At 69.5% G+C, this 57,671-nt stretch carries 53 protein-coding genes (2 of these 53 cut by a window edge); 32 read left to right on the top strand and 21 right to left on the bottom strand.

What is annotated here, in order from left to right:
- Together OHB21_RS08600 and OHB21_RS08595 are read right to left on the bottom strand one after the other, a co-directional pair.
- Positions 1 to 960 carry the 5' portion of an MAB_1171c family putative transporter gene (locus OHB21_RS08600; protein WP_195125053.1) on the bottom strand. It extends 147 nt beyond the left edge of the window, so only the first 960 of its 1,107 coding nucleotides appear in the window; its start codon is at positions 958 to 960; its stop codon lies off the left edge, out of view.
- A gap of 8 nt (positions 961 to 968) precedes the next feature.
- Positions 969 to 1,436 (bottom strand): hypothetical protein, encoded by a 468-nt coding sequence (locus OHB21_RS08595; protein WP_195125052.1) that lies wholly within the window; start codon positions 1,434 to 1,436, stop codon positions 969 to 971.
- A 270-nt stretch (positions 1,437 to 1,706) separates the two neighbouring features.
- Between OHB21_RS08595 and OHB21_RS08590 the strand changes: the two genes are divergently transcribed.
- Entirely contained in the window at positions 1,707 to 2,789 is a 1,083-nt protein-coding gene (locus tag OHB21_RS08590; protein ID WP_067503155.1) for an ABC transporter ATP-binding protein, read from the top strand.
- Between the two features lie 499 nt (positions 2,790 to 3,288).
- Here OHB21_RS08590 and OHB21_RS08585 read toward each other — a convergent pair whose 3' ends face one another.
- On the bottom strand, positions 3,289 to 3,795 hold the full coding sequence (locus OHB21_RS08585; protein ID WP_195125051.1) for a winged helix-turn-helix transcriptional regulator: 507 nt from the start codon (positions 3,793 to 3,795) through the stop codon (positions 3,289 to 3,291).
- Positions 3,796 to 3,889: 94 nt separating this feature from the next.
- Here OHB21_RS08585 and OHB21_RS08580 point away from each other — a divergent pair, with 94 nt between their 5' ends.
- Entirely contained in the window at positions 3,890 to 5,059 is a 1,170-nt protein-coding gene (locus tag OHB21_RS08580) for a thiolase family protein (protein WP_195125050.1), read from the top strand.
- A 146-nt stretch (positions 5,060 to 5,205) separates the two neighbouring features.
- On the opposite strand, the gene OHB21_RS08575 is transcribed toward OHB21_RS08580, so the two are convergent.
- Positions 5,206 to 5,520 carry a hypothetical protein gene (locus OHB21_RS08575; RefSeq protein ID WP_147265828.1) on the bottom strand — a complete coding sequence of 105 codons (315 nt, stop codon included), beginning with the start codon at positions 5,518 to 5,520 and terminating at the stop codon, positions 5,206 to 5,208.
- 223 nt (positions 5,521 to 5,743) lie between these two features.
- Here OHB21_RS08575 and OHB21_RS08570 point away from each other — a divergent pair, with 223 nt between their 5' ends.
- A complete protein-coding gene (locus tag OHB21_RS08570; protein WP_195125049.1) occupies positions 5,744 to 6,709 on the top strand; it encodes an o-succinylbenzoate synthase in 966 nt (321 codons plus the stop codon).
- A 40-nt stretch (positions 6,710 to 6,749) separates the two neighbouring features.
- Here the strand turns inward: OHB21_RS08570 and OHB21_RS08565 are convergent, their stop codons facing one another.
- Positions 6,750 to 7,262: a TIGR04338 family metallohydrolase gene (locus tag OHB21_RS08565; protein ID WP_195125048.1), complete on the bottom strand. Its 513-nt coding sequence runs from the start codon at positions 7,260 to 7,262 to the stop codon at positions 6,750 to 6,752.
- Between the two features lie 164 nt (positions 7,263 to 7,426).
- The gene (locus OHB21_RS08560) at positions 7,427 to 8,266 is read right to left on the bottom strand and encodes a DUF2786 domain-containing protein (RefSeq protein WP_067503145.1); all 840 of its coding nucleotides are present in this window, start codon (positions 8,264 to 8,266) and stop codon (positions 7,427 to 7,429) included.
- Between the two features lie 147 nt (positions 8,267 to 8,413).
- Here OHB21_RS08560 and OHB21_RS08555 point away from each other — a divergent pair, with 147 nt between their 5' ends.
- From OHB21_RS08555 to OHB21_RS08520, 8 genes are all read left to right on the top strand, one after another.
- Positions 8,414 to 9,715: an ABC transporter substrate-binding protein gene (locus tag OHB21_RS08555; protein ID WP_067503406.1), complete on the top strand. Its 1,302-nt coding sequence runs from the start codon at positions 8,414 to 8,416 to the stop codon at positions 9,713 to 9,715.
- A gap of 45 nt (positions 9,716 to 9,760) precedes the next feature.
- Positions 9,761 to 10,786 (top strand): carbohydrate ABC transporter permease, encoded by a 1,026-nt coding sequence (locus OHB21_RS08550; RefSeq protein ID WP_407675169.1) that lies wholly within the window; start codon positions 9,761 to 9,763, stop codon positions 10,784 to 10,786.
- Entirely contained in the window at positions 10,786 to 11,664 is an 879-nt protein-coding gene (locus tag OHB21_RS08545; protein ID WP_067503142.1) for a carbohydrate ABC transporter permease, read from the top strand. Before OHB21_RS08550 ends, OHB21_RS08545 begins: the two co-directional genes overlap by 1 nt.
- Before the next feature lie 172 nt (positions 11,665 to 11,836).
- The gene (locus OHB21_RS08540; RefSeq protein WP_324192159.1) at positions 11,837 to 14,125 is read left to right on the top strand and encodes a transglycosylase domain-containing protein; all 2,289 of its coding nucleotides are present in this window, start codon (positions 11,837 to 11,839) and stop codon (positions 14,123 to 14,125) included.
- A 260-nt stretch (positions 14,126 to 14,385) separates the two neighbouring features.
- Positions 14,386 to 14,844: a GyrI-like domain-containing protein gene (locus tag OHB21_RS08535; RefSeq protein WP_067503136.1), complete on the top strand. Its 459-nt coding sequence runs from the start codon at positions 14,386 to 14,388 to the stop codon at positions 14,842 to 14,844.
- A gap of 10 nt (positions 14,845 to 14,854) precedes the next feature.
- A complete protein-coding gene (locus OHB21_RS08530) occupies positions 14,855 to 15,280 on the top strand; it encodes a GyrI-like domain-containing protein (protein ID WP_195125047.1) in 426 nt (141 codons plus the stop codon).
- A 36-nt stretch (positions 15,281 to 15,316) separates the two neighbouring features.
- A complete protein-coding gene (locus tag OHB21_RS08525) occupies positions 15,317 to 15,574 on the top strand; it encodes a type II toxin-antitoxin system Phd/YefM family antitoxin (RefSeq protein WP_067503134.1) in 258 nt (85 codons plus the stop codon).
- Positions 15,571 to 15,840, top strand: a complete 270-nt coding sequence (locus OHB21_RS08520) for a type II toxin-antitoxin system RelE family toxin (RefSeq protein ID WP_195125046.1) — start codon at positions 15,571 to 15,573, stop codon at positions 15,838 to 15,840. The genes OHB21_RS08525 and OHB21_RS08520 overlap by 4 nt, the downstream gene beginning before the upstream one ends.
- A gap of 63 nt (positions 15,841 to 15,903) precedes the next feature.
- On the opposite strand, the gene OHB21_RS08515 is transcribed toward OHB21_RS08520, so the two are convergent.
- The 4 genes from OHB21_RS08515 to OHB21_RS08500 form a co-directional block, all read right to left on the bottom strand.
- Entirely contained in the window at positions 15,904 to 17,001 is a 1,098-nt protein-coding gene (locus OHB21_RS08515) for an inositol-3-phosphate synthase (RefSeq protein ID WP_195125045.1), read from the bottom strand.
- Positions 16,994 to 17,551, bottom strand: a complete 558-nt coding sequence (locus tag OHB21_RS08510; protein ID WP_067503131.1) for a PadR family transcriptional regulator — start codon at positions 17,549 to 17,551, stop codon at positions 16,994 to 16,996. Before OHB21_RS08510 ends, OHB21_RS08515 begins: the two co-directional genes overlap by 8 nt.
- 125 nt (positions 17,552 to 17,676) lie before the next feature.
- A complete protein-coding gene (locus tag OHB21_RS08505) occupies positions 17,677 to 18,462 on the bottom strand; it encodes a DUF1707 SHOCT-like domain-containing protein (RefSeq protein ID WP_067503130.1) in 786 nt (261 codons plus the stop codon).
- A gap of 19 nt (positions 18,463 to 18,481) precedes the next feature.
- Positions 18,482 to 19,546 carry a DUF1707 SHOCT-like domain-containing protein gene (locus OHB21_RS08500; protein ID WP_084537294.1) on the bottom strand — a complete coding sequence of 355 codons (1,065 nt, stop codon included), beginning with the start codon at positions 19,544 to 19,546 and terminating at the stop codon, positions 18,482 to 18,484.
- A 372-nt stretch (positions 19,547 to 19,918) separates the two neighbouring features.
- On the opposite strand from OHB21_RS08500, the gene OHB21_RS08495 reads away from it, so the two are divergent.
- The 3 genes from OHB21_RS08495 (at position 19,919) to OHB21_RS08485 (ending at position 25,153) form a co-directional block, all read left to right on the top strand.
- The gene (locus OHB21_RS08495) at positions 19,919 to 20,338 is read left to right on the top strand and encodes a DUF5318 domain-containing protein (RefSeq protein ID WP_170160757.1); all 420 of its coding nucleotides are present in this window, start codon (positions 19,919 to 19,921) and stop codon (positions 20,336 to 20,338) included.
- Positions 20,339 to 20,807: 469 nt separating this feature from the next.
- Entirely contained in the window at positions 20,808 to 23,372 is a 2,565-nt protein-coding gene (locus OHB21_RS08490; protein WP_407675232.1) for a transglycosylase domain-containing protein, read from the top strand.
- Positions 23,373 to 23,440: 68 nt separating this feature from the next.
- Positions 23,441 to 25,153 carry a glycosyltransferase family 87 protein gene (locus OHB21_RS08485; protein ID WP_084537292.1) on the top strand — a complete coding sequence of 571 codons (1,713 nt, stop codon included), beginning with the start codon at positions 23,441 to 23,443 and terminating at the stop codon, positions 25,151 to 25,153.
- A gap of 14 nt (positions 25,154 to 25,167) precedes the next feature.
- Here OHB21_RS08485 and OHB21_RS08480 read toward each other — a convergent pair whose 3' ends face one another.
- Positions 25,168 to 26,718 carry a TerD family protein gene (locus OHB21_RS08480; RefSeq protein ID WP_324192161.1) on the bottom strand — a complete coding sequence of 517 codons (1,551 nt, stop codon included), beginning with the start codon at positions 26,716 to 26,718 and terminating at the stop codon, positions 25,168 to 25,170.
- A gap of 19 nt (positions 26,719 to 26,737) precedes the next feature.
- Complete coding sequence (locus tag OHB21_RS08475; protein WP_228789780.1) at positions 26,738 to 28,054, bottom strand: TerD family protein; 1,317 nt, start codon at positions 28,052 to 28,054, stop codon at positions 26,738 to 26,740.
- 179 nt (positions 28,055 to 28,233) lie between these two features.
- Between OHB21_RS08475 and OHB21_RS08470 the strand changes: the two genes are divergently transcribed.
- The 6 genes from OHB21_RS08470 (at position 28,234) to OHB21_RS08445 (ending at position 34,124) form a co-directional block, all read left to right on the top strand.
- Positions 28,234 to 28,857 (top strand): AIM24 family protein, encoded by a 624-nt coding sequence (locus tag OHB21_RS08470; RefSeq protein ID WP_067503119.1) that lies wholly within the window; start codon positions 28,234 to 28,236, stop codon positions 28,855 to 28,857.
- 11 nt (positions 28,858 to 28,868) lie between these two features.
- The gene (locus OHB21_RS08465; protein ID WP_067503115.1) at positions 28,869 to 29,561 is read left to right on the top strand and encodes an AIM24 family protein; all 693 of its coding nucleotides are present in this window, start codon (positions 28,869 to 28,871) and stop codon (positions 29,559 to 29,561) included.
- A 3-nt stretch (positions 29,562 to 29,564) separates the two neighbouring features.
- The gene (locus tag OHB21_RS08460) at positions 29,565 to 30,326 is read left to right on the top strand and encodes an AIM24 family protein (protein WP_067503112.1); all 762 of its coding nucleotides are present in this window, start codon (positions 29,565 to 29,567) and stop codon (positions 30,324 to 30,326) included.
- Positions 30,327 to 30,594: 268 nt separating this feature from the next.
- Complete coding sequence (locus OHB21_RS08455) at positions 30,595 to 32,073, top strand: serine/threonine-protein kinase (RefSeq protein ID WP_232331617.1); 1,479 nt, start codon at positions 30,595 to 30,597, stop codon at positions 32,071 to 32,073.
- A complete protein-coding gene (locus OHB21_RS08450) occupies positions 32,049 to 33,275 on the top strand; it encodes a DUF7373 family lipoprotein (protein WP_195125043.1) in 1,227 nt (408 codons plus the stop codon). The genes OHB21_RS08455 and OHB21_RS08450 overlap by 25 nt, the downstream gene beginning before the upstream one ends.
- A 3-nt stretch (positions 33,276 to 33,278) precedes the next feature.
- Positions 33,279 to 34,124, top strand: a complete 846-nt coding sequence (locus OHB21_RS08445) for a hypothetical protein (RefSeq protein WP_067503104.1) — start codon at positions 33,279 to 33,281, stop codon at positions 34,122 to 34,124.
- A 12-nt stretch (positions 34,125 to 34,136) separates the two neighbouring features.
- Here the strand turns inward: OHB21_RS08445 and OHB21_RS08440 are convergent, their stop codons facing one another.
- From OHB21_RS08440 to OHB21_RS08425, 4 genes are read right to left on the bottom strand one after another with little or no spacing between them, the layout of a single operon-like run.
- Positions 34,137 to 34,979, bottom strand: a complete 843-nt coding sequence (locus OHB21_RS08440) for an HAD family hydrolase (protein WP_067503101.1) — start codon at positions 34,977 to 34,979, stop codon at positions 34,137 to 34,139.
- Positions 34,980 to 37,676: a phosphoribosyltransferase gene (locus OHB21_RS08435; RefSeq protein WP_195125042.1), complete on the bottom strand. Its 2,697-nt coding sequence runs from the start codon at positions 37,674 to 37,676 to the stop codon at positions 34,980 to 34,982.
- Entirely contained in the window at positions 37,673 to 38,884 is a 1,212-nt protein-coding gene (locus tag OHB21_RS08430; protein WP_195125041.1) for an HpcH/HpaI aldolase/citrate lyase family protein, read from the bottom strand. Before OHB21_RS08430 ends, OHB21_RS08435 begins: the two co-directional genes overlap by 4 nt.
- Positions 38,885 to 38,897: 13 nt before the next feature.
- Entirely contained in the window at positions 38,898 to 40,115 is a 1,218-nt protein-coding gene (locus tag OHB21_RS08425; protein WP_324192163.1) for a hypothetical protein, read from the bottom strand.
- A 144-nt stretch (positions 40,116 to 40,259) separates the two neighbouring features.
- Here OHB21_RS08425 and OHB21_RS08420 point away from each other — a divergent pair, with 144 nt between their 5' ends.
- The 3 genes from OHB21_RS08420 (at position 40,260) to OHB21_RS08410 (ending at position 42,810) form a co-directional block, all read left to right on the top strand.
- Positions 40,260 to 40,835 carry a TerD family protein gene (locus OHB21_RS08420; protein WP_195125040.1) on the top strand — a complete coding sequence of 192 codons (576 nt, stop codon included), beginning with the start codon at positions 40,260 to 40,262 and terminating at the stop codon, positions 40,833 to 40,835.
- 167 nt (positions 40,836 to 41,002) lie between these two features.
- Positions 41,003 to 42,103: a DUF475 domain-containing protein gene (locus OHB21_RS08415; protein ID WP_195125039.1), complete on the top strand. Its 1,101-nt coding sequence runs from the start codon at positions 41,003 to 41,005 to the stop codon at positions 42,101 to 42,103.
- A 95-nt stretch (positions 42,104 to 42,198) separates the two neighbouring features.
- Positions 42,199 to 42,810 carry a TerD family protein gene (locus OHB21_RS08410; RefSeq protein ID WP_067503091.1) on the top strand — a complete coding sequence of 204 codons (612 nt, stop codon included), beginning with the start codon at positions 42,199 to 42,201 and terminating at the stop codon, positions 42,808 to 42,810.
- Between the two features lie 155 nt (positions 42,811 to 42,965).
- Here the strand turns inward: OHB21_RS08410 and OHB21_RS08405 are convergent, their stop codons facing one another.
- Positions 42,966 to 44,336, bottom strand: a complete 1,371-nt coding sequence (locus OHB21_RS08405; RefSeq protein ID WP_084537289.1) for a glycosyltransferase family 87 protein — start codon at positions 44,334 to 44,336, stop codon at positions 42,966 to 42,968.
- A 147-nt stretch (positions 44,337 to 44,483) separates the two neighbouring features.
- Here OHB21_RS08405 and rpsF point away from each other — a divergent pair, with 147 nt between their 5' ends.
- The 6 genes from rpsF (at position 44,484) to OHB21_RS08375 (ending at position 50,646) form a co-directional block, all read left to right on the top strand.
- Positions 44,484 to 44,771 (top strand): 30S ribosomal protein S6, encoded by a 288-nt coding sequence (rpsF, locus tag OHB21_RS08400; protein ID WP_067503084.1) that lies wholly within the window; start codon positions 44,484 to 44,486, stop codon positions 44,769 to 44,771.
- 87 nt (positions 44,772 to 44,858) lie between these two features.
- On the top strand, positions 44,859 to 45,401 hold the full coding sequence (locus tag OHB21_RS08395; protein WP_067503383.1) for a single-stranded DNA-binding protein: 543 nt from the start codon (positions 44,859 to 44,861) through the stop codon (positions 45,399 to 45,401).
- A gap of 57 nt (positions 45,402 to 45,458) precedes the next feature.
- Entirely contained in the window at positions 45,459 to 45,710 is a 252-nt protein-coding gene (gene rpsR / locus OHB21_RS08390; RefSeq protein ID WP_067503081.1) for a 30S ribosomal protein S18, read from the top strand.
- A 17-nt stretch (positions 45,711 to 45,727) separates the two neighbouring features.
- Positions 45,728 to 46,186, top strand: a complete 459-nt coding sequence (rplI, locus tag OHB21_RS08385) for a 50S ribosomal protein L9 (protein WP_067503078.1) — start codon at positions 45,728 to 45,730, stop codon at positions 46,184 to 46,186.
- A 686-nt stretch (positions 46,187 to 46,872) separates the two neighbouring features.
- Positions 46,873 to 49,965 carry a replicative DNA helicase gene (locus OHB21_RS08380; protein WP_195125038.1) on the top strand — a complete coding sequence of 1,031 codons (3,093 nt, stop codon included), beginning with the start codon at positions 46,873 to 46,875 and terminating at the stop codon, positions 49,963 to 49,965.
- Between the two features lie 357 nt (positions 49,966 to 50,322).
- Positions 50,323 to 50,646 carry a helix-turn-helix domain-containing protein gene (locus OHB21_RS08375; protein WP_195125037.1) on the top strand — a complete coding sequence of 108 codons (324 nt, stop codon included), beginning with the start codon at positions 50,323 to 50,325 and terminating at the stop codon, positions 50,644 to 50,646.
- A 147-nt stretch (positions 50,647 to 50,793) separates the two neighbouring features.
- Here the strand turns inward: OHB21_RS08375 and helR are convergent, their stop codons facing one another.
- Both helR and OHB21_RS08365 read right to left on the bottom strand, forming a co-directional pair.
- Positions 50,794 to 52,944, bottom strand: coding sequence for an RNA polymerase recycling motor ATPase HelR (gene helR, locus OHB21_RS08370; RefSeq protein WP_195125036.1), 2,151 nt, complete (start codon positions 52,942 to 52,944; stop codon positions 50,794 to 50,796).
- Between the two features lie 20 nt (positions 52,945 to 52,964).
- On the bottom strand, positions 52,965 to 53,606 hold the full coding sequence (locus tag OHB21_RS08365) for a glycosyltransferase (protein WP_267898906.1): 642 nt from the start codon (positions 53,604 to 53,606) through the stop codon (positions 52,965 to 52,967).
- Positions 53,607 to 53,927: 321 nt separating this feature from the next.
- On the opposite strand from OHB21_RS08365, the gene OHB21_RS08360 reads away from it, so the two are divergent.
- Positions 53,928 to 54,452 carry a hypothetical protein gene (locus OHB21_RS08360; RefSeq protein WP_084537286.1) on the top strand — a complete coding sequence of 175 codons (525 nt, stop codon included), beginning with the start codon at positions 53,928 to 53,930 and terminating at the stop codon, positions 54,450 to 54,452.
- Positions 54,453 to 54,468: 16 nt separating this feature from the next.
- Here the strand turns inward: OHB21_RS08360 and OHB21_RS08355 are convergent, their stop codons facing one another.
- Positions 54,469 to 55,833: a flavin monoamine oxidase family protein gene (locus OHB21_RS08355; RefSeq protein ID WP_067503071.1), complete on the bottom strand. Its 1,365-nt coding sequence runs from the start codon at positions 55,831 to 55,833 to the stop codon at positions 54,469 to 54,471.
- 92 nt (positions 55,834 to 55,925) lie between these two features.
- The gene (locus tag OHB21_RS08350) at positions 55,926 to 56,534 is read right to left on the bottom strand and encodes a TetR/AcrR family transcriptional regulator (RefSeq protein ID WP_067503068.1); all 609 of its coding nucleotides are present in this window, start codon (positions 56,532 to 56,534) and stop codon (positions 55,926 to 55,928) included.
- A gap of 368 nt (positions 56,535 to 56,902) precedes the next feature.
- Between OHB21_RS08350 and OHB21_RS08345 the strand changes: the two genes are divergently transcribed.
- On the top strand, positions 56,903 to 57,535 hold the full coding sequence (locus OHB21_RS08345) for a hypothetical protein (RefSeq protein ID WP_195125034.1): 633 nt from the start codon (positions 56,903 to 56,905) through the stop codon (positions 57,533 to 57,535).
- A 94-nt stretch (positions 57,536 to 57,629) separates the two neighbouring features.
- Positions 57,630 to 57,671: the beginning of a cutinase family protein gene (locus OHB21_RS08340; protein ID WP_067503062.1), read on the top strand. The gene runs 1,653 nt beyond the window's last position; only the first 42 of its 1,695 coding nucleotides appear in the window; its start codon is at positions 57,630 to 57,632; its stop codon lies beyond the right edge, outside the window.

The following is a 57,671-nucleotide window of genomic DNA, read 5'->3' as shown; positions in this document are numbered from 1 at the left end:
CTCGGCACGCAGCGCCCGCGCGATGCGCAGCGCGGCGCCCTCCGGTGGGGCGGCGATCGGCTCGGCCGGCGGTTCCGCACCACGGCGCAACCGCATCAGCGCATCGTGAATCTCGACCGTCATGCGGTGCCAGCGCACCCGGTCGTCCAACGCCGCCCACTCCGCCGGGGTGTAGAGCACGACCTCAGGAAAAGCGTCGGTCAGATCCCGCCACATCGGACGCAGCAACCGGATCTCGCGACCCATGCCCGCCCACCCCAAGCGCGAAAGGGTCTCGGTGACAAGGGGAATCGACGTGACGACGGCCGCGCAGAGGGTGGCGGCGAAGAAGGTGGCCGCCTTGCGCACCATCTGCGGGTCCGGCGAATCGGTACCGGTGAGCACGTGGACGGCGGCGACCGACGGTCCCGCGATCGCATCGATCAACAGCCCGCCCGCGGCGGCGAGAATGACGGCGTACACCAGCCGCTCACGCGCCTTCGATTCGGCGGCCCGGAATTCGCGAACGCCCAATCGCAGGATGCGCAGCGCACACACCGCCAGGGGCACCCCGAAAGCGCCCCAGAACAGGATCGACGGAACACCGAGCGCCTGATCGATGAGCAATCCCTCGGATCGGGCCGGTGTACCGGCGATCAGGACCACGGCGAGCACACCCGCCGCCGCGGCGTCGTAGCGCCGTTGGCGCGGCCGCGCCGAGGCCGGGTCCGCACCACCCCAGAGGGCGGCGATGCCGTAGACACCGGAGAGCGTGAAAAGGATGCAGCCGAGCGAGAATTGATGCAGCCAGCTCGCGATGCCGGGCGCCACGCCGCGTTCGTGGAGCAGCAGCCCGGCCAGTGCCCACGTGAGCGACCGGTTGATGAGGTGGTCGACCGCGCTGTCGCGCACCATGATCCACCGCGCGGCGGCGATCAGCGCGACCACCGCGATCACCGGAATCGCGAAAGCGGCGGGCACCGGCGAGATCATCGCTGTCGTCCGCGAAAGAACGTGGCGCGCAAGGTACTCGGTGCCGCGGCCGGGGACTGCGCGCGCACCATCGCCAGATCGGCGAACATCTCCGCCTCCCGCTCGCGCGCGTTGGCGTAGGCGTCGCGGCCGAGCACGCGGTGAATCGCCTCGGCCGACACCGAGGGGAGCAGTTCGCGCAGCAACCCGTGGTCGGTGTCGGTGCCGGCGGGGGCACGGTCGTGTCCGAGCAGCATGTGCCCGACCTCGTGCAGCACGATGTGCTCAGCGTGCCGATCGGAGGTGCGGTCGTCGTAGGCGATCAGGTCGTCGTCGCGGCGGACGATCCACAGGCCACCGCCACCGCCACATCCGGCGGTCGCCACGCCGGACATGCTGACGGGGTGGAGGGTGATCGGACGCGCTCGGTACTCCGCGACCGCCGAGACGTAGGCGCCCAGATCCCACGGGACCGGGATCGGCACCGCGCGAAGGAGATCGTCGAACCTCTCCTCGATGTTCCGCACCCCGACCCCCGGTGATATGCCGATGAAGCGGGCGCATTTCGCGACCCGACGATCGGGAAGACCCCGCCGACAACGACAGTACCGGGCGTCGCGACGGCGGGCGAGGGATGGAGGGGGTGGCGAGGGCCGGGGTGGCGGCTACGATCGCGGGGTCGCCGGGGGACCGGCGGCGCAACCCCTCTACTCGGATCGTCCGGCACGTTCCTGCCGGTGAAGGGAAGATTTCTCGTGGCTACGGTGACGTTCGACGGTGCTACGCGCCGGTATCCCGGGGCGAACAAGCCCGCGGTGGATCAGTTGGATCTGGAGATCGCCGACGGTGAGTTCCTGGTGTTGGTGGGGCCGTCGGGGTGCGGGAAGTCCACGTCGCTGCGGATGCTGGCGGGATTGGAGGAGGTGAACGGCGGGCGCATCCTGATCGGGGCGAACGACGTGACGCACGCCGAACCCAAGGATCGCGATATCGCGATGGTGTTCCAGAACTACGCGCTGTATCCGCACATGACCGTCGCCGAGAACATGGGCTTCGCGCTGAAGCTGGCCAAGGTGGCCAAGGCGGAGAAGGAACAGCGGGTGCTGGAGGCCGCGCGGCTGCTGGACCTCGAGCCGTATCTGGACCGCAAGCCCAAGGCGCTGTCGGGCGGTCAGCGCCAGCGCGTGGCGATGGGGCGGGCGATCGTGCGCCAGCCGCAGGTGTTCCTGATGGACGAACCGCTGTCGAACCTGGACGCCAAGCTGCGCGTGCAGACCCGCACCCAGATCGCGCAGTTGCAGCGGCGGCTCGGCACGACCACGGTGTACGTCACCCACGACCAGGTCGAGGCGATGACGATGGGCGACCGCGTGGCGGTCCTCAAGGACGGGCTGTTGCAGCAATGCGCCGCGCCGCGCGACCTGTACCGCGATCCGGCCAACGCGTTCGTCGCCGGGTTCATGGGCTCGCCCGCGATGAATATGTTCACGCTGCCGGTGGAGAACGGCGCGGTGTCGCTGGGCGGGTTCGCGCTCGCGGTGCCGCGCAGCGTGACCGACGCCGCCGAGGGCAGCGTGGTCGTCGGCATCCGCCCCGAGCACTTCGAGATCGGCGGGCACGGCGTCGAAATGGAGGTGGACGTGGTGGAGGAGCTGGGGTCGGACGCCTACGTCTACGGACGCACCATCGCGAGCAACGGGCGCAACGGTGGCGGGGAAACGATTGTGGCGCGGGCGGATTGGCGCAACCCGCCGGCCAAGGGGGCGCGGCTGCTGCTGTCGACGGTCGCGGAGTGCACGTACTTCTTCTCGACCGTCGACGGACGTCGGCTGACGTGAGCACGCCGCCGGGCCGGGACCGCGATCGGCGCCCGGCTCGGCAGCGCTGGATTTCGGCTCAGTTCTCGCACGAGGGCGATTTGTTCTCGCCGATGCACCGGGGCAGCGCACCTTGAAATCGTCGACGCGCTCGCACCCGGAACCGATCCCGTTGAAGATGTTCGCGACCCGGCTCACGACGACCACCGCATTGCCTTCGGCGCGGAACTCGATGTCGTCGGACAGGTCACTACCGGTCATACGCAACTGCGATCCGTTCATGACGACGCCCGCGGTGGCGGCCGCATGCGCGGGCGCCGCCGTCCCGATGACGGCCGCGGCGGCCGCCGCGCTGACGAATGCCGATACCACAGCGCGTGTTCTCTTCATGGGTCCTCCCGAGGGTCCGGCGAGCCGTTGCTCGTCGTTCACAGGAGGTCACACGAACCGGAAACGGCTGGTTCACGCGAGAGAAACCACAGGCGTCCGGTGAAACGATCCCGGGCGCGCGTGATGCGCGTCAGCCGCGGCGGGCGCGGCGGAACTCTTCGTTGAGGCGCACGCCCAGCTGATCCAATGCGATCTCGCGGCCGGACGCGCTGCGCACTTCCACGCGGACCGGGTCGCCGGTGGCCGCCTCCACCAGCAGCAGGGGCGACGGGCCCGGCTGTAAGTACTTGTCGCCCCACTGCATCAGGGCCAGCACCGCGGGCAGCAGATCGCGTCCCTTCTCGGTGAGCCGGTACTCGTTGCGGGTGCGCTGCCCCGCCTCGCGGTACGGGTGCTTCTCCAGCAGGCCCGCGTCGGTCAGTTTGCGCAGGACGGCGGCGGCAGCGGCGTCGGTGATGCCGATGCGCGCGGCGAAACCGTCGAAGCGGCGGGTGCCGTAGTAGGCCTCGCGCAGCGCCAGGACCGCCGACCGGCTGCCGACGATGTCCATCGCCTTGGCGATCGAGCACTCGTCGGCCCGCCACGCACTCAGATCGGCCAGGGGCCCTTCCATCACGGCTGCCATGACGGACATCATATCCCGTTCTGGATTGAGTGAACTATAGCCAGACGTTACTCTGGCTATAAGCAAATAGAGCCAGGGGTCACCCGGGCCGGAGGAAGGAATCGCCATGAGAGACGCGGTGATCGTGGAAGCGGTACGCACGCCGATCGGCCGGGGCAAGCCGAACGGGGCGCTGCACGACGTCCACGCCGTCGATCTGCTCGCGCACAGCCTGCGGGCGGTGGTGGAGCGCAGCGGTATCGACCCGGCGCTGATCGACGATGTGATCGGCGGCGTCGTCACCCAGGTCGGCGAGCAGGGCGCGAACGTCACGCGCCGGGCGGCGCTGGCCGCCGGCTATCCGGAATCGGTGCCCGCCACCACGGTGGACCGGCAGTGCGGCAGCAGCCAGCAGGCCATCCACTTCGCCGCGCAGGGCGTGATCGCCGGCGCGTACGACGTGGTGGTGGCCGCGGGCGTCGAGTCCATGGGACGAATTCCCATGGGGTCCAACCTGATCGGCTCCGAGGATCTGTCGGGCGTCGCGTTCGCCGAGCGCTACCCGGACGGCCTGGTGCCGCAAGGCATCAGCGCGGAGCTGATCGCGGCCGAGTGGGGGCTCACCCGCACCCAGCTCGACGAGTTCGCGCTGGGCAGCCACGACAAGGCCGCGCTGGCCACGAAGAACGGGCTGTTCGCGCCCGAACTGGCCCCGATCAACGGGCTCGAGACCGACGAGGGCATCCGCGTCGGCAGCACGCTAGAGACGCTGGCCGAGCTGCGGCCCGCCTACTACGACCCGGCGATGGCCGAGCGATTCCCCCAGATCGGCTGGGAGATCACCGCCGCCTCGGCCAGCCAGGTGAGCGACGGCAGCGCGGCGGTGCTGATCATGACCGGCGAGCGCGCGGCCCAGCTCAGCCTGCGCCCGCTGGCGCGCCTGCACAGCTTCGCCGTGGCCGGCGACGATCCGCTGATGATGCTCACGGCGGTGATCCCGGCGACGCGAAAGGTGTTGCAGCGGGCCGGGCTTCAGCTGTCGGATATCGACCTGATCGAGATCAACGAGGCGTTCTCCCCCGTGGTGCTGGCGTGGGCGCAGGACACCGGGGCCGACCTGTCGAAGGTGAATGTCAACGGCGGGGCGATCGCCCTCGGCCACCCGCTCGGCGCGTCCGGGGCGCGGTTGATGACCACGCTGGTGCACGCCCTCCGGGAGCGCGGCGGGCGGTACGGGCTGCAAACCATGTGCGAAGCAGGCGGACTCGCGAACGCGACCATCGTGGAACGGTTGTGAGCGCGTTCTGATCTGTTGAGCATCGAATAGTCAGGGTGTACAGGGGAGTTCGCCGATCGCTGCGGTCGGCGGACTCCCTTCGCACGATTCGCGGCTCGATCGGGCGAGCATGCGGCCGGCGGACCCCCACCTCCCCACCCAGCCGCTCAGGAGAACAACACCGCGACCAGCAGCCCGGCGATCCACGCCTCGACGATCAACGGGATCGCGATGAGCGGCGTCCACCCGATCGGACGCCGGGCACGGACACGCCCCACGACGCGGTACGCCGCCCAGGCGAGCGCGGCGAGGATGCCCGCCCACGCGAGCACGTAGGCGGCGGACGTGGACCGCTCGCCGCGGCCGGCGACGTCGTAGAGGGGAACCGTGTTCGCCGCGAACCAGGCGAGAGCGAGCGCGAGGGCGGTGCCCACCGCGGCGCGCGCCAGGTCGGCCGGACGGTCGCGGAGCGGTGGGCGCACGGGTTCCATGATGCGGGGGCCCCGCACCGGCAGGGGCCGGTATTCAAGTAGTCGGCATTCCGGCCCGCCGGGCGATAGCGGCCAGCGGCTGCGGTCGCCAGGTGCAGGATGTCGATCCGAGGCGTCCGGAGCGGTCGGAACAGTGTGTCGCGCGCCCGCGGCGGCCGGTAGCCGGTGGAGCCGATCGCGACCGAGCCGCCGGTAGGCGTCGTAGGGTGGCTGGGTGAGCAGCGCTGAGCCCGTTGTGTACGCGATTCCGATGCGCACCCGGTTTCGCGGGATCACCGTGCGGGAGGGGGTGGTGATTCCCGGCGCGGTGGGGTGGGGGGAGTTCTGTCCGTTCCCGGAGTACGACGACCGCGAGGCGGCCGCCTGGTTGGCGACGGCGCTGGAGCAGGCGGGCGAGGGGTGGCCGGAGCCGGTGCGCGAGCGGGTGCCGGTGAACTGCATCGTGCCCGCCGTCGGGCCGGAGCGGGCGCACCGGATCGTCGCCGAATCCGGTTGCCGCACCGCGAAAGTGAAGGTGGCCGATCATCCCGGCTCGCTCGCCGAGGACATCGAGCGGGTGGCGGCGGTCCGGGACGCGCTGGGGCCGGGCGGGACCGTGCGCATCGATGCGAACGCGGTGTGGGATGTGGACACGGCCGTCGCTCGTATTCTCGAGATCGACCGCGCGGCAGGCGGTTTGGAGTACGTCGAACAACCCTGCCGCACCATCGAGGAACTGGCGGCGGTGCGGCGGAAGGTGGACGTGCGGATCGCCGCCGACGAGTCCATCCGCCGCGCCGAGGACCCGCTGCGGGTCGCGGTCGCCGGCGCCGCCGACGTGGCGGTGCTCAAGTGCACCCCGCTGGGCGGCGTGCAACGCGCGCTGGAGGTCGCCGAGGCCGCCGGGCTGCCCTGCGTGGTGTCCTCGGCGCTGGAGACCGGTGTCGGCCTGGGCGCGCAACTGGCCCTCGCGGGCGCGCTGCCCACCCTCGATTTCGCCTGCGGCCTGGACACCCTCTCCCTCTTCGAGGGCGACCTAGTCACCGACTCCCCGCGCCCGATCGACGGCTACCTCCCCGTGCCGCACGCCCCCGCCACCCCGGACCCCACCCTCCTCGACCGCTACCGCCACCCCGACCCCGACCGCGTGGCCTGGTGGAACGCCCGCTACGAACGAGTCCGCGCACTGCTCAACCGCTGACGCGGCCGCAGCCTGCCCCGTGTCGGCACGCCGACGACCTTCACGCGAAGCGCACGCCGCAGCCGTGCATCGTCGCGCGCAACAGCAACGCCGCCTCCGGGCCGATCACACCGTCCACCAATTCCACGTAACGAGTGCAGAATTCGGGTCCGTGGGGTGCCGTGGCGCCCGGGGCCGGGTCGAGGTGGTGCGCCAGTTCGTGCAGGACGACGAGTTCGCGCAGCGCCCACGCGGTGCCGCCGGCGTGCGGCGGCACCGCGAGGACCGCCGCGTCCGCTTCGTAGTGGGCGGCGGTCGCTCCGGCACGCGACCGCACCCGAACCGGCACGACGGCTCGATCCCATTGGGCGCGAACCCAATTGAGCGCTAGTACCTTCTCAGCATAGGACTGCACCGCGTCCACCGAGGCGAAACGGCGCTCGATCGGCAGCGTCAGATGCGACCCGTACATGTCGAGGGCGCGATCGCCGTGCTCGTCGGCCAGGTCGAAGGCGTTGCGCACCAACTGTTCCGCGTCGTAGACCTTGGCGCGCTGCACGTCACGCGCGGCCACGCCCACACCTCACGTCGCCACCACCACGGTCGACCGCGATCCGCTCGGAGCACAGGCGCCTACTCGCCCGCGCCTCGTATCACGCAGCAGCCGTGCGCACTCCGTCACCAGTCGCGGCACCCCACCTCGGCACTCCCTCCGCCACCGGGCCGAGGACACACCCTTCACGCCGAGCCCCGCGACGGCAATTCCCCACGCACGCCACCCAATTCGGTCGACGGACGCAGCCGCGCCGCCTGTCCCGCGCGATCCCCTGCCCGGCGTGCGGCAGCGGAATGCCCGGTCGAGGTCTGCGGACCGCGCCAGGTGCCGCGCGCCTCGGAGGTCGCAGTGTAGAAGTCGACGAGTTCGATCTCCTTGTCGCGCAACGCGAGTGCCGTCCCGGCCGCGGCCGACTCCACCGCCTCGGCCTCCACCTCGGACTTCACCTTTGCCAGCCGCCTGCCCACCCGCGCGGCGAACGCCATCTGGAAGTTGAGCCGGGCCGTCACGGGCGCGGCGGGGGCGCGCACCCGCGTGCGGACCGTGCGCCCGAAGCGACGCTCGGTCACGATCTTCTCGACCGTCGCCGTGCGGTACTGCCCCGATTTGATGTAGTGATCCGACGCGCGCACCATCTGCACCAGCAGGCTCGCGTACAGCGCCTCGCAGGTGTCGATATCGGTGTCGAAGCCGTAGGCGTACACCTGGGTGGAGGTGCGGGCAACGTCGCAGCGCACATCGTTGGCGTGCGCGATCGCGACGAACAACTGCACGTAGGTGCGCAGCCCCTTCTTCCCCGGCTCGCCGATCGGGATGATCCGCTGCACCGGCGTGGCCCGGCGCTCACGCACCGCGACGTGCGCCCGCGCCACCGCGAGGTCGATGGAGGACTTGGTCGCCAACCGCTGCGCGGCCGCGAGGAACGCCTCGGCCTCGTGCTCGTTGTCGGTGGCCTCCGCCTTGCGCAGCAGGCCGCCGATGCGGGTGAGCATCCGGTCGGGAACCGCGTCGGGCGAAGTCATCGGCAGCCAGCGTAGTCATCGCGGCGGGGTCCCGCCGCGCCCGGATCTGGACCGCAACTCGGGCGTGGCGGATGAACGCCGTGTATCTTGCGTTGTGCAACCGGCAGGGTGTGCTGCTGCTCACGTCGTAAACATGGAGTGTCCGCGATGGCTTTGAAGAAGGTGTCGTCCCTACGTTCGTCGCTCGTGCCGAAAGCCGCGCTCGCGGCGGTCTCGGCCGCGGTGCTGGCGACGACCTTCGCCACGGCGTGCTCGAGCGACGGCGGCGGCAACCCCACGGGCGAGAACCTCGAGGGCCGCGGCCCCATCACCTACGTCGAGGGCAAGGACACCACCGAGACCGGTGTGGTCAAGCAGCTCATCGAGCGCTGGAACGCCTCGCACCCCGACGAGCAGGTGACGTTCAAGGAACAGTCCAACGACGCCTCCCAGCAGTACGACGACCTGGTCGAGAACCTGCGCGCCAAGCGCTCCGACTACGACGTGATCGCCCTGGACGTGCCCTGGACCGCCGAGTTCGCGGCCAAGGGCTGGATCCAGCCGCTGAAGGACTCCTTCGCCATCGACACCTCGACGCTGCTGTCCCCGCCGGTCGCCAGCGCCACCTACAACAACACCCTCTACGCCGCGCCGCGCAACACCAACGGCGGCCTGCTGTTCTACCGCAAGGACCTGGTGCCCAATCCGCCCACCACGTGGGCCGAGATGCTGGGCCAGTGCCAGATCGCGCGCGACAACAACATCGGCTGCTACGCCGGGCAGTTCGCGCCCTACGAGGGCCTGACGGTGAACACCTCCGAGGTGATCAACGCGTTCGGCGGCACCTTCGTCGGCGCCGACGGCAAGACCCCCACCGTGGACAGCGCCCAGGCCCGCGCCGGCCTCAACACCCTGGTGACCGCCTACAACAACGGTGACATCCCCAAGGAAGCCATCACCTTCAAGGAGCCCGAGTCGGCCAACGCCTTCACCCAGGGCAACCTGCTGTTCCTGCGCGGCTGGCCCTCCACCTTCGGTGACGCGGGCGCCGAGTCGTCGCTGGTGAAGGAGAACTTCGCGGTCGCGCCGCTGCCCGGCGAGAGCGGCGTCGGCGCCTCCACCCTGGGCGGCTACAACGCGGCCATCAGCGCGTTCTCCAAGAACAAGGCCACCGCGCTGGACTTCCTGCGCTTCCTGATCAGCGAGGACGCCCAGCACATCATCGCCTCCGGCGCGCTGCCCTCGGTGCGGGCCTCGATGTACGACGACCCGGCCCTGATCGCGAAGATGCCGTACCTGCCCGCGCTCAAGGAGTCGATCTCCAGCGCGGTGCCGCGCCCGGTGACCCCCTTCTACCCGGCGGTGTCGAAGGCCATCCAGGACAACGCCTATGCTGCCCTGACCGGAACCAAGTCCGTCGACGACGCGATCATCGGCATGCAGAAGGGCATCGAGACCGCGGGCTCGTAGAGGATGCGCAGCGGACCCGGCCAGACCGTAGGAGAGAGATAAACGGTGTCGGACCCAACGCGCGCGGCCACAGGCGTGTCCGGCGAGGAGTTCCTGCCGCGTAAGCGCGGACTCGGCGAGCGCATCGCCGCCGAGCTGCGCCTGTCGGCCAAGGCGTGGATGTTCGTGACGCCGGTGCTGATCGCGCTGGCGGTCGTCATCGGCTACCCGGTGGTGCGGGCCCTGTACATGTCCTTCCAGAAGGACTCCGGGCTCGACCCCGCCACCGGCATGTTCGTCGAGGGCGGCAGCGCCGGGATCAGCAACTACACGCACTGGCTGTTGCAGCAGTGCACGCTGCCCACCGGCGAGACCGTCGCCTGCCCCACCGGCAACCTGGGCTCCCAGTTCTGGATGGCCATCGGTGTCACGCTGTTCTTCACCGTGATCACCGTGACGCTGGAGGCGACCATCGGCCTCGGCATGGCGATGGTGATGGCCAAGAGCTTCCTCGGGCGCGGCCTGCTGCGCGCGGCGGTGCTCATCCCGTGGGCCATCCCGACCGCCGTCACGGCGCGCCTGTGGGAGTTCATGTTCCAGTACGACGGCGTGGTCAACAGGGTGCTCGGCACGAACATCCTGTGGACATCGGACCCGTGGGCCGCCCGGTTCGCCGTGATCGCGGCCGATGTGTGGAAGACGACGCCGTTCATGGCGCTGCTGCTGCTCGCCGGTCTGCAGGTCATCCCCAACGACGTGTACGAGGCCGCGAAGGTGGACGGCGCGTCGGCGTGGCAGCGGTTCACCCAGATCACCCTGCCGCTGCTGAAACCCGCGCTGCTGGTGGCGATCCTGTTCCGCACCATGGACGCGCTGCGCATGTACGACCTGCCCGCGATCATGACGCTGAACAACCCCGACACCCGCACCGTGTCGATCCTGGTGGTCGACCAGGTGCGGCAGGGCCCCAACAGCGCCGCCGCGCTGTCGGTGATCACCTTCCTGCTGATCTTCGCGGTGGCGTTCGTGCTCGTGAAGGTCCTCGGCGCCAACGCGGTGCGCACCCAGGAAGCCCAGCGGGAGGCGCACTGATGAGCACCACGTTCGACAAGACCCGCGCGAACGGCGCCGTGCCGCTGCGCAAGCGCCTCTCCTCGCTGCGCATCTACCTCGGCGTGCTGATCGTGATCCTGTGGGGGCTGGGGCCGTTCTACTGGATGGCGGTGACCGCGTTCCGCGACCCCGTCTACCAGTTCGACAACACGCCGTGGCCGACGCACCTCACGCTGGAGAACTTCCGCGACGTGTTCGACACCAGCCGCGGCAACGACTTCGGGCGGGCGCTGCTCAACAGCGTGATCATCGGCAGCGTCACCACCGTGATCGCCCTGGTGATCGGGATCTTCGCCGCCTACGCGCTGGCCCGGCTGGCCTTCCGCGGCCAGTACGTGGTGGCCGGACTGATCCTGAGCGCGTCGATGTTCCCGGTGGTCGTGCTCGTCACGCCGCTGTTCCAGCTGTTCACCAACCTCGGCTGGATCGGCAAGTACCAGGCGATGATCATCCCGAACATCTCCTTCGTGCTGCCGCTCACCGTGTACATCCTGGCGTCGTTCTTCACCGAATTGCCCTGGGAGCTCGAAGAAGCCGCGCGCATCGACGGCGCGTCCAAGATGCAGGCGTTCCGCCTGATCATGCTGCCGCTGGCCGCGCCCGCCGTCTTCACCACCGCCATCCTGGCGTTCATCGCCTCGGTCAACGAGTACCTGCTGGCCCGCCTGCTCTCCAGCGACCAGACCGAACCCGTCACCGTCGCCATCGCCCGCTTCTCCGGCAACAACCCCCTGGTCCAGCCGTACGCGGCGATCATGGCGGCGGGCACGATCGTCACCATCCCCCTGGTGATCATGGTGCTGCTGTTCCAGCGGCGGATCATCTCGGGTCTGACGGCCGGCGGTGTGAAGAGCTGAGTTGTTGGCGCGCCGGGGCGCGCGTGGTCGGTCGTCGGGCTCCCTCCCCGAGGTGGCTGGGAGAGTGCGGATCGTGCGTCGCATCGCCGTGCTTGGGCCGGTTACTCGTGTGACAGGAGTAAAGTCCGGGGCGGTGGTTGGTCGTTGATCCTCGCTCCGGGAGGAGAGTGTCGTGGGCTCGGTCGGCAAGGGGCGCGGCAAGCGCGACGCCGGGCGCAAGGCGGCACCGACCCACGCGTCGATCGCGGGGTGGAAGGAGCGCGACACCCCCGAATCGCGGGAGCGCAGGGCGCGGGCCGAAGCGCAGGCCCGGGAGCGTGAAGCACCACCCCGCCGGCCGCGCACGCGCGGGGAGCGGGTGCGCCGCCTGATCCTGGCGCTGTTCATCATGTTCGTCGCGGTGCCCGCGCTGCTGTTCGTGCTCGTCTACTGGAGCGCCGACATCCCCGACCCGGCGGCCGTGCGGACGAACCAGATCGCCACCATCCTCGCCGCCGACGACACCACCGAGATCGCGAAAGTGGTTCCCCCCGAAGGCAATCGCACGCCGGTGCCGCTCGCCGACGTACCCAAGCCGGTGCGCGACGCCGTGCTCGCCGCCGAGGACCGCGACTTCTACACCAATCCCGGCTTCTCCACCAGCGGCTTCCTGCGCGCGGCGCGCGACAACCTGCTCGGGCGCGAGGACGCGGGCGGCGGTTCGACCATCACCCAGCAGTACGTGAAGAACGCCTTCCTCGGCTCCGAGCGCACGCTCACCAGAAAGATGCGCGAACTCATCATCGCGGCGAAGATGTCGCGGCAGTGGAGCAAGGACGACATCCTCGCCGCCTACCTCAACACCATCTACTACGGGCGCGGCACCTACGGCATCGCCGCGGCCTCGCGGGCGTACTTCGCCAAACCGCCCGCCGAACTCACCCTCGCCGAGGGCGCGGTACTCGCCGCGGTGATCCGCACGCCCTCGATCCTCGACCCGGAAACCCATCTGCCGGAACTGAAAGCGCGCTGGCAGTACGTGCTCGACGGCATGGTCGAGATGAAGGTGCTGGCGCCCGGCGACCGCGACGCGACCGTGTTCCCCGAGATCGTGCCCGCCACCGAGATCCCCGACACCGACACCGCGCGCGGACCCGAGGGGCTGATCCGCACCCAGGTGCTGCGCGAACTGCGCGAGTCGGGCATCAGCGAACGCGATCTCAACACCGGCGCCCTGCGCATCACCACCACCATCGACCCGCGCGCCCAGCAAGCCGCGCTGGCGGCGGTGCGCGACCGGCTCGGCCCGCAACCGCCGGACCTGCGCGCCGCGGTGGTCTCGATCGACCCGCGCTCGGGGGCGGTGCGCGCCTACTACGGCGGCGAGGACGGCGTCGGCTACGACTTCGCGCAGGCGCCGCTGCAAACCGGTTCGGCCTTCAAGGTTTTCGCGGTGATCGCCGCGCAGCAACAGAGCATCCCGCTGTCCCGGGTGCTCGACAGTTCCCCGGTCACCGACCGCGGCACCACCATCACCAACGTCGACGGCGAGTCCTGCGGGCGGTGCAGTATGGCCGAGGCGCTGAAGCGCTCGCTCAACACCAGCTTCTACCGGCTGACGATGTCGATGTTCGACGGGCCGCAGGCGATCGCCGACGCGGCGCACCAGGCCGGCATTCCCGAGGAGATCCCGGGCGTGGGCAAATCCCTCACCGAGCACGGGGAGCGACCGCTGAACGGCATCGTGCTGGGCCAGTACCTGGTGCGGCCGATCGATATGGCCTCGGCGTACGCGACCATCGCCGCGTCCGGGATGTACCACCAGCCCTACTTCGTGCAGCGCGTGGTGACCGGTGACGGACGGGTCCTGCTGGACCGGGGCAATCCGGAACACCCCGTCGGCAAGCAGATGCCGCCCGGCCAGCAGCGCGTCAAACCGGCGATCGCGGAGAACACCCTCCAGGCGATGCTGCCGATCGCCGCCTACTCCAACGGCAAGGCACTGGCCGGCGGACGGCCGTCGGGGGCCAAGACCGGCACCACGCAGCTCGGCGAGACCCGGCGCAACAAGGACGCGTGGATGATCGGCTTCACGCCCTCGCTGTCGACGGCGGTGTGGATCGGCACCGAGCAGTCGCAGCCGATCCGGACGGCGGGCGGCGCCGATATCTACGGCTCCGGGCTGCCCGCCGACATCTGGAAGCAGATGATGGACGACGCCCTCGACGGCACACCGGTCGAGCAGTTCCCGGTGGAACCGGCGAGCGCGCCCGCGAATCCGCAACCGCAGGGCGGGAATCCGTACGACATCCTCAACCCGCCCCGCGCGCCGGAGCCGCAAGCCCCGCAGACCCCGGCGCCCGAGAGCCCTCAACAGCCGGAGCCCGAGCCGCCGCAGGGGCCGGCGATCATCATTCCGCCCGCCCCGACCCAGCAGCTCCCGGCCGACATCTTCCCGGGGCTGGGCGGACCCGCGCCGTGAATCTCGATTCGATCTTGTGACCTTCTGGACGGCGCGGGGGAACGCACGGCATGGCAGCATCGTTGGCCAGAGTGAGAGCGCCGGACGTCGCCGGAGTGACCAGGGGCGACGCCCCGCCGACGGGAACGATGCGGAAGGATAGGCGCTCGAGCGACGACGGCAGCGGCGTGATCGTCGAGCCCGGAGGCGGTAGCGTGCGGACCGCGGCGGGCCCGCTCGCGCCGCCGATCGAAGACAGACTAGAAATAGGGGCTACGCCGGTGGATTTCAATGTCGTTGACCGTCCCGAGACGCTGGTGGCGGGCACAGTACTTCGCAGCCCGGCGCTCGCGGTCGAGGGACCGCGCCGCGCGAAAGTGGAGGACGCGTGGAAGCGCATCCTCTCCCGCCGGCTACCCGGCCCGCCGACCACCGCGTACGTCGACCACGCGCCGGAGATCAACTCCTATCTGACCCATATCGTGGGCTACCGCTGTCGCGGTCTGGAGGATCTGCTGCCGGGCGACGTGCTGGCCCGGGTGCCCGCCGGGCGCTTCGCGCGGTTCACCGCGAGCGGCGACAACCTCGGCGATACGATCGTCGGCATCTGGCGGGCGGTGTGGGACGCCGAGGCGGCGGGCCGCCTGGTGCGCTCCTACACCGGCGACTGGGAGCACTATCCCGACGCGCACACCGCCGAGGTCTTCGTGGCGCTGGCCGACGAACCGAGCGACGGGTAGGAACGCAGAAGTGGATTTCGAGATCGTCACCCTGGACGAGAGCCTGGTCGCCGGACTGACCGTGCCGCTGACCGGGCGCGAGGTGGCCGCGCGCGATCTGGACCTGGTCAACTTCACCTGGGATCGCTACCTGGCCAGGGAGAAGCCCGTGCCCCGCGTCGCCGCCTACATCGGCCAGAACGACCACGCCGTCGCGGTTCTCGGCTACGAGGTGTGCGGCCTGGACGATATGGACGCCGGCGACGTGCTGACCCGCATCCCCCGCGGCCGCTACGCCAAGTTCGTCGTCTCCGACAAGCCCTACGACCTGCTGCGCACCGCGTGGGCCCAGGTCGCCAAGGCCGAGAGCGCGGGCACCATCACCCGCTCCCACACCGCCGAGATCGAGCGCTACACCGGCCCGACCTCGGTCGAGGTCTACGTCTCGCTGGATTGAGACCGCCGTGTACACGATTACGTGTACACTTCGGGCATGTCCGAGATCAGCATTCGTGAGCTGCGCGCCAACCTGGCGACCCATGTCAAGGAGGCGGAGTCCGGTGAGCAGGTGATCATCCTGCGTGACGGCGTTCCGGCCGCGGCGCTGGTTCCGCTGTCGGTGGTCGAGGCCTTCGATGCGGCCGAGGACGAACTCCTCGCGCGGGAAGCCGTGGCCAGACTCGAAGAGGGCGGGCCCACTTTCACCATGGCGGAGGTTCTCGCCGATCTCTTCGCCGAAGACGACGAATGAAGTATCGCTTCCACTTCACGGACCAGGCGCGCCGTGAACTACGAGCGATCGAGCGGTACGACGCAATGCGGGTACTCACCGCACTGACCGCGCTCGGCAACGATCCCTACGCGCCGGGGCTGGATGTGAAGAAGCTGGCGGGTCGCGAGGACCTGTACCGACTGCGAGTCGGCCGTTATCGGGTCGCGTACCGCGTCGACAACGGTGTTCTGGTGATCCTCATCGTGAAAGTCGGTTGGCGCAAAGACGTGTACCGGGGGCTGTGAAACCCGCAAAGCCGGTCGGAGACGGATCTCCGACCGACTTCCCTCATCGGTGGGTGACCGGGCTCAGCCCTCGATGATGAACGCTTCCAGCTGGGCGCGGGCGATGTCGTCGGCCAGCTGCTGGGGCGGGGACTTCATCAGGTAGGCCGAGGCCGGGATGACGGGGCCGCCGATGCCGCGATCCTTGGCGATCTTGGCGGCGCGCACGGCGTCGATGATGATGCCCGCCGAGTTCGGGGAGTCCCACACCTCGAGCTTGTACTCCAGGTTCAGCGGGACGTCGCCGAAGGCGCGGCCCTCGAGGCGCACGTAGGCCCACTTGCGGTCGTCGAGCCAGCCGACGTGGTCCGACGGGCCGATGTGCACGTCGCCTGCGCCGAGCTCCTTCTTGAGGTTGCTGGTCACGGCCTGGGTCTTGGAGATCTTCTTCGACTCCAGGCGCTCGCGCTCGAGCATGTTCTTGAAGTCCATGTTGCCGCCCACGTTGAGCTGCATGGTGCGGTCGAGCTGCACGCCGCGGTCCTCGAACAGCTTGGCCATCACGCGGTGGGTGATGGTGGCGCCGACCTGGCTCTTGATGTCGTCGCCGACGATCGGCACGCCCGCGTCGGTGAACTTCTGCGCCCACACCGGATCGGAGGCGATGAACACCGGCAGCGCGTTGACGAACGCGACACCCGCGTCGATGGCGCACTGGGCGTAGAACTTGTCGGCCTCCTCCGAGCCCACCGGCAGGTAGGACACCAGCACGTCGGCCTTCGCGTCCTTCAGCGCCTTCACGACGTCGACCGGCTCGGCCTCGGACAGCTCGATGGTCTCGGCGTAGTACTTGCCGATGCCGTCCAGCGTCGGGCCGCGCTGCACGACCACATCGCTCGGGGGTACGTCGGAGATCTTGATGGTGTTGTTCTCGCTGGCGAAGATCGCCTCGGCGAGGTCGAAGCCGACCTTCTTGGCGTCCACGTCGAAGGCGGCGACGAACTTCACGTCGCGCACGTGGTACGGGCCGAACTTGACGTGCATGAGGCCGGGAACGGTGGAGTTCTCATCCGCGTCCTTGTAGTACTGCACGCCCTGGACCAGTGAGGAGGCGCAGTTGCCAACGCCCACAATGGCCACGCGAACTTCGGTGGCGTTCTCAGCCGTCTTGATTTCACTCATGGCCGCTGTTTCCCTCTTTCTGTGGTGCCGCCTTCGTTGATTGCTCCGCCGCAATCAACTCGTTGAGCCAGCGCACTTCGCGCTCGCTTGATTCCAGACCGAGCTGGTGAAGCTGCCGGGTGTAGCGATCCAGGGACCCGCTGGCCCGTTTGATCGCCTCCCGCAGCCCCTCTCGGCGCTCCTCGACCTGCCGTCGCCGGCCCTCCAGGATCCGCATCCGCGCTTCCGCGGGGGTGCGGCTGAAGAACGCCAGGTGGACGCCGAAGCCGTCGTCGGTGTAGTTCTGCGGGCCGGTGTCGGCGACCAGTTCGGTGAACCGCTCCCGCCCCTGCGGCGTCAGGTGGTAGACGCGCCGCGCGCGGCGCATGGTGACGCCCGCCGCGTTCTCCTCGGCGATCAATCCGTCGGCCTGCATGCGGCGCAGCGTCGGATAGAGCGACCCGTAGGAGAAGGCCCGAAACGGTCCGAGCAGGCCCGTCAGCCGCTTGCGCAGCTCGTAACCGTGCATGGGCGCTTCGAGGAGCAGCCCGAGGATTGCCAGCTCGAGCATCGGGCTTCACCCCCTGACTGTTGTGCAGACCTAACCGATGGATGCGACTTCCGAGTATATCGGACCGATATAACCGTGCACAGCGGTGTCCGATATGTGAGGTATCCGCGCAGGTGTGGCGCGGTTCAGTCGGTCGGCGGACTGATCTCGACGACCTCGCCCGCCAGGGTGATCGTGAGCGACCCGGACGCCTGGTCGTCGTTTGTGACGTACACGCGGACCGTCGGCTCGGTACGGCCGCGCGAGGTCTCGGGCAGCGCGAAGGAGAGGTGGGTGATGCGGCCGTTCGCCACGCCCAGCGTCCGCGCGGCACCGGCCAGCAGCGGGGCGAGGGCATCGACGTCGGTCGCGCCGAAATCGAGGGTCGGCGTGCTCGGTTTGCGACCGGGCCTGCTCTCCGGATCGCCGAACTCGCCGTCGAAGCGGAAATCCCGATAGGTGTTGCCGGTACCGCGCCGGAAGCTGGCGTACTCCGGATACAGCGACAGCGAGTCGGCGACCGCGTCACCGAACTCGGCGCGATGGCTGTCGAGGAAGAAGGCGACCCCGGCGCCGGTGGTGAGATCCGGGATCGACGGCTCGCCGGGCGCGCCGACGGCGTCCCCGGTCTCGCGCGCGACGCAGCCGACCAGCATGCCGAACAGCGCCACCACCAGCAGCAGCGAGGCCGGGATCCACCACCGCGTGCCGCGTCCGCGGACCACCGGGGCGTTCACCAGGTCGCCGGGGATCTGGAGGTCTGCGATGAGCGGGTCGAGCTGCCCGAACGACGTTGCGCGCATGGCGGTTTCGGTGCGCGCGGCGTGTTCGGCGGCGGTGAGCTGGCCGTCGGCCAGTGCCGCGTCGAGCAGTCCGCACACATCGGCGCGGTCGCTGTCGCGCGCCCGCAGCCGCGCCGTATCGGCCATCATCGCCGCCCTTCTCGCCCGCTCACGACGGTTCCCTGATGTCGAGGATCTCGCCTTCCGGCGTCAGATAGACCCGCCCGTACTGGCTGCGGTCGTTGCTCACGCTGATCTCCACCACGGGGCGCACCGCCTCCGGACGGGGCCGCCCGGAGATCCACACGGTGTCGGGCCCGAACTCGAGGTAGCCGATCCGGCCGTCCGGGACCTTGGTGAGCGCGACGGCCTCGGCCAGGACGCGACCGAGCGCGTCGAGATCGAGGGTGTCCAGATCCACGGTCGTGTCGCCTTCGCGCCGCGGGGTGAGCGTCGAGGAGGACCGCTGGAACCCGCCGCGATAGTCCCAGTCGACGGTCCAATCCGGCCCTTCCGGGGCGTAGCGCTCGGCCGAGGCGAAGGTCTCGTGGAAGCGCGCCTCGGCGACGACCGTGTCGCCGAACTTCGCCCGGTAGCGCTCGATGAACGTCCGGATGCCCTCGACGGTGTTCGGCGCCGGATAGGGCACCACCTGCGGGGCGACAGTTTCGAGATCGGCGCGCACGGTGATCTCCGGAGCGGCGGGCGCGTCGTCCTCGCCCGCGAGGACATATCCCGCGACCACACCGAGCACACCGGCGAGCGCGAGCCCGGCCGCGAACCACAGCGGACGCCGCGAGCGCGGTTTGTTCGGGGCGGTGTCGGCGACGCGTTGCAGATCGGCGACGAGTGTGGCCAGCTCGCCCAGGGTCCGCGCCTCGGCGGCGAGTTCGGTGGCGGCGCGGTGCTCGTCGGCGTCGAGCTGTCCGTCGCCGTGCGCGGTGTCCAATACGCGCACCACGTTGGCGCGATCGGCGTCACGCGCCCGGGTGTGCGGCGGATATCCGTGCCGCGCCCGGATCCGGCGCGGTGTGGCCACCCGCTCCGGCGCGAGGTCCTCGGCTCCGGCGGGAACCTGCAGGTCACCCGTGAGCCGCGCCAATTCCTCGACCGTCTTCGCGGAAGCAGCCCGTTCCCTGCGGTCGTGATACTCCTGCGCCCCGAGCTGACCCTCCGCGTAGGCGGCGTCCAGCAGGCTGGACGCCCGCACCCGATCCAGATCACGCGCTCTCATCCGCTACCACGCCTTCGAAACCTGACCCAGCGCACACATGTGTGTCCGGTACCTACTGCCAAGCAATACGCCGAAGGCGTTGGCTCCCGCATGCGTTACCCCACCCTCGCGACCTGGCTCAACGCACACAAGTGGATTCTGTCACCCCTTGCCGAGCAATACGCCGAAGGCGGTGGCTCCCCACATGTGGGCACTGTCACCCCGCTCGCAGCAATGCCCTCCGAAGACGTTGGCGTGCGCGCCCACATTCGCTACGACACCCTCGGAACCCAGCTCAGCGCATACATGTGGGTCCCGCGCCTACTGCCAAGCAATACGCCGAAGGCGTTGGCTCTTCCCCCCGATGTCGCCGACGCAGTTACTCTGGGTGTCGTGCGAATTCAGCGGCAGGTGGTCGACTACGCGCTCCGGCGCCGGTCGCTGCTGGCTGACGTCTATGCGGGCCGGGTCGATGTCGCCGAGGTGTGTGATGCCAATCCGTACCTCCTGCGCGCCGCGAAGTTCCACGGCCGGGGGAGCGAGGTCACGTGCCCTATCTGCCGGAAAGAACAATTGACCCTCGTATCCTGGGTCTACGGCGACGGCCTCGGCCCGGTGGCGGGGTCGGCGCGCACACCCGAGGAACTCGTCCGGCTCGCCGAGACCCGCGAGGAGTTCTCGGTTCACGTCGTCGAGGTCTGCCGGACCTGCAGCTGGAATCATCTGGTGCAGTCCTATGTGCTCGGCACTGCCCCGGCGCCGACGCGCCGCCGTTCGGGGGCTCGGGCGAACCGGCGCACCGCCGCCGAGTGATGTGTCCGGTCATCCCTCCCCCGGATGACGCGCGGGACCCGCACGGGTCGGTACCGCGCCGCGCCTGCCCGACCGCTACGAGTTATGGAGATCCTGTTCAGTGAGTTCGCCCTACGAGAATTCCCCTTACGGCGATGATCGCGGCCGTACTCAGCGCAATTCACCCCCGGCTCCGCCGCCGGGCCAGCGACAGGCTCCCCCACCCGGCTTCCGCCCCATGCCCCCGCCCGGCCCACGTCCCGGGCCCGCGGGCGGCCCGAACGGCAGGCCGGGGCAGCCCGGTCCGGGCGGACCCCGTCCCGGACCCAACAACCCGCCCAACGGACGCCCCGCGCCGCAAGGCGGTCCCGGCGGTCCGCGCGGGCCGATGCCCCCGAACCGGCAAGGTCCCCCGCCGGGGCGGCCGCCGCACGGTCGTCCCCCGCAGCCCGGCCCCGCCCAGGGCGGCGCGGCCGGCGCCACGCAACGCATGCCGCACCCCGGCCCCGTGCGAGAGGCGCCCACCCAGAAGGCGGGTCCCGCGCGTCCCGCGACGCTGAGCGAAGCGGTCGCCAATCGCGATCGCCGCACCGGCTCCGAGCCGACCGTCCGCTCCGGCACCGAGGCGACGGTGCGCTCCGGCACCGAGACCACCGTGCGGACGGGCACGCGCACCGGTCAGCGGCGGGGCGCCGACCGCAAGTCGGGCCCGAACACCGGAGAGCGGCGCGCCCAGGCGTCCGGCGCCCCGCCCTCGGGTCCGCCGCCGCGCCGCGGCGGCGGCGGCGACGACTCCGGCGGCCCCGGCAAGCGCCGCCCCGAGGGCAAGCGCCGGTTCCCGTGGAAGACCTTCCGGCGCGTCTGTTACGCGCTGGTGGCGCTGATGATCATCGTGCCCAGCTCGGTCTTCCTGATCGCGTACACCACCGCGACGGTGCCGCAGCCCGGCGACCTGAAGACCAACCAGATCGCCAACATCTACGCCTCCGACGGCACCACCGTTCTGAGCAAGGTGGTGCCGCCGCAGGGCAACCGCACCGACGTCACCATCGACCAGATCCCGCCGCACGTGCGCAACGCCGTGATGGCGGCCGAGGACCGGGATTTCTACAGCAACCCCGGCTTCTCCATGACCGGTTTCGCGCGCGCGGTGCGCGACAACCTGCTCGGCAAGGAGAGCGCGGGCGGTGGCTCCACCATCACCCAGCAGTACGTGAAGAACGCGCTGGTCGGTGACGAGCGCTCGCTCACCCGCAAGATGCGCGAGCTGGTCATCTCGCTGAAGATGGGCCAGAGCTGGAGCAAGGACGAGATCCTCGCCGCCTACCTGAACACCATCTACTTCGGGCGCGGCGCGTACGGCATCGACGCGGCCGCCAAGGCGTACTTCGCCAAGCCCGTGGGCGAGCTCAACGTGGAGGAAGGCGCGGTCCTCGCGGCAACCATCCAGCTGCCGTCGCTGCTCGACCCGGAGAAGAACCCCGAGGGCGCGAAGGCGCGCTGGGAGTACGTGCTCAACGGCATGGTCGAGACGGGCAACCTGCCCGCCGCCCAACGCCAGGGCATGCAGTACCCGGCGGTGGTCCCGGCCACCTCCACGCAGGACAAGACGCTGGACTCCGGTCCGGAGGGCCTGATCAAGACCCAGGTGCTCGCGGAGCTGACGGCGGCGGGCATCACCGACAAGCAGCTCAACACCGAGGGCCTGCAGATCACCACCACCATCGACCCGAAGGCGCAGCAGGCCGCGGTGGACGCGGCGCGCAGCAACCTCGAGGGCGAGCCCGCGACGCTGCGCTCGGCGGTGGTGTCGATCGATCCGCGTTCCGGCGCGGTCCGCGCCTACTACGGCGGCGAGGACGGCCACGGCTACGACTTCGCCAACGCCGCGTTGCAGACCGGTTCCTCGTTCAAGGCCATCGGCCTGGCCGCGAATCTCGAACAGGGCGTGCCGCTTTCGCAGATGTACGACAGCTCCCCGCTGACCGTGCACGGCGTGCGGATCACCAACGTCGAGGGCGAATCCTGCGGCATGTGCACCATCGCCGAATCGCTGAAGCGGTCGTTGAACACCAGCTTCTACCGCATGCAGCTGGACATGCAGAACGGCCCGGAGAAGATCGCGGAAATGGGCCACAAGCTCGGCATCCCGGAGGAACTGCCGGGCGTGGGCAAGACGCTGTCCGAGCCGGGTGGCGTGGGCCCGAACAACGGCATCGTGCTGGGCCAGTACCAGTCGCGGCCGCTGGACATGGCCTCGGCCTACGCCACGCTCGCCGCGTCGGGCGTGTACCACGCGCCGCACTTCGTGCAGCGCGTCGTGACCGCCGACGGGCAGGTGCTGCTCGACCGCGGCGAGCCCGCCGGTGAGCAGCGCGTCTCGGCCGCGGTCGCCGACAACGTCACAGCCGCCATGCGCCCCATCGCGGCGTACTCGCGCAACCACGGCCTGGCGGGCGGGCGCGAGTCGGCGGCCAAGACGGGTACCGCGCAGCTCGGCGACACCGGGGAGAACAAGGACACCTGGATGGTGGGCTACACGCCGTCGCTGTCCACGGCGGTCTGGGTCGGCTCCGTCGACAACTCCCCGTTGCGCAACTACGCGGGGGCGAAGCTGTACGGCTCCGGCCTGGCCTCCGACATCTGGAAGTCGACGATGGACGGCGCGCTCAAGGGCACGCCGAACGAGACCTTCCCGAAGCCCGCCCCGATCAAGGGCCAGGCGGGTGTGCCGGAGTGGTCGGCACCGTACACGCCGCCCTCGACGGTGGACGCCCCCTCGCCCCCGGTGATCATCGCGCCCACCCAGGTCGAGATCCTGCCCGGCATCACCATCCCGATCCCGGGCGTGCAGCCCGCACCGCAACAACAGCAGCGCCCGCAGCAGAGCCAGAACGATCCCGGTCCGCTGCCGGGCCAGCCGACCGCACCCTCCGACGACTCCTCCCCGGGCAACGGCTCACCGAGCAATCCCGGCGGCGGCAACGGTGGCGGGACCGGCAACGGCGGGACCGGTGACGACTCCGGCGGCGGAGGCGCCGGCGAGGAAGAGTGACGGCCCCCGCCCACCGTGGGGACTGTGACTCGTAGCCGCCCGGTGAGCACCCACTAGGCTCGGATGCCGTGACCGATCAGCGAGTGGTGGACGCCGGGCGGCCGGGTGGGGGCGATGGGGCGCGGTATGTTTCGCCGGGGCCGGTCGCGTTCGATCCGCGGTCGGCCGACGGGCGGGACAAGCCGAGCCGCAATGATTCGCTGACCGCGCAGGTGAGCACGGTGGTCGGGGGGCCGGTAGGGGAGCACGCGCTGATCGGGCGGGTGCGGTTCTGGACGCCGCTGCGGATCATCCTGCTCTACACGGTGATCTTCCTGGCGCTGGGCTGGGCGGCGAAGGCGGGCTGCATCCAGCAGACGAGCACCGAGAACGGCGCGCTGACGCTGGACTGGAGCGACGGCCGCCAGTACGTCGCCCTGTGCTACTCCGACACGGTGCCGCTCTACGGCGCCGAGCGCCTCGACGAGGGCGCCTTCCCGTACAAGAAGTCGTGGGTGGAGGAGCGTCCGGACGGCACCATCGAGGTCCGGTACATGGAGTATCCGGTCCTGTCCGGCCTGTACCAGTACGGCGCTATGCAGATCGCCAAGACCTGGGACGCGCTGCCGCTGCCCGGGGCGCTCCAGGTGGTCATCTATTTCAACGTCGTCGCGTTCGGCCTGGCCATCGCGTGGCTGATCACGGTGTGGGCCTCGACGCTGCTGGCGGGGCGCCGGATCTGGGACGCGGCGCTGATCGCCTGTTCGCCGCTGGTGATTGTGCACGGGTTCACCAATTTCGACGCGCTCGCCACGGCGTTCGCCGCGACCGGCCTGCTCGCGTGGGCGCGGCGGCGGCCGGTGCTGGCCGGCGTGCTGCTGGGCCTGGGCGGCGCGGCCAAGCTGTATCCGCTGCTGCTGCTCGGCCCGATCGTGGTGCTGTGCCTGCGCGCCGATCCGCGCCATCGCGCGCCGAGCTCCCACGTGGGAGTGCGGTTGCGCGAGATCGACGGCGGGGAGGCGTTCGCGACGTGGGTGCGCGAGACGCCCGATCGCGTGCGCCACCTGGCCACCCGCCCGCTCGGCGCGGCCGGACTGGCGGTCTCGGCGGCGATCGGCACGTGGGGTCTGGTGAATCTGCCGATCGCGCTGCTGTTCCCGGACGGCTGGCGGGAGTTCTTCCGCCTCAACACCACCCGCCACGCCGACCCCGACTCGATCTACAACGTGATCACCTCGTTCACCGGCTGGCCGGGCTTCGACGGCGAGCTGGCGCACGGCCAGCCGCCGACGATCCTGAACGCGGTGTCGCTGGCCCTGTTCCTGCTGGCCTGCGCCGGGATCGCCTACATCGCGCTCACCGCGCCGCGCAGGCCGCGGGTCGCGCAGCTGTGCTTCCTGGTGATCGCCGCGTTCCTGCTGACAAACAAGGTGTGGAGCCCGCAGTACTCGCTGTGGCTGGTGCCGCTGGCGGTTCTGGCGTTGCCGCACCGCCGAATCCTGTTGGCCTGGATGACGATCGACGCCCTGGTGTGGGTGCCGCGCATGTTCTACTACCTCGGCATCGACCGCAAGGGCCTGCCCGAGGAGTGGTTCACCGCCACCGTGCTGGTGCGCGATATCGCGGTGATCATCCTGTGCGCGCTGATCATTCGCCAGATCTACCGCCCCGAGGAGGATCTGGTGCGCAACGACGCCGTCGACGACCCGGTCGGCGGCGTCCTCGACCGCGCCCCCGACCCGCTACTCCCCTGGCTCCCACAAGCCTTGCGCCCCAAGGACACTCTCACCCGCACGGGGTGAGAGTGAACCGTCCCCTACGTCCCCGGCCGCAGCAATCGCGCGACGTGCTGCGGGTCGCGCGGGAGCAGGTCCAGTTCGAGGTGCCAGGGGCTGCCGGTCCACGGATCGAACAGCGGAGTGTCCTGCACCGTGGGCAGGTGCCTGCACGCCTGGGAGAGCGCGGCGACCGTGCTGTCGGGCGAGGCGGATTCGTCGCTGCCGACGATCACCATGGACAGCCCGACCAGGTCCCCGCGCAGGGTGAGCGCCGAGATGCGCTGGGCGTCCAGTGACGAGTACCCGTGCGGGAAGTCGGCGGCCAGCAGCACCCGATGCTCGGCGGGCGGGACGAATGACCCACCGCTGTAGGCCATTTCGGCCATATCGACGGCGTCCACCAACGCTTGCAGGCGGGGCGAGATATCGGCGTGGTCGGTGACCGGCGCCCCGTTCATCGACCCGGCGAGCGGGGCGAGCAGGCCCGCGAACGCGCCCGACAGGTCGATGACATCGATGCGCGCCGGGCGACCGGGATCGGCGGCCAGCAGGCGCGCCAGCAGCGCGCCGACCACCGGCACCACGGCGGCGGAATGCTCGGTGTCGATCCACAGCGGCCGCGTGAGCGGCACGGGCACCGTGTACGGGATGCGCAGCGGGCCGCGGTCCAGCGCGTACAGCTCACCGAGGCGGATGCCGTCGCTCGGCTTCGGCGGACCGTCCCACGCGGGCGAGGACCACGAGGCCAGTGCGGGCGGCAGCAACCGGTCGGACTCGGCGAGTTCCCGGATGAGCTGTTCGCTGTCACGCCGGTGGTTGCTCTCGGCCACGGCGATCAGTTCGTCGTGACGACGTTGCGCCTCTTGCCTTTTCGCCTCCGCCCCCGGGGTGTTGCGGGTGGCCGGATCGCTGACGGCCGCGGAGAGTTCCTCGTCGAGCCGCTTGCCCGCGTAGTCGCGCGCCGATTCCAGCGCGGCGGCCGAGCGCGCGGCGTCCTCGAAGACCATCCACAGCCGCTCCAGCCCGTGCGCCACCTCCAGCGGGGCCGGACCGCCGACCGGATCGGCCTGCGGGATCGCGTCGCGATCACCCACCGGATGCGGTGCGTGCGAGGCGGGCTGCGCACCGGCCGCGTCCACGCCGTGCGCGGGCAGCAGCACGGGCAACCCGCCCGCGTACCCCTGCCCCACGGCGCGCACCTTCCATTCGGCCCCGCGCCGGTACACCTCGAGGCAGATCATCGCGGCCTCGCCGGCGGCGGGCACGATCGCGAATTCCGCGGTGACCACACCGTTTTCGGACAGCAGCGCCGTCAGCGGCCCCAGCGTGGCGCCACCGGTGCTCGCCACCAACAGCACCGCCTTGGCCTCGGACCGGAGGACGGAGGTCGTGATGACGACCTCCGCCCCGGCCAGTTCCACCCCGCCGGTGGCGGGGTTGCCGTGGTGCACGTGATCCGACGCGCCGGAAACGCGCAGGTCCTCCCCCACGACCAGAGCGGAAATATCCAGTGCCGCATCCGATCTCACACCGAATCGCAGCACGTCCGCGCGCAACGGGGTGTTCTGCCCCGCCTTCAACTCGATCACCTCGACGGTCCCCGGTCGATCAGAGGAAGCGGCCGAGCTGCGGGATGGCCTCGCCGGGATGCTTGGCCTGGAAGCCCTCGCCGAGCGCCTGCAACTTCCAGTCCGCGCCCACCCGGAACACCTTCGCCATCGCCATCGCGGTGAACGGCATGCCGCCCGCGAGGGTGTAGCGGGCCAGCTCGGCGCTGTTGGAGCCGTCGACGAGACGGCAGAACGCGTTGCGCACCTGCTCGAAGGTGTGGCCCTTGTAGGAGGTGACGATGAACACGAGTGAGGTGACATGCGGGGGAATTCTGGTGAGATCCACCAGAATGACCTCGTCGTCACCGTCACCCTCACCGGTCAGGTTGTCACCCTGATGGCGAACCGATCCGTCCTTGGAGGTCAGCTGGCCGTAGTAGGCGAAGTCGACCGGATTCGCCTCGGCGAACATGATCACCGAGGCGTCCAGGTCGATGTCGACGGTGCGGTTGCCGAACATGCCGCGGGTCTGCACCGGGTCCCAGCCCAGGCCCATCTTGACGAAGGCCAGCTGCTGGCCGCCCTCCTTGCGCAACGTGACGCGCTGGCCCTTCTGCAGGCTGACGGGCCGGTCCTTGCTCAGGCTGACCTCGCCCGTCTGCTGGGACGGGGCGGGCGGCGGCGGAGCACCCTGGCCGGGCGGCGGCGGGAAACCCCCACCGGGCGGGGGCGGGTAGCCCTGATCGGGAGGCGGCGGGTAACCACCGCCGGGCGCGGCGTACTGCGGCGCGGGCTGCGCGGCCGGCGGCGGGTAGTTCGCGGGCTGCGGCGCGGGCGGCGGCGGGGCCTGCTGCGCGGCCGGGGGCGGCGAATCATCCACGGTGACACCGTGATCGGTGACCAGCGCCGCGAATCCCCCCGCGTAGCCCTGGCCCACGGCGCGGACCTTCCACGAGCCCTGCCGCCGGTACAGCTCGAGCGCGATGACGATCGATTCCGAATCGAGCCCGTCGATGCGGTACTGGTAGAGCTGGTTGCCCGCGGCGTCGGAGATGATCGCGGTGGGCGGCGCGAAGCGGCCGAAGCTGGCCGACGCGTCGTCGAGGGTGATGACGGCCCGGATCTGGTCGATATCGCCGGGCACCTGGTTCAACGAGACCGCCAGGGAGGCGGGCTGCCCCGCGGGCGCGGGCTGCAGGTTGACGCCGGGACCGCTGGGCTGGTTGAAGAACACGAAGTCCGCGTCGGAGCGGACCTTGCCCCGCTCGGTCACCAGCAGCGCGGACAGATCAGCCGGAGCCGTCAACTGGACGGAGATCACCACATCGTTGGTGGCCAGTGGACCGTTCTGGCCCTTGGCGAGTGTTGCGGACAAGTTCGACCCTTCGCTTGTCGGTGCGTACTGCCTGCCACTCTACGAGAAACGGACGCGGACGGTCCCGGGTCGGGACGAGGGGTGCGCGGCCCGCCCATCGGTTACTGTGACGCTCGCAGACCCCACCAGCGGCCACCGGCGCGCGCGGGGAGGAACTCGAGACAACGGGGCGGACCCCTATGGCACAGCTTTTCGAACAGTCGAAGAAGGTGATCGAAGCGCAGCTCGCGGGGACGAGCGTGCGCGCGATCTCCGGTTCGATGATCGCCTACGAGGGCAACGTGCAGTTCAAGTCGGCCGGTTTCGGCGGCGGCGACGGCGTGCTCGCGGGGCTCAAGCGCCGCGCGACCGGTGAGAGCCTGTCGCTGATGGAGTGCGCCGGGCACGGCCGGGTGTTCTTCGCGGTGAACGGCCAGCACGTCACGGTGGTGAACCTCAACGGCGACACCTTGCAGGTGGAATCGCAGCAGTTGCTCGCCTTCGCCGGAAACCTGCGCACCGACGTGCGTTTCGCCGGGATGGGCGGCGCGCGCAGCGGGCAGGGCCTGTTCACCACCACGGTCAGCGGGCAGGGCCAGGTGGCGCTGCTCTCGGCGGGCGGCCCGCTCATCCACCTCGAGGTGACGCCGCAGTTCCCGCTGGTGGTCGACCCCGACGCGTTCGTGGCGGCCAAGGGCAATCTGAATCAGTCGTTCGTCTCCGGCATCACCTGGCGCGACGCCATGGGCCAGGGCGCAGGCGAGACGTTCTCGCTGCGCTGGGAGGGCCAGGGCGTCGTGTCGATCCAGCCGGCGGAACGGTAAGGGGCACGGGCGTGTTCGAGAAGGTCAACGACAAGGTCGTCAAAGTGGACGTGGGCCGGGCGGGCGGCGTGGTCGCGCGGACCGGCGCGATGCTGTTCTATCGCGGCGACGTCGCGTTCGCGCCGCACCAGATCCCCGGTTCACAGGGGATGGGCGGCGGCGGGCTGATGCGCATGGCCGGCCGCATGATGGCGGGCGAGCACGAACGCACCATGCTGGCGCAGGGCAACGGCGAGGTGCACTACGGCTTCGCCGGGCTGGAGGTGCAGGTGGTGCAGATCCAGCCGGGCGCGACGCTGCGCGTGGAAGCCTCACGGCTGCTGGCCAATACAGCCGGGCTGCAGAGTTCCATCGTGTCGGTGGCCAGTTCCGGCGGCGGAGGTGGCGGCGGCCTCATGGGCGCGCTGCGCGGGGCCGCGTCGGGCGCGCTGACCGGGCAGGGCATGTTCACCACGCAGCTCTCCGGCCAGGGCGCGGCGGTGCTGCTCGGGCACGGTGGCTTTCTGGAACTGCAAGTGGGCGGCCCGAATCCGATCGTGGTGGACCCGCAGGCGTTCGTGGCGGCCTACGGCAACGTGCAGACCGAGCTGAAGACGGCGCTGAGCTGGCGCGACGCGGTGGGGCGCGGCTCGGGCGAGGCGATGCAGTTGCAGTGCGTCGGCCAGGGTGTGGTGTACGTGCAGGCCTCCGAAGAGAAGTTGTGAATCATGGCGCAGATCCTGAACCCGATGAATCTCGGTGAAAGCGACAACATCCCGCACAACAGCTACGCCTTCTGCATCGATCTGACCGGCCCGTGGTTCATGCGCAAGGGCGCGATGATCGCCTACTACGGCCAGATCGAATTCCAGCTGCTCACCCACGGCCTGCAGGGCGGCATGCTGCACATGGTGTCGGAGCAGTTCTCGGCGCCGATGTTCACCGGTGACTACGTGGTAGCCCAGGGCCATGGCAAGCTCATCCTCGGCGACCGCGGCTACGACATCAACTCCTACGACCTCGACGACGGCAACCTCACCATCCGCGCGGCCAACCTGCTGGCCTTCGAACCCGGCCTGGCGCTCAAGCAGTCGATCGTGCCCGGGTTCCTCACGCTCATCGGCACCGGCAAATTCCTGGCCTCCTCCAACGGCCCGGTGATCTTCGCCGAACCACCGCTGCGGGTGGACCCGGAGTCGCTGGTCGGCTGGGCCGACTGCCCGTCGCCCAGCCACCACTTCGACCAGCAGTGGGTAACCGGCTTCCTGGCCGCGGGTGCGCACCGGTTCGGGGTGAACTCCGGCGAGGAGCGCCAGTTCGATTTCACCGGCGCGGGCACAGTGCTGATCCAGTCCAGCGAGAAGGTGATCAGCGACGTGGAGATCGTGCGCACCATCGAGGGTCAGTTGCAGAGCGGCGTCAGCGTGGGCGGGTTGCAGCAGTTGCAGGCCGTGATCGCGCGACAGCTGGGGCAGCAGCAGAGTTACTGACGGCCGGACGCACGGTCGCGGCCGGTGTCGTGGCGGCCGTGCCGCTGGTGGGCTCCCCGGCCGTGCCCCAGATCAGATCGCTGGCAGGGCAGTCGGTCACGTCACCGGCCGGGCCGTCGGTCGCGCCCCGGTCGGGCTGTCGGCCGACCGCGCCCGTCGTCCTGCCGCCGGTCGAGCTGAGACCTATGACGACGCCGCCGAACCCGCGACCGATCGGTGCACCACCTCGCGCAGCCCGGCGGACACCCGGCGAGCGCGGGGACGCCGGGTGGATCTCCCGCTAGAGTCGGTCGATGTGGCCCCCGCGCAATCGCTTCGACCCGGCAGCGTGTTCGCCGGGTACCGGATCGAAGGGCTCGTGGGCGCGGGCGGAATGGGCAGCGTCTACTCGGCGCACCACCCGCGACTGCCCAGGATGGTGGCGCTGAAGCTGCTGCACCCCTCGTTCGCGGCCGACCCGGTGTTCCGCGGCCGATTCGAGCGCGAGGCGCAGCTGGCGGGCCGCCTGGACCACCCGAACATCGTGGCGATCCACGATCGCGGGCAGGAGGGCGAGCAGCTCTGGATCGCCATGCAGTACATCCAGGGCGGCGACGCCGACTCGCTGGCCCGCGGCGGTCCGCTGCCGCCCGCGCGGGCCCTGCACATCGCCCGCGAGACGGCCAACGCACTCGACCACGCGCACGCCGCGGGTCTGCTGCACCGCGACGTGAAACCCGCCAACATCCTGTTGCGCGCGCCCTCGGCGCCCGGCGCGCCCGAACAAGTGCTGCTCACCGATTTCGGCATCGCCAAATCCGCCGACGAGGTCGGCTCCCTCACCCAGACCGGCACGCTGCTGGCGACCCTGCGCTACGCCGCGCCCGAACAGCTCTCCGGCGGTGAGCTCGGCCCGCGCACCGACCAGTACTCGCTGGCGTGCACGCTGTTCCACCTGCTCGCGGGCCGCCCGCCGTTCACCGCCGACACCGCGGCCGGGGTCATCGGCGCGCATCTGATGCAACCGGTGCCGCGCATCAGCACGCTGCGCCCGGACCTGCCGCCCGCGCTGGACGCGGTGTTCGAGCGGGCGATGGCCAAGAATCCGGAGCACCGGTTCCCCAGTTGCGCGGCGATGGCGGCGGCCGCGTCGGCGGCGTTCGATCCACCCCGCGCGCCGCTCCCGCCCACACCGCCGCCGAGCCGAAAGCGCCGGTGGCTGTTGGCACTCGGCGCGGTGGCGGCCGTGCTCGCGGTGGCGGGCGCGGGCGCCTTCGCCTTGCGCCCCGACGAAACTCCTACCACCACAACGACTTCCACACCACCGCCCACCACGTCCACCGCCCCCGATCCGTGGGCCGCCGGACGCGACACCGTCGCCTTGTTCCCCGACCTGCTGCCCGCCGGCCCCGACACGGTGGGCTACCGCGATCTGCGGTGCAGTTTCGCCACCAAGAACCCGGGCGCGGTGTGGGAGCACGGATTCAACTGCACCGACCGCCAGGGCCTGGAACTCCAAGTGCTCCAGCACGACAGCGCCGCCACCGTGGACCGCTACGTCGCGACGCTGGAGCAGGGCGCCACCGAGACGCTCACCTCGCGCTACGGAGAACCGCTCACGGTGCGCAAGTTCAACGGCTCCACCGGCCCGTGGATCCTCGTGCGATTCGGCGCCGCTCCGCGCTCGTCCGTGCTGCTCCAGGTCTTCGAGAAGGGGAGCTCCCACCAGGAGGTGATCGACGAATGGTTGCGAAGCGCCCCGCTGTGAGGCGGCTCGGGCCCGCCGCCGCACTGCTGTCCGCGCTGACGGTCACGGCGTGCTCGGGCGTCGCAGGCACGCCCACGCCCGCCGAGATCGACGTGCGCACACTGGATGTCGGCGCCTACAACATCGAACCGGCCGACGTGGAGGCCATCCGCACGCCGAACGACGGCCGCATCCTGGAAGGGTTGCGGATGGCCGGTGCCATCGCGATCCCCCACCAGATCGACGAGACCTTCGTGCACAACTGGGGCACCGACGTGCTCGAGTCACCCGCGAAGGCGGCGCAGGCCTCGGCCATCTCGAACGTGAACACCCCGACGCTCGAAAAGCACGGCATGATAGTCGCTTTCGACATCGGCGAGGGCGACCGCGCGTTCCGGTCCGGTACGCCCGCGCTCGACATCGACGCGAACCTCACCCGCGTGGTGCTGTTCCGCTTCCCCGGCGAGGCCGCCGCACGGGACGCGGCGCGCGAGATGGAGGCGCTGGACTTCTCGGTCAGCCCCGACAACGAACCCGCCCCGATCCCGGATCATCCCGGCGCGCACGCGCATTGGCGCCCCGGCATCCGCACGATCGGCGCGACCTACGCCCAGGGGGAGATCGTGGTGAGCGTCTTCGCCCAGCACCGGACCCCCGACAAGGACGCGCTCGCCGACCGGGTGGCGCAGGTCCTGGACGCGCAGATCCCGCTGCTGGAGGAGTTCCAGCCCACCCCGCCCGACGAGATCGACGAACTGCCACGCGATCCCGACGCGATGCTGCGCCGCATCCTGGTGCCCGGCCCGGCCGGGCAGCGGCTGCCCATCTCGTCGCGCGAATACGGCTCGTGGAGCGGGCGCGCCACCGTGCACTATCGCCCGCTGGACAACGAGGAGATGGCGGCGGCCTGGGACGACGGCGGCGTGGAATCCGTCGCACAGGCGTTCAGCACCACGCTTTTCCGCTTCCGCGACAACGAGGCGGCGCAGGCCTTCGGGGACGCGTGGGCCGATACGGTCGGCGGCAACGTGCGGGCCGTCGACGGGCCGGAGGGCCTGCCCGACGTGCGCTGCGTGGAGCGCGCCGCGTCGAACGACGAGTCCGCGCTGGCCCGCTGCTACGTCATCTACCGGGAGCACGCCGCGTTCGTCAGCGGCGGCACCGCGGAGAACGCGCGGCAACAGGCGGCGGCGCAGTACGCGCTGCTGGTGAACGGCGCGTAGCCGATGGTGCGCGGCAGGATTCGGTTGCTGGTCGCGGTGCTGGCGGCCCTCGCGATCGGTTGCGGCCGCGAACCGGCCCCGCCGCCGCATCCCGCACCCGCCGGGCCGACCCCTGAGCAGCAGGCCGCGTTCGCGGTGATCGACGGGGTGTTCCGGGACTGCGGGTTCCCGATCGTCGGCCTGCCCACCCGCGACCTCGACGTCGAGGAGGACGAGCTGTCGATGGTGCCGTGGATCGTCGCGTCCCTCGGCAATGACACGCTGCCCGACGTGATGGCCGGGTTGCGGCGCTGCGCGGAACTGCTTCTCGCCGCCACCGAGTCGTACGGGCGCCTGTCCGTGAAGCTGTACATCACCGACCCCGCGACCGTGGCCGCGCTGCCGGAACCCACCGACACCGCCACCCCGCTGTCCCGGCTCGACGACTACGCGCGGCTGCTCGAGCTGCGCGCCGCACCCCACTACTTCCTGAAGGCGCTGACCATCCACTCGACCGGCGACCGCTTGGATTACACCTGGCCGCAAGACGATCGGGCGCTCGCCGAAGAAACCATCCAGCGCCGCATGACCGACTGGCTCGCCGACCCGGCCGCCGTCCTCGGGCCGAGCCCCTACCAGCGCAACCGCCTGGTGCCCGGACGGGCCGACCGCCTGCGGTACTACCGGATGCTGTGCGGGGTGCCGCTCGACCAACGGCAGAAATGCGACGGGCCGGTGCCCGGGATCGTCGCGGCCACCGTGGACATCCACACCCTCGAGGTCACCGACTTCCGCATGCTGCCCGGCCTGCCCCACGGGTACTCCCTCAACCGGCTGGACGACCCGCTCGAGCCCGACCTCACGGGCTGAGCGGGTCGCGAATCACGCCGCGCGGGGCGCGGAGTCGATGAACCAGTCGATGATCTCCTCGCCGGCGAGAATGCCGCTGGCCTTGGTGACGGTGAGGTTCGGGCTGGTCCAGTTCAGGTGCTCGAGCTCGCCGTGGCGGGGGCGGATGGCCGAGTCGGCCGCGCGCAGCATCGCCGCGTCCAAGGCGCCGTCGCCCGCGGCGAAAGTCAGTGCGTCCGGGCTCAATTCACCGCTGTCCACCAGGCGGCGGCGCACCTCGGCCACCGCCGTGCTCTTGCAGACCACGCGCGGCATGGTGTAGATCTTGCGTCCCTGCTGGGAGGCCGACCACCCGCGCTCGGCGCACCAGGCGCCCCATTCGGCCAGGAAGTCCTCCGGCACCGCTTTCGGCCGCACCACCAGGTAGCAGAACAGGTGGTCGGCGATGCGGAACTTGGTGCACCAGGAATCGTCGATGCGCGAGCGCAATTCGGCGCTCACCTCCGAGAGCGTCGCACCGCCCGCCCGCACCTGCGCATCGATGTCGATGCGCCAGCGCATATCCGGGACGCCGTCCACCAGGATGTTGCCGCCGTTGCTGGTGATGGCGTAGCGCCACGGCGCTCCCGGCAGGGCGATCCTGGTGAACTGCTTGATGGTTCGCGTGGTGGTCGGGATGACGGCCGCCGGTTCGGTCAGCGTCCGCATGCGCAGCGCCGCCGCGGTGGTCATGAAGGAGAGCGGCGCGCCCTCCAGGTGTTCCACGCACACGGTCGCCACCTCGTCGGCGGTGCTGAACGCGTTGCGCGAGTAGATCATGGTGCGGTCGAGATCGGTGGCGACGAGCGCCTGTCTTCGAGGTCCAGCGGGAAACATCTACTTCGGTACTTCCTTGATCAATCCCATGCACGAGTACGCGAGGTCGGGCACGACCTCGACGGGGACGCCGCGGGCGGCGGCCAGCAACCGGATGTGCGCGTGCTCCGGCGCGTCGGGCTCGCGGACGAGCACGCGCCATGGCACCCGCCGCAACAGCACCCGGGTGGTCTCGCCCACGCCGGGTTTCACGAAATTCACACTGGTGACGCCATATTCGGCGCGTACCTTGTCCACGGAAGCCCAGCCCGTCCAGGTCGGGGTACGGTCCGAGGCCCGCACGGCGGCCACCTCACCGGCCACCCGGGGGCGCACGGCGTCGAACGCGACGGTGACCGTGTCGAGCAGCCGCACCGACACGTCGTCGCCGGCGAGTTCCCGGTAGAACTTCGCACCGTGGAAATCGCCGGGCCCGATCAGCTCGTCGTTGAGCACGGTGCGCGAGATCAGCCCGGACACCGTGGAATTCAGGCAGGCCGAGGCGATCAGGAAATCGTCGCGGGTGCCGTAGGTGGTGACGCAGTGGCCCGGGTCGGCCAGCACGGCCAGCCGGTCGTCGAACCGCGCGCCGCCCGCGGCGTGATAGGCATCCAGCGCCTCGCCGAGTTCCTTGGTGATCGCGCCCTTGCCGGTCCACCCGTCCACGAAGACGATCGAGGACGGATCGTGGTGGTGCGCCAGGTAATCCAGCGCGACCGGGTCGATGCCGCGATCGCGCACGATCGACACCGCGTAGTGCGGGGTATCCAGGCTCGGCAGCCCGGCGCCGCGCCCCGAGGCGAGCCAGCGCCGCATGAGGATGCCGATCGGCGTGCCCGCGCGCGCCAGCGACACCAGCACGATGTCCTCGCCGCGCTCGGCGACCACCAGCTCCGATACGGTCCCCACCGCCAGGGCCAGGCGCTCGGCGCTCTCAGCGAGCACGCGGTCGAACAGGTCGCGGTAGGCGGCATCGGGCTGGTACTCGACCGGCAGGGATTCCGCGTAGTGCGCCTCTCCGGCCTGGATGCGTGTTTCCCGTTCCGCCACATCGGCTTCCAGGTCCACGTCGGAGAGATCCTTGAGCAGCCAGGTCACCTCGTCCGGGGCGTAGGAGCCGAAGGCGGGGCCACGCAACGGCTCCGGGAAGGATGCCGAATCATCCTGCGGCACAGTATTTTCGGCTGAATCACCCGCCAGTGCGAGGTGGTCGGCCATCGCCGCTCCCCCTTCGCGCTCGCCGGTGCGCCCAGCGTCCTGTTCGCGGGGATCGGCTCCACCGGCGCGCGCGGAGTGCGGCGCGCGGGGACCGGCCGTGCCGCTGCGCGTGGCGGGCAGCGCGTGAGGCTCGGTCCGGCCGGTCCGCGCGAAGTGCAGCGCACGGGACTCGACCTCACCGGTGCGCGCGGCGTGCAGTTCTCGAGGATCGGCGCCCGGCAGCACCGCCAGCAGCACATCCGCGCCCGACGCCGTCAGCACGTCGATCAGCCCGCCCTCGGCCACCAGGTCGGCGGTGTCGGCGGGCGCGTCGATCACCACGAGCAGGATCGGCTCCCCGGTGGGGCCGGTCTGTTCCCCGGTGAGGGCGCGCAGTTCGTCGTCCAGATCGGCGGGCCACTGCGCGTTGTAGAGGTAGCGCGGTACGTCGTCGGGTTCCGGTGCGGTGAAACGGAATCCGCGCCGCAGCGGATACCCGGGCTCGTCCAGCACGTAGGCGGGCGAGCGCGTGGTGGTCTGGAACCGGGTCGCCACACCGGCGTCGGCCAGTCCCGACGCCAGCCGCAGCGGCAGGTACATCAGCTCCTCGTGACCGATCACGATCACCGGACGGTCGCCGCCGAGCCGCGTGCGCAGCGCGGCCACCGCCACGCCCACCGCCGCGTCGAACGCCGGCGCGTCGGTGTCGAGGATGCCGTGCCTGCCGCCCTCCGGCACCGCACCGGGCCAGGGCAGCGCCAGCCGGTCGAACGAACCACGCCGCGCGGCAACGGGATTCAACGCCGGTTCGGGCAGCGCCTCGACGGAGTCCACCAGTCCGTCGGGCAGCAGCGTGAGACCCGAAGCGAGACAGACGGTGTCGATCCGCGCGCCGAGCTCGGCGGCGACATCCGCGAACACCGCGCGGTCGGCCTCGGTGCGCATATCCACCAGCGAGGCCAGCACGTAGTGCGCCCGCGGCGAGAACGCGTGCAGCGCGCGGATCGCGTCGATCGCCGTCGCTCCCGTGGAGATCTCGTCGTCCACCAGCACCAACGGCAGGTCGTTGAGGAAGATGCCCGCGGGCGCGGGCTGCAGCAGGTGCGAGGTGGCGTGCGAATGGCCCTCCTCGAAACCGGTGAGCGTCTCGGCGGTGGCCACGTCGCGGCGCGTCGAATGCAGGTAGCAGTGCGCGCCCAGCCGTGCCGCGACGATGTGGCCGAGACCCGTTGCCGTTTCGGCGAATCCGAGCACCACGGCGTCGCCACCGTCCAGCAATGGACGCACCAGATCGCCGAGCCGGTCACCCGCGTCCAGCACCACGCGCGGATCGGTCGGCAGGTGCTTGCCCAGCACCGTCGACACCAGCAGGTGCGCGCGGCGCGGATTGCGCCGCAGACCGGGCTGGATCAGCCACTCGATCGCCAGCTCCCCGGGCAGCGCGCCGCCGGCGGGCCCGCCGTGCGAAGCCACGTGCCGCAGCTCGAACCCGAGCGTGCGGGTCGCCCACGGCGCCGTCATACCTTCACCAACGCGCTGAGCAGATCCACGAACGACACTCCCTTGTTCGCCACTCCGAAAACCCTTGCCCGCAACAGTGTTTCGCGCGCCCAGCTGCGGTGCGGGCGCATCTCGTTCATCTTGTTCCGGTACTCCGAGGCGGCCACACCGCCCACGTCGACCTGCAGGATGTCCAGCGCGTCGGCGTACTCCTCGTGCGTCACCACCGACAGGGCGTGCACCGCCGCCACGTGCGAGGGATGGATCACCGTCTTGCCCTGGATGCCGTTGGCGCGGTCCAGCGTGATCTCGCGCAACAGCCCGTCCAGATCCCGGCTCACCAGGTACTGCCGGAACGGCACCGCGTCGGACTCCTCGAACGGCGCGGTGCGCAGCAGCGGGCGGAACATGCGCTCGTGATCGGCGAAGTACTCCCACACCGGGCCGGTGATCACGAACCCGGTGCCGTCGGCGCGGCCCAGGTAGTTGACGATGTCGGCGATCACGTCGGCGACCACCCGCACGTCGTAGATGGTCAGATCGCGGTCGCGCCGGATGCCGAACGTCGAGCACATATCGGTCGCCCCGACCCGCACCGCGAGCACCCGCTCCCGGTGCTCGGCCAGCACCGCCGCGATGTGCGCCAGCTCCTGATCGCGGGTCTGGCGGTGCACCAGCGCGGCCGATTCGAGCACCGGCATGCCGAACACCTGGCGCCGCAGTCGCACCGACACCGCTTCCAGGGCGGCCAGGTACTTGTGGCAGGAGGCGCTGTCGAACTTCGGGAACACGAACCCGGTCAGCGCCGACGCGCCGATCCCCAGCTGCTCGACGATCTCGCCGATGGCGTCAGCGTCGCGCACCCGCACGAACAGCAGCGGGTTGGGGTCCTCCCCGGCCGCCAGCTCGTCCAGGGTCGCCACGGCCTGCCGCTTGGCGAACTCGACCTCGTGATCGGCCACCGCGTCCTCGAGGTCGATCACCATCGAACACACGCCGCGCTCGGCCCGGCGGCGGATGGTGTCGGCCAGATCCGGCCTGGTGGCGGGCGCGTACAGCGTGGCGCCCAGCCCGTAGGCGAGCAGTTCCCGATCGGTGCTGTCGCCGAAGGCTTCGGGCTGCCGATGGAACAGCGACCTCGCGTCCGGACCCTGCAACTGCCGGAAATGCCGCAGTGGCAGCCGTTTCCGGAGGGAAACCTCCCCCCGGACGGCGACAGAAGCGGTCATCGATCACCCGTCCTCATTCTCGTCGTGGTCCTGCGTGCTTTCTCATGCGATCCACCACCCCGGCTATGAATTCGGTGACGGCATCCAGTTCCGTCACATAGGCCCAGTAGTCGGGATGGCGCCCCGACAGTGTCTCGGTGATGCGCTCGATGCGCTCGGCCTGTGCGTCCAGCACCGAGCCCCATTCGGCGACGAGCCCCCGGCTGACCGCGAGCATCTGCGCGTCTCGCAGCCGGAATCGTACGGCTTTCGCCTTCTCTTGCGGATCCGCGCGGACCGAACGCAGCAACGCGAGCCGTCCGGTGACGGCCTCGATCCGCTGTTCGGCCTCGGCGAGGTTCCCCCGCGCCGTGGAGGTCAATTCAAGGGCTAGCTCCGGGTTGTTCTCGCCCGATGCCGCCCGCGCCCGTGCCAAGGCGTCGGCTGCCGCATCGATGGCTCGCTGACTGTCCCGCTCATTGTTGGCCAGATCCGCCGAACTCGCAGCATTGAACTCCCGCAGCAGCGCCGAGTACGCCTCGCTCACCCGCTCGGCCCGGTGCCGCACGGCGTCCACCCTGGTCCGCACCGACGCGATCGCCGTCTGGGCCGCCGCACGCCGAGATGGGGCCTGCGCCAAGGCATCCGAGAGTTCCCGTCTCACCGTTTCGAGCCGGTTCGCGGCCTCGCGCACCGCGCCCGCGGGCGTATCCGGGCCCGCCGATTCCAGTGTGAGCATCGCCTCATCGACCGCCGCCGCGGCGCGGCGCACCGAGGGATACCCGGCGTATTCGGAGCCCACGACACGCCCGCGTTCCTCGGCCGCCGCGGCCAGCACCCGCTGCGCCAGCTGCGGCACCGTGCGCAGCACCGACACCGCGTGCTCGAGCTGGCTCCGGTCGGCCTGGTAGAACTCGTCCACGGCGCGGGCCGCGTCGAGCAATTGCCTGGTCACGGCATCGGCGCGGGTCTGCCCCTGAGGAGGGGCGGTGCCCTCGCGCTGCCCGGTCTCCAACTCCTCGATCAGGCTCAGATAGGCGCCCGCCGCCGCGTAGCAGCGCGCCCGCACCGGCTCCCAGGCCGCCGCGTACCGGGGGTCGGCGAACACCTGCTCGGCGGCGTGCACCGCCGCGTCGGCGGCCGACTGCCGCCGATCCATGTCCAGGAACGCCTCCGCGAGCCGCGCCTTCGCCCCCTCGATCCACTCGTCGTCCCCCGAAAACCGGAACCAGCCGCGCCTACGCCCTGCCACGCCCCGATGGTAGGAGATCTCGCGGGTTGCCGGGGTGTACCCCGGTTCCTACGCAAGTTCGCCGAAACCTACTACTGTCGTAGGGCGTACCCGGCGATTCGGACATGCTGGGACCACAGACGAACTAATGGAAGGGATTCCCGTATGGGTGTCAGTCTGTCCAAGGGCGGCAACGTCTCGCTGTCGAAGGCGGCTCCGAACCTGACTGCTGTCTCCGTCGGCCTGGGGTGGGACATCCGGACCACCACCGGCACCGACTTCGACCTCGACGCCAGCGCCATCGCGACCGGCGCCGACAAGAAGGTCGTCAGCGACCAGCATTTCGTGTTCTTCAACAATCTCCGTTCGCCGGAGGGCGCCATCGAGCACACGGGCGACAACCGCACGGGTGAGGGCGAGGGCGACGACGAGGTCATCAACGTCGACCTGGCCGGCACCCCGCCCACCATCGAGAGCATCTTCTTCCCGGTCTCGATCTACGACGCCGAGTCGCGTCAGCAGTCGTTCGGCCAGGTCCGCAACGCCTACATCCGCGTCGTCGATCGGGCCAACGGCGAGGAGCTGGCCCGCTACGACCTGAGCGAGGACGCCTCCACCGAGACCGCCATGGTCTTCGGCGAGCTGTACCGCAACGGCGCCGAGTGGAAGTTCCGCGCCATCGGCCAGGGCTACGCCTCCGGGCTGTCGGGCATCGCCCGCGACTACGGTGTGAACGTCTGACGACTTCTCACGTGAAATGAGGGGGCTCGCAGTGCGCGAGCCCCCTCGCCGTGCGACCGGGGGCGAGCGCTGCCCGGTGCCGCGTTGGACAACCGGCGAATCTGCGGCCACGCTGGTATCGATAGCGCCGATTCACTCTGCTCCCCTATTCACCGAAAGGTCCCCGCGTGGTCCTGCGAATATTCGGCCTCTCCGGCGTCGTCACGGTGGTGTCGCTGGTCATAGCCTTCCTCTACGGCGGTCCGACCGCCCTTTTCCTCTGCGCCATCCTCGGCATCCTCGAAGTCTCGCTGAGCTTCGACAACGCCGTGATCAACGCCACCGTGCTGCGGCGGATGAGCGAGTTCTGGCAGCGCATCTTCCTCACCATCGGCATCCTGATCGCCGTCTTCGGCATGCGCCTGGTGTTCCCACTCGCGATCGTGTGGGTCACCGCGGGCCTCGACCCGATTCGCGCGTTCGATCTGGCGCTCAACCCGCCCGCGGGCGACGCCGCGTACTTCCCCGACGGCAGCCCGAGCTACGAGACGCTGATCACCGACGCGCACCCGCAGATCGCGGCGTTCGGCGGCATGTTCCTGGCGCTGCTGTTCCTGAACTTCATCTTCGAGGACCGCGAGATCACCTGGCTGAGCTTCATCGAGCGGCCGCTGGCGGCCGCGGGCAAGCTGGACATGCTCTCGGTCGTCGTCGCCAGCATCGGCCTGATCCTGACCTCGGAGTTCCTCGCCGACGACGACAAACGCGCCACGGTGCTGCTGGCGGGCCTGCTCGGCATGGTCACCTACATCGCGGTGGACGGCCTCGGCTCGATGTTCCACCCCGAGGACCACACGGGACCCTCCGATGCGGTCAAAGCCACGGGCAAGGCGGGCTTCTTCCTGTTCCTCTACCTGGAAGTGCTCGACGCGTCGTTCTCGTTCGACGGCGTCATCGGCGCGTTCGCCATCACCTCCGACCCGATCATCATCGCGCTCGGCCTGGGTCTGATCGGCGCCATGTTCGTGCGGTCCATCACGGTGTACCTGGTGCGCAAGGGCACCCTCAACGAGTACGTCTACCTCGAGCACGGCGCGCACTGGGCCATCGGCGCCTTGGCCGCCATCCTGCTCGTCTCGATCGGCGTGCACGTCAACGAGATCATCACCGGCCTGGTCGGCGTCGCGTTCATCGGCGCGGCGTTCATCTCCAGCATCCTGCGCAACAAGCGCGAGGGCGGGGAGCCGGAAGAACTCGAGAGCGCGAAGGAAGTCACGCCGGTAGGCTGATTCCCGGCGGCAAGCCGACGAATTCGACGCGGCAGCGGCCCCTCCCCACGGGAGGACGCCGCTGCCGCTTTCCGTTTCCGACCAGGGGGGAACCCATGACCCAGCAGCCCGGCGTGAACCTGTCCAAGGTCACCCTGTCCAAGGCCACGCCCAGCATCAACCTCACCAAACCCGGTGAGCACCAAGGCGTCATGCGGGTGAACCTGAACTGGTCGCGCCCGCGCGGCTTCTTCCGCCGCGGCAAGTCGGTGGACCTGGACCTCGGCTGCCTCTACGAACTGGCCAACGGCGCGAAGGGCGTCGTGCAGGCCACGGGCGGCAACTTCGGCTCACTCGCCGGCGAACCGTACATCCAGCTCGACGGCGATGACCGCAGCGGCGACGCCAGCGGCGGCGAGAACATGCACATCGACCTGTCACGCCCCGAACGCTTCCGGCGCGTGCTGATCTTCGCGTTCATCTACGAGGGCGTGCCCAACTGGGCCGCCGCCGACGGCGTGGTCACCCTGTACCCCACCAGCGGCCCGCAGGTGGAAGTGCGCCTGGACTCCCCTGTCGACGGCGCGCGCTCCTGCGCCATCGCCCTGTTGCAGAACCACGGCAACGGCATCACCGTGCAGCGAGAAGTGCAGTACATCAACGGATCCCAGCGCTTCATCGACCAGGCGTACGGGTGGGGCATGGAGTGGCACAGCGCCAGTAAGTAGCGGCGCGCGGCCGCGAGCCGGTCGGGCGATTCGGTGACGACCCCGGTGCGCGAATTCTCCGGTGCGACTTCGAGGTCGGCCGGTCCGCGTGAATTCCGGGTCGCTCGGCCAGGCAGTCGTGGGGGCGCGGGGTCAGGAGTCGCGGGGTCGCTCGGTCAGGTGGGGGCGGGGACCAGGTCGGCGCGCGGTCGATCCGGGACGAACATCACCGGCTCGCGCGGCGCGGCCCGCAGGAAGACGAAGAACAGCACGATCAGCAGCACCGCGCGCCCCCACACGCCGAACTGCACCACGCCCTCCAGCAGCCCGAACGGCTCACCGGAACCGAGCGCGTAGAAGTACCGGAACACGCCGATGCCGATCGCGGCGTCGGCCACCAGGTACGCGCCGATCACCGACCACGGCACCTCGAGCAGCACCAGGAACGGGATCAGCCACAGCGTGTACTGCGGCGAATGCACCTTGTGGAACACCAGGAATCCACACAGCATCGCTCCGCTCACACCCACCCACGGGAACACACCGCCGGTGCGGAAACGCTTCCAGCCCAACCACATCGCCAGCGCGAACGCCGCCAGGATCAGCAGCGGCGAGGCGATCGCCACGCCGTCGTGCCAGGTGGCACTCGCCTCGGACTCCGGCCCGAACAGCAGCTGGTGCCCCCAGTACCAGATCGAGTTGGTGGTGATGTCGGCCTGGCGCAACTGCTGGAAGGTGATCGACGCGCGCCACCCCTCGTAGCCGGCCAGCGCGAACGGCAGGTTCACCGCCAGCACCGTGCCCGCGGCCGCCGCGCCCGTCAGCAGCGCGCCCCGCACGTCGTATTCGGATTCCCCGCGCGTCTCGCGCGCACCCCCGGTCAACACGTACGCCATCAGCGGCAGCACGAAGATGCCGGGATACAGCTTCAAGCAGAATCCGAGCCCGAGCAGGACCGCCGCCACCATCGCCCGCGAGCGCAGCGACAAGCGCGCCGGCACCGCCATCACGTACACCGCCGCCACCGCCGTGAACACCACCGGCAGTTCCCAGTTGTGGAAGGCGTAGAGCAGCAGCGGCGGCCCCGCCGCCCACAGCAGCGCCGCCCACCCCGACAACCGCGCCAGCATCCACGCCACCAGCAGGCCGAAAGGCGCCAGCAGCAGCGCGGACAGGCGCAGGAAGTCGGCGTCGTTGTCCGCGCCGAGCGCGCCCGCCCACATCAGCACCCCGCTCAGCACCGGGTACTCCACCGCGCCGCCCACCAGCATCCCGTCGTCGGTGATGCCGCCGTTCACGTACGGGAACACGTGGCGGTCGATATCGCGGCCCAGCCACAGGAACTGGATGTCGGAGTAGCAGACCTCGGCGTCCTTGTCGTAGTCGAACACCACGCTGCGGCCGTCTGGATGGAACGGCGCGCCCGCGCAGCGCGCCTTGTTCGCGTACCCGAACGCCAGGAACGAGGCGCACACCAGCGTCACCAGCACGGCGAACACCGTGCGATGAGCCATCCGCCCACCGGGCGGGGCGGCACCTGTCGACATGCCGACAACACTAGGACGCCGCGGGCCGCGGAGGTGATTTCGGCGCGGGACCGGCCCTCATGTAGCCTTGTCGAGTTGCTGACGCAACGACCCTCCTGCCACGGACCGTCCGTGGCCGTTTCTGAGTCCACAGGAGGTGATTGGTCCGTGCGTCATTACGAAGTGATGGTCATCCTCGATCCGAGCCTGGACGAGCGCACCGTTGGTCCGTCCCTGGATAACCTTTTGAGCGTTGTCCGCACCGAGGGCGGCAAGATCGACAAGGTCGACATCTGGGGCCGCCGCCGTCTCGCCTACGAGATCCGCAAGCAGGCCGAGGGCATCTACGCGGTGGTTGATCTGACCGCGACCCCCGCCACGGTGAACGAGCTCGATCGCCAGCTCGGCCTCAACGAGTCGGTGCTGCGCACCAAGGTTCTGCGCCACGACAAGTAGTTCCCGCCGCACTCGTCGGAGCCTGTCTCTAGGCTCTAGCGCAACGAGCAGCGAGTGCCCGGCGAACTGCACACCAGGAGGAACCACATGGCAGGCGACACGGTCATCACCGTCATCGGAAACCTGACGGCCGATCCCGAACTGCGATTCACGCCCGCGGGGCAGGCGGTGGCGAACTTCACCGTCGCTTCCACACCCCGTGTGTTCGACCGTAATACCAATGAATGGAAAGACGGCGAAGCGCTTTTCCTGCGCTGCAACATCTGGCGGGAAGCCGCGGAGAACGTCGCCGAGAGCCTGACCCGCGGGTCTCGCGTCATCGTGCAGGGACGACTCAAGCAGCGCTCCTACGAAACCCGTGAGGGTGAGAAGCGCACGGTCGTCGAGCTCGAGGTCGACGAGGTGGGTCCCTCGCTGCGCTACGCCACCGCGAAGGTCAACAAGGCCGGTCGCGGCGGTGGCGGTGGTGGCGGATTCGGCGGTGGTGGCGGCGGTTACGCGGCCGCGAACGCCGCGCCCGCCGGTGGTGGCGGCGGCCGTTCCGGCGGCGCCGACGACGATCCCTGGGGCAGCGCGCCCGCGGCAGGCTCCTTCGGGGGCGGCCGCACGGATGACGAACCGCCGTTCTGATACGGCTTTCACCGGCCCGAATCGACTCGGGCCACACAGAATTCGGAGTAGAAGACCATGCCTAAAGCGCCCGCGCGCGAAAAGGTGCTGAAGAAGAAGGCTTGCTCGTTCTGCAAGGAGAGCAAGTCCGGCAACGTTTCGATCGATTACAAAGACACCACGCTGCTGCGCAAGTACGTCAGTGACCGCGGCAAGATCCGCGCCCGCCGGGTGACCGGCAACTGCGTGCAGCACCAGCGCGATGTCGCCGTTGCCGTGAAGAACTCGCGTGAGGTGGCGCTGCTGCCTTACGTGTCGACGGCTCGCTGAGAAAGGGAGGCACGCAAATGAAGTTGATTCTGACCGCAGACGTGGACAACCTCGGTGCCCCTGGCGACACCGTCGAGGTCAAGGACGGCTACGGCCGCAACTACCTGCTGCCCCGCGGCCTGGCGATCGTGGCCACCCGCGGCGCCGAGAAGCAGGTCGAGGGCATCCGCCGGGCCCAGGAGGCCCGCCGCGTGCGCGACCTGGACCACGCCAACGAGCTGAAGCAGGCCATCGAGCGCCTGGAGTCGGTGTCGCTGAGCGTGAAGACCGCGGGCAGCGGCAAGCTGTTCGGTTCGGTCACCCCCGCGGATGTCGCGTCGGCCATCAAGGCCGCCGGCGGCCCCGTGGTGGACAAGCGCAGCATCGAGCTGCCCAAGGCGCACATCAAGTCGACCGGCAAGCACGTCATCGCGGTGCACCTGCACCCCGACGTGACCGCCAAGTTCGACCTGCAGGTCGCCGCCACCGCGAGCTGAGTCCGCCGGCCGGTCGCGCTCCCCGGGAGTGGCGCCGGCTCGGTGCGGTTCGCCCCGCAGGCGATACACGCGTGACGTCGAGGACCACCCCGTGCTCTGTGCGGGGTGGTTCTCGGCGCTGTTCGCGCGCTTTTATCGCGTGATAACCGCAGGTTAGCTGTGGTGGCGCCCAGTGCTGCGGCACACGGTGTACAAGGCTCGGCTACGACGCGTCACCTCCGGTTATTCACCCTGTGGATCACTCGGAAAACCGACCGATCGCAATGTGACTCAGTTCATAGCCGACATACACGCCGTTTACCCAACACGCCCGGCTGTTCAACTCGGCCGACACGCCGAGACCGAAACTATCCACACGTCCACAGATGCGAAAACCTGCATCCATCTGCGGATTTCTTGGGCATGACCTGGGTTTTCCCCAAGTTGTCCACAGGGGGTGCACACGGTTTGGTAAACAGTCCCCACGTTATCCACAGGTGTGTACACAGCCCGGTTTGGCACGGGCCCTCGCGATCGCTAATTTCGTCGCAGCGCCCGGACACGACCTGCTCGCGACGATGCTGTCGCGAGGGTTGCTGGCGTGCTCCCCGGGCGGGTCGCGGGCGGAAGCTGTCGGTGTCCGGGAGTAGAACGAGTCATCGATACGGTGCGAACCGATCGCGGGGCAGAGAGGACGGTCGAGTCTGGTGACAGCCACCGATGACCGCGGGCACACGGACTACCCGCCCGAAGCGCCCGGTGAGGATTTCGGCCGTCAGCCCCCGCACGACATGGCGGCCGAGCAGTCCGTGCTCGGCGGCATGCTGCTCAGCAAGGACGCCATCGCCGACGTGGTGGAGGTGCTGCGCCCCGGCGATTTCTACCGTCCCGCGCACCAGGCCATCTACGACACCGTCCTGGACCTGTACGGGCGCGGCGAGCCCGCCGACCCCGTCACCGTCGCCGCGGGCCTCGAGCGCCGCGGCGAACTCAAGCGCATCGGCGGCGCCCCCTACCTGGTCACCCTCACCCAGACCGTCCCCACCGCCGCCAACGCCGGCTACTACGCCGAGATCGTGGCCGAGAAGGCCATCCTGCGCCGCCTCGTGGAGGCGGGCACCCGCATCGTCCAGTACGGCTACGCGGGCGCCGACGGACAGGACATCGCCGAGGTCGTAGACCGCGCCCAGGCCGAGGTCTACGAGGTCACCGAACGCCGCACCACCGAGGACTTCCTCCCCCTCGAAGAACTCCTCCAGCCCACCATGGACGAGATCGACTCCATCGCCTCCCGCGGCGGCATCTCCCTCGGCGTCCCCACCGGCTTCACCGAACTCGACGAAATCACCAACGGCCTCCACCCGGGCCAGATGATCATCGTCGCCGCGCGACCCGGTGTGGGTAAGGCCCTCGCCCTCGACACCCCGCTCCCCACCCCGACGGGCTGGACCACCATGGGCGAGGTCCGCGTCGGCGACGAACTCCTCGACGCCTCCGGCCACCCCACCCGAGTCCTCGCCGCCACCGAAACCCTCATCGACCGCCCCTGCTACGAAGTCGAGTTCTCCGACGGGACGGTGATCGTCGCGGACGAGGAGCATCAGTGGTTGACGACGTCCGTGCTCGATCGCACGCGCGCGGTGCGCACCACCGGCGACATCGTCCACACCCTGCGCACACCGGGTGACGATCTGAACCACGTGGTCCCGGCCACCGCCAAGTCCGCGACTCGGCACATCGTCGACGTGCGGAAGGTCGAGTCCGTGCCAGTGCGGTGTGTCGAGGTGGACAACGCCGATCACCTGTATCTGGCCGGGCGGTCGATGGTGCCCACGCACAACTCCACCCTCGGGATGGATTTCATGCGGAGTTGCTCGATCAAGCACGGGTTGGCGAGTGTCATTTTCTCGCTGGAGATGAGCCGGACCGAGATCGTGATGCGGTTGCTCTCGGCGGAGGCGAAGATCAAGCTCGGGGATATGCGGTCCGGGCGGATGAGCGATGACGACTGGACCAAACTGGCGCGGCGGATGAGTGAGATCAGCGAAGCGCCGCTGTTCGTGGACGATTCGCCCAACCTCACCATGATGGAGATCCGCGCCAAGGCCCGCCGCCTCAAACAGCGCCACGACCTCAAACTCGTCGTCGTCGACTACCTCCAGCTGATGACCTCCGGCAAAAAGGTCGAATCGCGCCAGCAGGAAGTCTCCGACTTCTCCCGAAACCTCAAACTCCTCGCCAAGGAACTAGAGGTCCCCGTGGTCGCCATCAGCCAGCTCAACCGCGGCCCCGAACAACGCACCGACAAACGCCCCATGGTCTCCGACCTCCGCGAGTCGGGCTGCCTGCCCGCCTCCACGCGAATCCTGCGCGCGGACAACGGCGCTGAGATCACCCTCGGCGAACTGCTGGCCAGTGGCGAACAGCCGCTCGTGTGGTCGCTCGACGATCGCATGCGCATGGTGGCTCGGCCGATGGTGAAGGTGTTCCCCAGCGGCCGCAAAGAAGTGTTCCGGCTGCGGCTGGCCTCCGGGCGCGAGGTGGAGGCGACCGGCAACCACCCCTTTCTCACCGTCGACGGCTGGATTCCGCTGGAGAAGCTCACGGTCGGCGACCGTCTCGCGACCCCGCGCCACGTTCCGGAACCGGTGCACACCGAGCGCATGGCGGACGAGGAGATCGTCCTGCTCGCCCACATGATCGGCGACGGCTCGTGCGTGAAACGCCAGCCGATCCGCTACGCGAGCATCGACGAGGAGAACTTGGCGGCGGTCTCGACGGCCGCACGGCACTTCGGCGTCACCGCCATCCGCGACGAGTACGCGGCCGCGCGCGTCACGACCCTGCGCCTGCCCACCCCCTATCGACTGACCCACGGCAAGCGCAACCCGATTGCCGCCTGGCTCGACGACTTGGGACTCTTCGGCCTGCGCAGCTACGAGAAGTTCATTCCCCAACGCGTTTTCGCGCTGCCCAACGATCAGGTCGCGTTGTTCATCCGTCACCTGTGGGCGACCGACGGGTCGGTGCGCTGGGACGCGAAGGGCAACCAAGCCCGCATCTACTACGCATCGACCAGCCGGCGCCTCACCGACGACTTGGCCCAGCTCCTGCTCCGGCTCGGCGTACACGCCCGTATCAGCCGCGTCCGCAAATCCGGCTACCGCGACTGCTGGCACCTGACGGTGGACGGCGCGGAGAACCAGTCCGTCTTCCTCCGCGACATCGGCGTCCACGGCGCTCGCGGCAAGTCCGCCGAACACGCACTGGCGCACCTGGATCCGATCGCACGCAACACGAATGTCGACACCGTGCCGAAGGAGGTCTGGACCAAGGTCCGCGACCTGCTCACCGCCAAGCGCATGACCCACCGTGAGTTCTCCGCCGCCATGGGCTCCCGCTTCTGCGGCTCCACCATGTGGAAGCACTCACCCAGCCGCTCCCGCCTGGCCCGAGTCGCCACCGTCCTCGACGACGCCGACATCGAAATGCTCGCCACCAACGACGTTTTCTGGGACAAGATCGTCGAGATAACTCCTGTCGGCGAACAGGATGTCTTCGACGGTACCGTGCCGGGAACGAATAACTTTGTAGCGCAAGGAATTTCGCTTCATAATTCCCTGGAACAAGATGCGGATATGGTTATCCTGCTCCACCGCCCTGACGCCTTCGAACGCGACGACCCGCGCGGTGGTGAAGCGGACCTCATTCTCGGTAAACACCGAAATGGTCCGACGGCGACGATCACCGTGGCGCATCAGCTGCATTTGAGCCGATTCGTGGACATGGCGCGGGGCTGAGACATGGCCTGCCCGCGGGTGTGGCATACAAGTCCGGTAGCAGCAGATCGCGAATAGGCTGGCTTCGTTGTGGGCGGCGGAGGCGACACCATGGACCTTCGTCGCGTCGTGCGATCGGGGTGCGGCTGTTCGTAAGGATCTGCGCCCTGGGCCAGCACAAGTGCCGGTCCAGCGCGGGATCGGCTCGCGTTGGACACGTCTGGCGATGCTGATAGGCCCCCTCATCCGGCCGGTGCCCATCAATCTTGGCATCGGTAGGCCGGGGACCGTCAATGGGATACGGATCTTCGTCGGAGACGGGTTTGCGCGCAGTCAGAGAGCCATCTATACCCGGCAGGGTTATAGATCTGGAATGAAATGCCATCTATAGATGGTCGACGCGGGGGTTGCCCCTCGGAAGCCTCGTTCAGGTGTCCGAATCCGCCGTCGAGAGAGCTCGCGGTTGTTTTGGGACAGCGGTTGGCCGCGCTTCGTCAGGCCAAGGGACTCAGCCAAGAGGAAGTCGCGCACGCCGCCGGGATCAGTCGCCAGCATTATCAGTTACTGGAGAATGGTTGGGGTGTGCGCAGTACGAAAGCGCCGGCGAATCCGAGATTGTCGACGTTGATCGCTTTGAGCCGGGTGCTCGGCACTACCGTACCTGATCTTGTGGACGAGATGTTCGGGCGGAACGCGAGCTGATTCCGGGCATATAACCTCCGCTGCGATGCCCCACGGTGATTCCGACCGGGTCCTCGCGCATGTCGACCGGAGTCATCGGCGGTCCAATGGCTTCGGGCATCGACGACGAGAGCGACGTGCGCACCACCAGAGCCCGCACCTGCACGGTCAAGAACAACCGAGCCCTGACAGGCACTGGGGCAACGGGTTTCGGTGGAGGACCCCGAGGCGTTGCGTCGCGCGGGTCAGCGCGACATAGAGATCGGACCACCCGCGCGGGGAGTCCAACAGATGGTCGGGATCGATGAGCAGAACGGAATCGTATTCGAGGCCTTTCGTTTCAGAAGCAGGAGTGGCGCCCGGAATATCGGGCGGCCCGATGATTATGCTCGTCCCTTCACGAGCGCCTTCGGCTACGATGAATTCTTCTATAGCGGAGGTAATTTCGTCCTCCGTGACGAAGCGGGCCCACGGTTGTACGCCGCTGGCACGCACGGAATCGGGTGGCACGATATCCGGCGCGAATTCGGCGAGCACCGCCGCGGCAACGGCCATGATCTCGGCGGGCGTGCGGTAATTGACGGCGAGGGAACGATAGAGCCAGCGGCCGGGAACATAGCGGTCCAGCATGTCGCCCCACGCAATGGCGCCGGCGGCGGAACGGCGCTGGGCGAGATCACCGACCACGGTGAACGAATGGCTGGGGCAGCGGCGCATCAGCACGCGCCAGTCCATAGCGGAGAGCTCCTGCGCCTCGTCGACCACCACGTGCCGGTAGGTCCAATCCCGGTCGGCGGCAGCGCGTTCCGCGACGTCGCGGCTGTCGCGTTCGAGGAAGCGCTCCGCCAGATCGTCGCCGAAGAGCATGTCCTGGGCGAAGAGATGGTCCTCGTCATCCATCATGTCCTCGCGGTTGACCATGAGATCCAGCACGCCCGCGGCGTATTCGGCTTCGGCCTTGCGGGTCCGCTCGGCCTCGTCCTCGGTGGGACCGGTGGGGCCGAGCAGATCGACCAGCTCGTCCAGCAGCGGCACATCGGACGCCGTCCAGGCCGAACCCTCCGCACGCCACAGCGCCTCGTCGGCACCGGCCGCGCGCAACCGTTCCCGTGAGGAAAACAGCTCGGACAGCAGGGTTTCCGGCGTCGACACCGGCCAGAGCCGGTCGAGCGCGGCGGTGAACTCGTCGTGCTCGGCGACTTCGGCGACCAGATCCTCGCGCAGTTGCTCCCAGGCCTCCTTGTCGTCCCTGGTGAGCCACCCGCGGCCGATCCGTCCGATCGCCCGTTCGGTGAGCACGTAGGTGATGATCTCGGTGAATACCGCCCGCGCCTCGTTGTGCGGCCGGCCACCGGCGCGCGCCTCCTCCCTGGCCCATTCCGCGGTGGCGGCGTCGATCCGCACCGTGACGTCCTTCAGGTCGATGATCACCGGCTGGTCGGGCAGGCGCTGGAGGTCGGCCACCGCCGCCGCCAGCACGTCCAGGATTCGCAGGGAACCCTTGAGACGCGCGACTTCCGGGGCGTCCTCGGCGGTGACGCCCAGTCCGGGCACCAGCTCGCCGGTGGTTGTGAACACGACGTTCGTCTCGCCCAGCGAGGGCAGTACACGCGAAATATGTTTCAGGAAAGCGGGATTGGGTCCCACCACGAGAACGCCGTTGCGTTCCAAGCGTTCCCGCTGCGTGTAGAGCAGGTAGGCGACGCGGTGCAGCGCCACAACGGTTTTGCCGGTTCCGGGACCACCCTCGATCACCACGACGCCGGCGTGGTCCAGCCGGATGATCTCGTCCTGCTCGGCCTGGATGGTGGCGACGATATCGCGCATCTCCTCGCCGCGCGGTGCGTTCACCGCGGCGAGCAGGGCCGCGTCACCGTGCTCGTCGTCACCGGGGCGCCCCAGCACCTCGTCGGTGAAGTCGACCAATCTGCGCCCGCGCGTGTGGAATTGGCGCCGCCTGCGCATGTTCTCCGGATGCGCGGCGGTCGCTGTGTAGAACGGCCGCGCGGCCGGGGCGCGCCAATCGAGCAGCAGCGGTTCGAATTCGTTGTCCTCGTCGAAGATTCCGATCCGCCCGATGTAGGAACGTTCGCCCGACAGTGCGTCCAGCCTGCCGAAGCACAACCCGTTGTCGGCGATGTCCAGCCGCCGCACCTCCCGCGCCGAAGCCCGCACTTCGACGTCGCGATCCACCAGCGTGCCGCCGTCACCGCGCAACGCCGCGCGATACCTGTCCTTCGCCCGCGCGCGTTCCGCGTCGAGCCTGCCGTACAGCCCAGCCAAATAGTCTTGTTCGGAACGTAATTCGTCGCTCGTCATGAGTCCTATCCGATCGCGGTTCACGCGTTCACCAAGTCATTCCGCCGGATCGCGTCGACCAGCAGGTCGGCCGCCACGGCCGCCCCGCCGGCACGCATCGATCCCGCGACAGCACGAGCTCGGGCTTCCGAGGCCAGAGCGATTTCCACGGCGGCCGAAAGTGACTCGACCGTTGGCTCCGAACCCTCATGTTCCGCACCGATGCCCAAGTCCACCACCCGGCCCGCCCAGTACGGCTGGTCCACGACTTGCGGCACGAGCACCTGCGGAGCGCCCGCGCGGGCGGCGGCGGTGGTGGTCCCCGCCCCACCGTGATGGACGACGGCGGCGACCCGCTCGAACAGTGCCTGCTGGTTGACCTCGCCCACCACGAAGCAGTCGTCGCGGTCATCGATCGACTCCAGACCGGCCCACCCGCGCGAGAGGATCACCCGGCGGCCCAGCCCGCGGATCGCCTCGACGGCGACCCGGGCGGTGTCCGTCGCGGCGAGCATGGGGATGCTGCCGAAGCTCACGAACACCGGCGGCACCTCGACCCGAGTCAGCAGATCGGCGAAGTCCGGCGGCGCGCACACTGCTACCCGCACACCGCGCTCCCGCAACCGCACCGCGAGCGCGGCCATCGGTTCCACGTCCCCGCGCGACCCGTAGGTCGACAACACAACACGCACGATCGCCACTCCCTATTTCCGCAGTTCAGGAACTCAGGACGACGATTGTGCGGCATCACCCGGGCCTTGCCGCAAGCCCCGGGGTGCGCTATATGTTGAAGGTGGAAGGGAGTGGAGACCCTCTCCGATTCACCCGTTCGGGACGTGAATTCACTCGGTGCGCGATGGCACGATTCTGCTGCTCGGACCGAAAACCACTGGGCCGGAATGCATTTCGGCTACCGGGGCCGACGTCCACCGTGCGTACAGATCGGTACGCTGATTTCCCGGTACCCTCGGCACGTCGGAGGCGCGGACCGGGAAGGACCTCGGGTGGGGAACAAGACCACGCTGATCGGTTTCATGACGCTGCCGTGGAGGGCGGCCGTCGTGATCGGGGCGGCGGTGTTCGTGACGTCGATGCTCAGGGCCGGCTTGGCGCTGATGGATCGAATGGACCCGTCGAGCATGCTGGCCCCATTGTTGATCCCGGCGAGCCTGATGTTGGGCATACTCCTGTGGCCGCTGGTGCTCGAACTCGCGTGGATCGCCCGGCGAGAATTCCTGCGTCGTGCCGGCACGGCGGTCGACGGGTCGGTGGTGAGCAGGAGCATTCGTCGCTTGCGGCGCGCCACCGGATACCGGTACGAGGTGAAATTCGAAGTGGCACTGCGTCATCCACGGACCGATGCGGATCAGCGACTGGCGAAGACGTTCGTTTTCCCGCGATTCTTCGAGAAGCGGGCGCAGTCGTTGCACGACCGGTTTCCGGAGGGCGCCCGGGTGCCGCTGCTGGTACGCGCGAATTACGGGGCGTTCGATGTTTACGAACGCCCCGTGTGGGTCGACATCTGGTGAGCCGACCCACCGCCCCTCAGCGAGCGTCGAGGATTTCGGTGGCGGCGCGGCGGCCGGAGCGGATCGCGCCGTCCATGTAGCCGCTCCATTCCTGGGCGGTTTCCGCGCCGGCCCAGTGGATGCGGCCGGCGGGGGTGGACAGCGCCTTTCCGTATTGGGTCCACACGCCGGCGCCGAGGCGGCCGCCGTAGCAGCCGCGCGTGAATTCTTCTGCCATCCAATCCTGTTCGAGGATGTCGAAGGGTTCGGCGGCCCGGGGACCGAAGTATTTGACCAGGGTGGTGACGATGAGTTCGCGGCGCTGATCGGCGGACAATTCGGCGGCGGCCCTGGCGTGCGCGCCTTCGAGGAATCCGACGAGCACGCCGCAGGAACCATCGGGCGGGGAATTGTCGAGCACGAGGTTGAACGCGTCGTCCACGCTGAGCACGAAACCGTTCAGCCCGTCCTCGCGCCAGAACGGCGTGGGATAGCCGACCTGTACCTTGATCACCGACCCGGCGGGAATCTGCTGGGTGAGACCGTCGCGGGAGGCGGGCAGCGGCGGCAGGTAGCGGATGCGTCCGGCGAGCGTGGCCGGGATCGCGACCACCACCCGGTCGGCGGTGACCGACCCCGCGGCGCCGGCGGCGGCGTCCTCGTAGAGCACGGTGACGCCGTCGGCGTCCTGCTTGATCGTGCGCACCACCTCGCCGAGGCGCACCCGGTCGCCCAGATCCTCGGCCAGCCGCTCCGAGATCCGGTGCGCGCCGCCCACCACCCGGCGCTCCTGCGCGCCGCCGGTGGTGGACAGCAGCGTCGCGAAGTTGGTGCCCGAACGCACGTAGCCGAGGAAGTGCAGCAGCGAGAGCTCCGGGCTCTCCGCGGAGAACAGGGCGGGGACCAGATGCCGGAAGAACCGCAGCGCCACGGTGTCGGAGGTGTTGGCGGCCAACCAGGCGTCGAGGGTCTGCCGGTCGAGTTCGGCCGCGTTCTCGGCCTGCCAGGGCGCCGAGGGCGGGATCGTGGCGGCGAGGGTTTCGATCTTCTCCCACAGCGCGCCCACCTCGGCGAGCGTTTCGGGCGGCAGGCCGAACGTCACGTCGGAGTAGCGGATCGCGCGCCCGTCGAGGAACGTGATCGAGTCGCCCGTGTCGTAGGTGGGGAAGGTCTCCAGGCCGAGTTCCTCGATCAACGCGAGCACCACGTCCTGGGTCGGGCCCACCCATTGGCCGCCCAGTTCGACGGGCACGCCGTTGCTCAGGAACCCGCCGTGGTTGCGGCCCGCCACCCGGTCGCGCGCCTCCAACACCCGCACCGATTTCCCGGCCGCGACCAGCTCACGGGCGGCGGACAACCCGGCGAGCCCGGCTCCGACGACAACCACATCCACGTCCGCCACGGCGGTACCTCCGAACCAATTCGGTCGTATGACTGAATTCAGAGTAAGCCACGCCACACCGTCGCCACAAGGGCAGGCGGAGAACAGCCGGGTCAGCTCGCCGGCCGGACCCCCGCGAGGGTGACGAGCATGTCGGCGATCGCCTCCACATCCCCGGCCGAGCGCGCCGGATCCGGATTCACCACGTGCTGCATGATCAGCCCGTCGATATTGGCCACGACCACGCGGGCGAGCCGGTCGAACGGCACCGCGCACGTCTCACCGGCCCGGTGCGCGGCCTCCCGCGACCACTCCGTCACGACCTCGGTGTAGCGCTCGTACTGCCGGCGCGCGAGCCACTCCAAGCCCGGGGTGCGCAGCGCATGGGTGACCAGTTCGACCTGCAACAGCTGCAGTTGGCTCTGCTCGTCGACCAGTTCGTTCCAGAAGGTGCGCAGTCCGTGGCGGATCGCGTTCGCCAGGCCGTGTTCGGTGTCGGCGGTGCGCCGCAGGACGTCGGCGATCTCGTCCACCACGTCCTCGATCACCGCTTGCAGCAGGCCCTGTTTGGAGGGGAAGACGTACTGGAGCGTGCCGAGGGGGATGCCCGCCTCGGTCGCCACCGCGCGCATCGTGGTGCGGCCCACGCCTTCCCGGATGAGCACGGCGCGCGCGGCCGCCACCGCCTGCTTGGTTCGCAGCGCGGACTCGACGTACGGCATCGCATCTCCCATCTCCGGCGCGCCCGACCCGGCCACGGTCGCCGTAGCCAGGCTTATCACACCCACTGTGCCCGACCGGTCCGCGGAATCGGTTATCCACAGCGCCACCGGGTATCCACAGAAGTGGCGGCGAGGGGCTTTCCGGCGCGGACGTTTCACTACGCTCGGCCGCAGGTGCCACGACATTCCGAGCAGGGGAGATCGAATCATGGCCGCTCCGCGAGTGCTCACGCGTGTAGCCCTTTGGCCCGCAGCGGTTTCAGCGTGCGCTCTGTTGCTTCTGGCGGTGGGCTGCGGCGGCGGGTCCACCGGCGAGGCGACGCCGACGGCGGGCGCGTCCGCCACCCACACCCGCGCAGTCCGAGGTCGTGATCGGGGAGGCGCCGGGCAGCCCGCGGGCGGCGACGGTGCTGCACCCCTGGCTGGACGACGTGCTGGCCGGCGATGTGAAGGCGCTCGCCGTGAAGTGCTGGACGCAGCCGCCCGCCGAGATGGAGAGCCGGTACGGCGACGCCGACGCGATCCGCGACGCGGTCACCCGGCCGGGCGTGCTCATCCAGTTCGGCGCGCAGTGGCGGGGCGACGAGGTGACGGTGCACCTGCGCCCGGCCGAACTCGACTCGGAGTGCGGCTGCCCCGACGTGTATCGCGACGAGGACGGCGTCTCTGACGAGAAGGCCCGCTACACCGTGGTCCGCTATCTCAGCCGCCACCTGGACCGGCCCGTGAATCCCGCCGACACCGAAAGCGCCTACCCGCTGCTGTGCTTCAACGCCGAACCGCCCGATCTCGCCGAGGTGGCGGAGTTCGAGGTCGGATCGTTGCAGGTCGCGCGGCACACGCCGGCCGCCGCGACGGTGTCGGGCCCGGTCGAGACACCGTCGGCTGACGAAGGTCGCGACCTTCACCCTCGATCACGGACCGAACGGGTTCTGCATCGAGGATGCACACGTCTCGTGACCGCACACCTGGCACACCTCCCGCAAACACCCCATCCGTAACACTCACCGCCTGGTTTCCGACCTCCCCCATGACACTTGGCCCGTCGGGGGGCCCGTCCGTCCATCTGTCAGTCATCGGAATGGGGATCAGGACATGGCTCTTCGCGAGTTCTTCGCGCGACATCGGATAGCCACC

It is taken from the genome of Nocardia puris (genome assembly GCF_036051655.1).
Lineage (GTDB): Bacteria > Actinomycetota > Actinomycetes > Mycobacteriales > Mycobacteriaceae > Nocardia > Nocardia puris.
Note: the sequence above shows the minus strand (reverse complement) of the source record. Positions and strands in the feature narration are given on the sequence as shown.

What these genes read in the sequence shown, in the direction of transcription:
- OHB21_RS08430 (WP_195125041.1), bottom strand. Translation starts at nt 38,884, where the DNA reads ATGACCGCTTCTGTCGCCGTCCGGGGGGAGGTTTCCCTCCGGAAACGG.
- OHB21_RS08350 (WP_067503068.1), bottom strand. Translation starts at nt 56,534, where the DNA reads ATGCCGTACGTCGAGTCCGCGCTGCGAACCAAGCAGGCGGTGGCGGCC.
- OHB21_RS08545 (WP_067503142.1), top strand. Translation starts at nt 10,786, where the DNA reads ATGAGCACCACGTTCGACAAGACCCGCGCGAACGGCGCCGTGCCGCTG.
- OHB21_RS08555 (WP_067503406.1), top strand. Translation starts at nt 8,414, where the DNA reads ATGGCTTTGAAGAAGGTGTCGTCCCTACGTTCGTCGCTCGTGCCGAAA.
- OHB21_RS08580 (WP_195125050.1), top strand. Translation starts at nt 3,890, where the DNA reads ATGAGAGACGCGGTGATCGTGGAAGCGGTACGCACGCCGATCGGCCGG.
- OHB21_RS08560 (WP_067503145.1), bottom strand. Translation starts at nt 8,266, where the DNA reads ATGACTTCGCCCGACGCGGTTCCCGACCGGATGCTCACCCGCATCGGC.
- OHB21_RS08375 (WP_195125037.1), top strand. Translation starts at nt 50,323, where the DNA reads ATGCCATCTATAGATGGTCGACGCGGGGGTTGCCCCTCGGAAGCCTCG.
- OHB21_RS08435 (WP_195125042.1), bottom strand. Translation starts at nt 37,676, where the DNA reads ATGACGGCGCCGTGGGCGACCCGCACGCTCGGGTTCGAGCTGCGGCAC.
- OHB21_RS08450 (WP_195125043.1), top strand. Translation starts at nt 32,049, where the DNA reads ATGGTTGCGAAGCGCCCCGCTGTGAGGCGGCTCGGGCCCGCCGCCGCA.
- OHB21_RS08490 (WP_407675232.1), top strand. Translation starts at nt 20,808, where the DNA reads ATGCCGCACCCCGGCCCCGTGCGAGAGGCGCCCACCCAGAAGGCGGGT.
- helR (WP_195125036.1), bottom strand. Translation starts at nt 52,944, where the DNA reads ATGACGAGCGACGAATTACGTTCCGAACAAGACTATTTGGCTGGGCTG.
- OHB21_RS08410 (WP_067503091.1), top strand. Translation starts at nt 42,199, where the DNA reads ATGACCCAGCAGCCCGGCGTGAACCTGTCCAAGGTCACCCTGTCCAAG.
- OHB21_RS08500 (WP_084537294.1), bottom strand. Translation starts at nt 19,546, where the DNA reads ATGAGAGCGCGTGATCTGGATCGGGTGCGGGCGTCCAGCCTGCTGGAC.
- OHB21_RS08470 (WP_067503119.1), top strand. Translation starts at nt 28,234, where the DNA reads ATGGCACAGCTTTTCGAACAGTCGAAGAAGGTGATCGAAGCGCAGCTC.
- rpsR (WP_067503081.1), top strand. Translation starts at nt 45,459, where the DNA reads ATGCCTAAAGCGCCCGCGCGCGAAAAGGTGCTGAAGAAGAAGGCTTGC.
- rplI (WP_067503078.1), top strand. Translation starts at nt 45,728, where the DNA reads ATGAAGTTGATTCTGACCGCAGACGTGGACAACCTCGGTGCCCCTGGC.
- OHB21_RS08405 (WP_084537289.1), bottom strand. Translation starts at nt 44,336, where the DNA reads ATGTCGACAGGTGCCGCCCCGCCCGGTGGGCGGATGGCTCATCGCACG.
- OHB21_RS08585 (WP_195125051.1), bottom strand. Translation starts at nt 3,795, where the DNA reads ATGATGTCCGTCATGGCAGCCGTGATGGAAGGGCCCCTGGCCGATCTG.
- OHB21_RS08460 (WP_067503112.1), top strand. Translation starts at nt 29,565, where the DNA reads ATGGCGCAGATCCTGAACCCGATGAATCTCGGTGAAAGCGACAACATC.
- OHB21_RS08395 (WP_067503383.1), top strand. Translation starts at nt 44,859, where the DNA reads ATGGCAGGCGACACGGTCATCACCGTCATCGGAAACCTGACGGCCGAT.
- OHB21_RS08440 (WP_067503101.1), bottom strand. Translation starts at nt 34,979, where the DNA reads ATGTTTCCCGCTGGACCTCGAAGACAGGCGCTCGTCGCCACCGATCTC.
- OHB21_RS08505 (WP_067503130.1), bottom strand. Translation starts at nt 18,462, where the DNA reads ATGATGGCCGATACGGCGCGGCTGCGGGCGCGCGACAGCGACCGCGCC.
- OHB21_RS08525 (WP_067503134.1), top strand. Translation starts at nt 15,317, where the DNA reads ATGTCCGAGATCAGCATTCGTGAGCTGCGCGCCAACCTGGCGACCCAT.
- OHB21_RS08420 (WP_195125040.1), top strand. Translation starts at nt 40,260, where the DNA reads ATGGGTGTCAGTCTGTCCAAGGGCGGCAACGTCTCGCTGTCGAAGGCG.
- OHB21_RS08515 (WP_195125045.1), bottom strand. Translation starts at nt 17,001, where the DNA reads ATGAGTGAAATCAAGACGGCTGAGAACGCCACCGAAGTTCGCGTGGCC.
- OHB21_RS08520 (WP_195125046.1), top strand. Translation starts at nt 15,571, where the DNA reads ATGAAGTATCGCTTCCACTTCACGGACCAGGCGCGCCGTGAACTACGA.
- OHB21_RS08510 (WP_067503131.1), bottom strand. Translation starts at nt 17,551, where the DNA reads ATGCTCGAGCTGGCAATCCTCGGGCTGCTCCTCGAAGCGCCCATGCAC.
- OHB21_RS08445 (WP_067503104.1), top strand. Translation starts at nt 33,279, where the DNA reads ATGGTGCGCGGCAGGATTCGGTTGCTGGTCGCGGTGCTGGCGGCCCTC.